Genomic DNA, 43,683 nt, shown 5'->3' with positions numbered 1-43,683 from the left:
GCGGCCCGCCGGGTGGGCCACGGCACCATCCAGGAGGTCGTCCGCAAGACGCTCCTCACCTACTGGAACACCGTCGCCTTCCAGGCCCTGTACGCCCGTACCACCGGCTGGGCCCCGAGCCCGGCCGACCCGGCCCCGGCCGAGCGCCCGCTCCTGGACCGCTGGCTGCTGTCCGAACTGCACGCGCTCACCGACCAGGTGACGCAGGCTCTGGAGGCCTACGACACCCAGCGCGCCGGCAAGCTCCTGTCGGCGTTCGTCGACGACCTGTCCAACTGGTACGTCCGCCGCTCCCGGCGCCGCTTCTGGCAGGGCGACAAGGCCGCGCTGCGCACCCTCCACGAAGTGGTCGAAACGGTCACGAAGCTGATGGCCCCGCTGACGCCGTTCATCACCGAGCGGGTCTGGCAGGACCTGATCGTCCCGGTCACCCCGGGCGCCCCGGAGTCGGTCCACCTCTCCTCCTGGCCGGAGGCGGACCTGTCCGCGATCGACCCGGAACTGTCGAAGCAGATGGTGCTGGTACGCCGGCTGGTCGAGCTGGGCCGCGCCACCCGCGCGGAGTCCGGCGTCAAGACCCGCCAGCCGCTCTCCCGCGCGCTCATCGCCGCGACCGGCTTCGACGCCCTCCACCGCGAACTGCACACACAGATCACGGAGGAACTGAACGTCAGCTCCCTCGCCTCGCTCTCCGAAGTCGGCGGCTCCCTCGTCGACACGACCGCGAAGGCCAACTTCCGCGCCCTGGGCAAGCGGTTCGGCAAGCGCGTCCAGGACGTCGCCAAGGCCGTCGCCCACGCCGACGCGGCAGCCCTCTCGCTGGCCCTGCGCAACGGCACGGCGTCGGTCGAGGTCGACGGCGAGACGGTGACGCTGGCGCCGGACGAGGTCATCATCACGGAGACTCCCCGCGAGGGCTGGTCGGTGGCGTCCGACTCCGGTGCCACGGTCGCCCTCGACCTGGAGATCACCGAGGAACTGCGTCAGGCGGGCCTGGCCCGGGACGCGATCCGCCTGATCCAGGAGGCCCGCAAGAACAGCGGTCTCGACGTGGCCGACCGGATCGCCCTGCGCTGGACGTCCACCGACCCGGCGGTCATCGCCGCGCTCAGCGAACACGCGGGGCTGATCGCCGACGAGGTCCTCGCCACGGACTTCGCCCAGGGCGAGGCGGACGACAGCTACGGCGCCCCGTTCGAGGACGTGGGCCTGACCCTGACGTTCCGCCTCCGCAAGGCGTAGGCACACACGAGCCCGCAGGCTGCCGACCCGGTCGAGCCACACAGTCTGCGGGCAGTCGTGCCGCTGGGGCGGCACGGGACATAGGCAGCCCCCGCCAGCACCGTGCCGGAGGACACCGCGGTCTCACACGCGCTGGCTGGACCGCACGTCAGTCACCTGAGCTCCCTTGACCTGATTCGGGCCAGGATCGGCCATCGGCCGAGCAGTCAGCTTCGGAGGTCTTCGATCATGAGTGCGTACACCGGTGAGTCGGCGAAGGGCTGTTGCTCGCCGGCTTTGGCGTACCCCCACGACTGGTAGAGCTCCCGTACCTTGGGGTGCGTGACGTCGACGAGCAGCACGGCAAGGTCTTCCGTACGTTCCTTGAGTAGCGCCTCGTGCAGGCGGTCGGCGATTCCCTGCTTGCGCCAGCTTGGGCGCACCACTACCTCGGACACGGCGTAGGTGGAGGAGTAGCCGTTGGTCGGCTCGTACGGGGTGGACCGCTACCACTCCAGGCCGGGGGCGAGCGGGGCGCCGTAGGCGAAGCCGACCGGTTCCTCTTCGTCGTACGCCACCACGCAGGAGAAGCCGTCCATGCCGGTCCAGTGGTCGACGAACCAGGCGAAGCGCTGGTGGAAGGGGTCATCCATCTGGTCGGCGTAGGCGTCGATGTGTACGTCGATGAGCATCTGCCGGAAGACCTCGGGGAGGTTTGTTTCCGTGCTGGAAGTGACGCAGGTCGGTCACGCTCGCCTCCATTCGGTTCGCATGCGGTCTGCCCAGTCTCGTGCGTAGGAGGCGGAGGGAGCCATGACGAACAGGCCCCGGTGGAAGTCGCCCACGAGCGTGCGCATACGGCCGGGAAATGGGTCGCCATCCATGATGGTGAAGGCGTCGGTGGCTGAGGCCGTGGCCTGGTGGGCCTCTCCCTGGTGGAGCTGTGCGAGGGCGAGCTGAGCGGTCGCGAGGGCCCTGTTGCGTGGTCCGTGTGGTGATTCGGACCGGCGTTGCCGACAAGTTCGGACCGGCGTTGCCGACAAGTGCCGAGACACACCGGAACTGGGCTGTTCTGAAGGTGACTCCGAGGCGGCCCTGGTCTGCTCCTGGTCGAGTCGCCGAGCTGGCGGTGGGGCTACGACCCGCATCGTCGGGCAAGCTCGTCCCCTGACCCTCACCACCGGCGCTACACCGTTACCAGAGGGGCGTCTTTCCTCCACTTCAGCATCTTGTCGAAGCTCACCACGGTGCCTCTGCGGCCCGGTTTGTCACCGACGTGGACGTGATCGGCCAGCTCGCGGATGAGCCACAGACCCCGGCCGTGCTCGGCGTCGGGGCGGGCCTGGCGGGGCGGGGGCCCGTTCTCGAAGCCGGGGCCGGAGTCGGCGACCTCGATACGACACCGCTCGCCGTCGAGGTAGGCGGTGACCCGGTACGCCTCCGACGAGGTACCGAACCCGGTGTCGCCGCCGTGCTCGACGGCGTTCGCACAGGCCTCGCTGAGGGCGACGGAGAGGTCGTAGGAGACGTCCGGGTCGACGCCCGCGGTCTCCATGGTGCCGAGCAGCAGCCGACGGGCCAACGGGACGCTCGCGGCCTCGCGTCGGAGATGGAGGGACCACCAGATGCTCATGTTCCACCCTCCCGTGCCGCGGCTCGACATACCGTTACCTATTGCCGCGAGCGGCCCCGGATAAGCGCGCGGGCGACGTGATGCCGCCCATACAGCCGAAGCGGGCCCGAAAGAATCGGTTCATCCACGGGCGGCCCACCCCAGAACGTGATCTTCCGTGACGGGGCCGACCTTGCGGACCTGCCGTACGGCGGCCGTCGGCCCAGTGCGATGATGACCCCGCCATGACTGTCCCCCGTACGGCGCGCCCCGGGAGAGACCTCCGGATGCTGAGGGCCGCGGTGTTCGCCGCGGTCTGCGTCGTGCTGGCCGCGGCCGGTCACACCCTCGCCTCCTGCGCCACCGTCCCCGCGTGGACGCTCGCCGCCGGGTTCCTGGGCGTCTTCCTGGTCGCCGCGCCGCTCGCCGGACGCGCGCGTACCCTGCCCGCCATCGCCGCTCTCCTGGCGGCCGGACAGACCTCCCTGCACACGCTGTTCGGGCTGGGACAGCACACGTCCGCGTCGGGCGCCATGACCGGGATGCCGGGCATGCACGGCACCACGACGGCAGCAACGACAGCGACGGCGTCCGACAGTTCGCTGGTCGCCGAGGCCGCCCGGCTGGTGTGCGGGAGCGCCGCCGCCGCGATCAGTCCCGCGCAGGCCCGCCGCATCCTCATCGACGCCCGGCTCCACCCGGACACGGTCGGCGCCGGGCACCACGCGACGGACGCCGTGTCCGCCACGGGCGCGGCCTCGACGTCGCTGCTGCCGTCCCTGCCGATGCTGCTCGGCCACGTCCTCGCGGCCATCGCCGCCGGCTGGCTGCTGCGCCGCGGGGATCTGGCGCTGCTGCGGATCGTCGCCCTGTCGACGGGGTTCGCCGAAGTCGGCCTGGTCCGCTTCCTGCGCGGCGCGCTCGCCCTGGTGCGCGCCCTGTGCGCCGGGCTCCCGGCCCTGCCCGAGGCGGGCCCGCGCCCGCCGCGCGCCGACGCCGACCCCCCGCACGCCTTCTCCCGAACGGCACTCCAGCACACGGTGATCCGACGCGGGCCGCCCGCCGTCGCCGTGTTCCGCCTCGCCGCCTGAGCGACGCGACCTCCACCGCCGAGCAACCTCGGAGCAGGGGCCGCCGTCGTGCGGCACACACGCGTGCCCGCGTTTTCGCGCCCTCGCACGCGTATCCCTCCTCAGCAGGACTCACGCGCAGAACTCACTCGAAGTGGAGTGCATCCGTCCATGAAGGTTTCTCGTCGTCTGGCCGCCGCCGGCGCCCTCGCCGGCACCGCCGTACTCGCCCTGTCCGCCCCCGCGTCCGCCCACGTCAGCGTCGCGGCCGAGGGCACGGCCGCCAAGGGCGGCTACGCGGTCGTCGACTTCAAGGTCCCCAACGAGCGTGACGACGCCTCGACCACCAAGCTCGAAGTCACCTTCCCGACCGACCATCCGCTGGCCTCCGTCATGCCGGAACGCATCGACGGCTGGACCGCGAAGGTCACCAAGTCCAAGCTGGCCAAGCCCCTTGAGGTGCACGGCCAGAAGATCAGCGAGGCCGTCTCCAAGGTCACCTGGACCGCCGACGCCAAGAACGGCGTCCAGCCCGGCTTCTTTCAGAAGTTCCCCGTCTCCCTCGGCGCCCTGCCCGAGGACACCGACCAACTGGTCTTCAAGGCCGTCCAGACGTACTCCGACAACGACGTCGTGCGCTGGATCGAGGTCCAGGAGGACGGCCAGGAGGAGCCGGAGAACCCCGCCCCGACCCTCGCCCTGACCGCCGCCACCGGGGACGGCCACGGCACGACCACCGCCTCGGACGCCTCCGACACCGCCAAGGACGCCGAGGCCACCGCCGCCGACACCACCGCCTCGGCCGCCGGCAGCGACACCACCGCGCGCGTCCTGGGCGTCGTCGGCATCGTCGTGGGCGCCCTGGGCGTGGCCTACGGCGTGCTGGCAGGACGTCGGCGCGACACCGGCGGCACCGGCAGCGCCGCCTGAGAACCACCCACAGCCGTTCCGCACCGGGGCTCACCGAGCCCCGGTGCGGGCCGGAGCACTCACATCTGGGACATTTTTCTATGCGCAAGAAGACGTTCGCCGCGGCCGTGCTGCTCACCGCCGCCACCCTGACCCTCTCCGCCTGCGGCAGCGGCGGCGACAGCGGCTCGCCCGTCTCCGTGGTCTCCGAGGACACCACGCAGCAGGCCGCGACCGTGCTGGACAACCCGTTCGACAAGCCGGACCTCGTCCTCACCGACACCCACGGCGAGAAGTACGACCTCCGCAAGGAGACCGAGGGCCGCCCCACCCTCATCTACTTCGGCTACACCCACTGCCCCGACATCTGCCCGCTGACGATGAACAACCTCGCCGTCGCCAAGAAGCAGCTGTCCAAGGCCGAGCAGGACAAGCTGCGGATCGTGTTCGTCACCACCGACCCGGCCCGTGACACCCCGGCCGAACTCGGCAAGTGGCTCAAGGGCATCGACCCCCAGATCATCGGCCTGACCGGCGAATTCGCCACCATCCAGGCCGGCGCCCGCAGCCTCGGCATCTCCATCGAGCCGACCCACAAGGACAAGAAGACCGGCAAGACCGTCTCCGTCCACGGCACCCAGGTCATCGCCTTCTCCCCCAAGACCAACGGCGGCTACCTCCTGTACGGCGAGGACGCCACCGTCGAGGACTACACCAAGGACCTCCCCAAGATCGTCAAGGGGCAGAACCCGTGAGGCGCCCCCTCGCGGCCGCCGCCGTGCTGGCCGGGGCGCTCGCCCTGACCGCCTGCGGCGGCTCCGGTGACGACGCCGCCGACCTCTCCGTCAGCTCCGCCTACATGCCCCAGCCGGTCTCCGACATGGCCGCGGGCTTCCTCACCGTCGCCAACAAGGGCGCCGCCGCCGACAAGCTGACGTCCGTCACCAGTGACGCGGGACCCGTCACCGTCCACGAGACCGTCGGCCAGTCCATGCGGGAGGTCACCTCCCTGGACGTGCCCGCGCACGGACAGCTCGTCTTCGCAAGCGGCGGCAACCACCTGATGTTCGACAAGCTGCCGCGGAAGGTGAAAGAGGGCGACACCGTCGACGTCGAACTGCACTTCGCCACATCCGACCCCGTGAAGGTCGAGATGCCGGTCAAGTCCGCCACGTACCAACCGGCGACCGGCCACTGAGGGAAGGACCACCTTGACGCAGACCATCACCCCCCGCGCGCGGCATCTGATCCTGCTGCTCCTGGCCGTCACCGGCCTGCTCCTCGCCGGTGCCGGACCCGCCTCCGCGCACGCCGCGCTGACCGGCAGCGACCCCGCCCAGGGGGTGGTGGTCGACAAGGCACCGACCCAGGTCTCGCTCACCTTCTCCGAACAGGTCGCCCTCTCCGACGGCTCGCTGCGCGTCCTCGACCCCAAGGGCGCCCGCGTCGACACCGGAAAGCCCGCCAACACCAGCGGCACGACCTACGCCGTCCAGTTGCACAGCGGCCTCGCCGACGGCACCTACACCGTCACCTACCAGGTCGTGTCGGCCGACAGCCACCCCGTCTCCGGCGCCTACACCTTCTCCGTCGGCGCCCCCTCCCAGACCTCCGTCGCGGATGTCGGCCAGGAGGTCGGCGGCGGCTTCGTCGGCTGGCTGTACGGCCTCGGGCGCTATCTGTCCTACGCCGGTTTCATCGTCCTGGTCGGCGGCGCCGCCTTCGTGCTCGCCTGCTGGCAGCGCGGCTCCGGGGTCCGTCCGCTGCAACGGCTGGTCGTCTCCGGCTGGCTCACCCTCACCGTCGCCACCCTCCTGCTGCTGCTCCTGCGCGGCTCCTACACCAGCTCGGGCAAGGCCGCCGACATCTTCGACCTGAGCCTTCTCGGCCAGGTCCTCCAGACCAAGACCGGCGCCGCCCTCGTCTCCCGGCTCCTGCTGCTCGCCGCCGCCGCGCTGTTCATCGCCGTGCTCTTCGGGGCGTACGACAAGCGTGAGGGCGACGAGAAACGGGACCTGGCCTTCGGGCTCGCCATCGGCGGGACCGTCATCTCCGCCGGGCTCGCGGCGAGCTGGGCGATGGCCGAACACGCCTCGACCGGGCTCCAGCCGGGCATCGCCATGCCGGTCGACGTGATCCATCTGCTGGCCGTCGCCGGGTGGCTGGGCGGGCTGGCCGCGCTCCTCGTCGCCCTGTACCGCGCGGACACCCCCATCGAGGCGACCGCCGTCCACCGCTTCTCCCGGGTCGCCTTCGGCAGCGTCGTCGCCCTCGTCGCGACCGGCGTCTACCAGTCCTGGCGCCAGCTCGGCTCCTGGTCGGCCTTCACCGACACGACCTACGGCCAACTCCTGCTCGCCAAACTCGCCCTGGTCGTCGCCCTCGTCGCCCTCGCGTACTTCTCCCGCCGCTGGACGACGCGCCTGACGGCAACGCCGACTCCGCTGGAGGACACCTCGGCGGAGGAGGAGAAGGAGGAGGTGTCGGCCGGGGCACGCGTAACGGGCGCCGGGACGTCGGGCACGGCCGGTGCGGCGAGTGCTGCCGCCGAGGTGGCCGACGGGTCCTCCGGGGCCAGGGCTGCCGACAGCGGCTCCGCAACGGCCGAGAGCGCCTCGTTGGCTTCAGAGGTCACGGGAGCCGCTGGGGGCGTGGGCGGCGCCGAAGCGGGCGGAGCGGCTGAGGTCACCGAGGTCGCCGACGCCCAGCGGGTCACTCAACTCGCCCGGCAGCAGGCCGCCGTGGACTCCACGCGGCAGAAACGGCGCCGGGACGCCGACCCCATCCGGTCCGGGCTGCGCCGCTCCGTGCTGGCCGAGGCCGGCATCGCCGTGGTGCTGCTCGCCGTCACCACCGTCCTGACCCAGACCGAGCCGGGGCGCACCGAGGAGGACGCCAAGGCGGCCAAGGCCGGGGCGTCGTCCTCCTCGGCGTCGGACCCGTCGTCCGGGGCGCTGACCCTGACCATGCCGTTCGACACCGGTGGCCAGGACGGCAAGGGCGTCGTCTCGGTCGACCTCGACCCGGCCCGGGTGGGCGGCAACGAGATGCACGTCTACGTCCAACGGCCCAACGGCCGCGCCTTCGACATCCCCGAGGTGAAGCTCGCCTTCACCCTCACCGCCAAGAAGATCGGTCCGCTGCCCGTGGTACCGGACCACATCACCACCGGCCACTGGTCGGCGAACGGGGTACAGATCCCCATGGCCGGCGACTGGAAGGTCGCCGTGACCGTGCGGACCTCGGACATCGACCAGGTGACCGTCTCCAAGAACGCGCAGATCGGCTGACACGCACCATGCCCGACCAGTCCCTCCCCGAGACCCGTACCCCCGCCCCGGAAACGGCTCCCGCCCCCGCCGCCTCCGACGGGGGTCTCTCCCGGCGCTCCCTGCTCTCCACCGCCGGTGCCACCGGGCTCGTGCTCGGCGCGGCGGGCGGGGCCGTCGGGTATACAGCACGCCCCGCCGAGGCCACCCCCCTGACCTCGCTGGGTTCCGCCCGGGCGTTGTTTCACGTGAAACACCAGCCCGGCATCACCCAGGGCCTCCAGGCCCGCGGCCATCTCATCGCCTTCGACCTCGCGGCCGGAGCGGGCCGCAAGGAGGCCGCCGCGCTGCTCCGCCGCTGGTCGACGACGGCCGCGCGGCTGATGGCGGGCGAGGCCGCGGCGCACGACGACACCGATGTCGCCCGGGACGCGGGGCCGTCCTCGCTGACGGTCACGTTCGGCTTCGGGCACAGCTTCTTCGCCCGCACCGGTCTGCACAAACAGCGCCCGGTCGCGCTCGACCCGCTGCCCGACTTCTCCTCCGACCAGCTCGACAAGAAGCGTAGCGACGGCGATCTGTGGGTGCAGATCGGCGCGGACGACGCGCTGGTCGCCTTCCACGCCCTGCGCGCGCTCCAGAAGGACGCGGGTGCGGCGGCCCGGGTCCGCTGGCAGATGAACGGCTTCAACCGTTCGCCGGGTGCCACCGCCCACCCCATGACGGCTCGCAATCTGATGGGCCAGCTCGACGGCACGCGTAATCCCAAGCCGACCGAGTCCGACTTCGACCAACGGATCTTCGTCCCGTCGTCCGGACAGCCGTCCTGGATGGCGAACGGCTCCTATGCCGTCGTCCGCCGGATCAGGATGCTCCTGGACGACTGGGAGAAGCTCTCCCTCGCCGCCCAGGAGAACGTCATCGGGCGCCGGAAGGCGAACGGGGCCGCGCTGTCGGGCGGTACCGAGACGACCGCGATGGACCTGGAGAAGACGGACGCCCAGGGTGATCTGGCCGTCCCGATCAACGCCCACGCGCGGATCACCCGGCCCGACCAGAACGGCGGGGCGGCGATGCTGCGGCGGCCGTTCTCCTTCCACGACGGCATCGACCAGGACGGCGTCCCGGACGCGGGCCTCCTCTTCGTCTGCTGGCAGGCCGACCCGCTGCGCGCCTTCGTCCCCGTCCAGCGCAAGCTCGACCGCGGCGACGCCCTCTCGAAGTACATCCGCCACGAGAGCAGCGGCCTGTTCGCGGTACCGGGCGGGGCGGGCGAGGGGGAGTACGTGGGGCAACGGTTGCTGGAGGGGTGATCCGGGGGGGGCTGAGCCGGTTACGCAGGTTCACTCGCGCGTGCGGCTGTGGTGAGACGGGTGAGCCGTGAGGGCGTGCGGCCATTAGGGTGAGGCCATGCCAGCGAGCTACGCGTATCTCGGCCCCGAGGGCACCTTCACCGAAGTCGCTCTGCGGACGCTTCCCGAGGCGGCCACCCGGGAGCTGATCCCGTACGTGTCCGTGCAGTCCGCCCTGGACGCCGTCCGCGTCGGCGACGCCGAGGCCGCCTTCGTGCCGATCGAGAACTCCGTCGAGGGCGGCATCACCACCACCCTCGACGAACTGGTCGCGGGCACCCCGCTGATGATCTACCGCGAGGTGCTGCTGTCGATCACCTTCGCGCTGCTGGTGCGGCCCGGCACCCAGCTGTCCGACATCAAGACGGTCACCGCCCATCCGGCCGCCCAGCCGCAGGTCCGCAACTGGATCAAGGCCCACCTCCCCGACACCCGCTGGGAGTCCGCCGCCTCCAACGCGGACGGCGCCCGCCTCGTCCAGGAGGGCCACTTCGACGCCGCCTTCGCGGGCGAGTTCGCCGCCGCCCGGTACGGCCTGGAGGCCCTGGAGACCGGCATCCACGACGCGGAGAACGCGCAGACCCGCTTCGTGCTGGTCGGCCGTCCGGCCCGGCCCGCCGCGCCGACCGGTGCCGACAAGACGTCCGTCGTGCTGTGGCAGCGCGACGACCACCCCGGTGCCCTGCGCGACCTGCTGGGCGAGTTCGCCACCCGGGGCGTCAACCTCATGCTGCTCCAGTCCCGGCCGACCGGCGCCGGCATCGGCAACTACTGCTTCTGCGCCGACGCCGAGGGGCACATCTCCGACCGCCGGGTCGCCGAGACCCTCATGGGGCTGAAGCGGATCTGCCTGGAGGTGCGGTATCTCGGTTCGTACCCGCGCGCGGAGGTCGACGTGAACGACGTCCCGGCGCCCCGCCCGGGCACGTCGGACATCGAGTTCATGGCGGCGTCGGACTGGGTGGCCCGCTGCCAGGACGGCCGGTTCTAGGCCCCGTCGGGACGGCGGCGGCTCCAGGGCGCGTCAGGACGACCGGTTCCGGGCCGCACCGGACGGCTGCCTTCAGGCCAGGCGGGACAACGGGTTCCAGGCCTCGCGGAACAAACGTTTCTGGCGCGTTTCCGACCGATCACACCTGTCCTACCAGCGGATTTTCAGCCACCGCCGTAAGTTATCCACAGGCAGGGGCCGCAACCTGGGGACAAGTCGATAGGGGAGGGTCACCCAGTCGACAAATCGGCTCCCGGCGCCCATCCACGCCCCTCCCCGCGTCACTCACCCTTCGTCCACCTGTTTCCCTGCCGCCATCCCCTGGGGCGACCCTTTTCCACCCGAAAGTGGGTGTGAATCCGGTTTGGGAGGGGAATTCCACGGGTCCCGGCCTCGAATCGGAATGATCAATTCGAGTGTCCACAGATTTCCCACACAGCCTGTGGATAACTATTCGGGGTGTGGGGAGAGCTGTGGACAACGAATCTCCAGGAGCCCCCAAGTCCCCTCCCCCGCAAGGGATTCGAGTCAACCGGTCGATCATCCCGCTACCCGTCCAGGGAATGAGACGACTTCACTTGACGCGTTGCGCAATTCACCCATAACGGCACGTAAGCCTCAGTTCAAAATGTCTGTCGTGCTGTGTCAGTGCGCACCGGTAGCCTTGACCGCGTGATTGACCTTCGCCTGCTCCGTGAGGACCCCGACCGTGTGCGCGCCTCCCAGCGCGCCCGTGGAGAGGACGTCGCGCTCGTCGACGCCCTCCTCTCCGCCGACGAACGGCGCAGGTCGTCCGGCGTCCGCTTCGACGAGCTGCGTGCCGAGCAGAAGGCACTCGGCAAGCTCGTCCCCAAGGCCGCCCCGGACGAGAAGACCGAGCTGCTGAAGCGCGCGAGCCAGCTCGCCGCCGACGTCAAGGCCGCCGACGCCGAGCGCGACGCGGCCGACACCGAGACGCAGGAGCTGCTGCTCAGGCTGGGCAACCTCGTCCACCCCGACGTCCCCGTGGGCGGCGAGGAGGACTTCGTCACCCTCCAGACGCACGGCACGATCCGCGACTTCGACGCCGAGGGCTTCGCGCCCAAGGACCACCTGGAGCTGGGCCAGCTCCTCGGCGCGATCGACGTCGAGCGCGGCGCCAAGGTCTCCGGCTCCCGTTTCTACTTCCTCACCGGCATCGGCGCCCTGCTCGAACTGGCGCTGGTGAACGCGGCGATCGCGCAGGCCACGGCCGCCGGTTTCACGCCGATGCTGACCCCGGCGCTGGTCCGGCCGCAGTCGATGGCGGGCACCGGCTTCCTCGGCCAGGCCGCGCAGGACGTCTACCACCTCGACAAGGACGACCTCTACCTGGTCGGTACCTCCGAGGTGGCGCTCGCCGCGTACCACATGGACGAGATCATCGAGGCGGACCGCCTGCCGCTGCGCTACGCGGGCTTCTCCCCGTGCTTCCGCCGCGAGGCCGGCTCGCACGGCAAGGACACCAAGGGCATCTTCCGCGTCCATCAGTTCGACAAGGTCGAGATGTTCTCCTACGTCTCCCCCGACGACTCCGAGGCGGAGCACCAACGCCTGCTGGAGTGGGAGAAGCAGTGGCTGACCTCGCTGGAGCTGCCGTTCCGCGTGATCGACGTCGCCACCGGTGACCTCGGCTCCTCGGCGGCCCGCAAGTTCGACTGCGAGGCGTGGATTCCGACGCAGGGCAAGTACCGCGAGCTGACGTCGACGTCGGACTGCACCGAGTACCAGTCCCGCCGACTGTCGATCCGGGTCCGCGACGGCAAGCAGGTCAAGCCGCTCGCCACGCTGAACGGCACGCTGTGCGCCGTTCCGCGCACGATCGTCGCCCTCCTGGAGAACCACCAGCAGCCCGACGGCTCGGTGCGCGTGCCCGAGGTGCTGCGCCCGTACCTCGGCGGCCGGGAAGTCCTGGAGCCGGTGGCCAAGTGAGCGCCGCCGCCTTCCCCTACCGGCTGATCGCGACCGACCTCGACGGCACGCTGCTGCGTTCCGACGACACGGTGTCCGACCGCACCCGTGACGCGCTCGCGGCGGCAGTCGGCGCCGGGGCCGCGCACATCGTCGTCACCGGCCGCGCGGTGCCGTGGACCCGGCATGTCCTCGACGACCTCGGCTACCAGGGTCTTGCCGTCTGCGGTCAGGGCGCGCAGGTGTACGACGCCGGCGCGCACCGGCTGCTGACGTCGGTGACCCTGGACCGGCAGCTGGCGGGAGTCGCGCTGGCGAAGATCGAGGCCGAGGTCGGTCCGCTGCATCTGGCGGCGAGCCGGGACGGGCTGGACGGCGAGGTGCTGGTCGGCCCGGGGTACGCGCTGGTGGGCAACCTGCCGACGGTGCCGCTCGCGGAGGCGGGCGACCTCTGGTCGGCGCCGTTGAACAAGATCTACATACAGCATCCGACGCTGTCCGACGACGAGTTGGCCGAGGTCTCCCGCCAGGCCGCGGGCGGTTTCGTGAACGTCGCGATGGCCGGCGCGGGCATCGTGGAACTGCTGCCGCTGGGCCTGTCCAAGGCCACCGGGCTGTCGCTGGCGGCCCGCCGCCTTGGGCTGAAGGCCGCGGACACGATCGCGTTCGGCGACATGCCCAACGACATCCCGATGTTCGCCTGGGCGACCCGGGGCGTGGCCATGGCCAACGCCCACCCGGAACTCCGCGCCGTCGCCGACGAGGTCACGGCCTCGAACGACGAGGACGGCATCGCGGTGGTGCTGGAAGGGCTGCTGGGGCGGTAACGGCCGCTGCGGCCACCGGGCTTGCTGAGGCCGTAGGGGTTGGGGCGCCAGGCCTACCGGCGTCCGGCCCCCCGCGTGCCGGGTCTTACCGGCGGCGCCACTTACGGCGGCGGGCCTTGCTGAAGAACCAGCCCGCGGGAGGCTCGTCGGAGCGCCACGGCTGGGGCTCGGGTTCCTCGGCGCGCCAGCGGGCCGCGAGCATGCGGGCCCGCGCGGAGGGCTCGGTCGTCTCGGCGGAGCGTATGAAGTTCTCGTCCAGCACGGGGTCCTCCCAGGCGTCGTCGCCGGGGCCCTCGGGGTCCCGGGCGCCGTCGTCGGGGTTGTGACCGCCGTGCTGTGCCGCCTCGTCTGCCATCCCCGTCCTCCCAGCCCTTTTTACGCCGCGTGCGCGCCTGATACCCCCTCTGTTCAGTGTGCCTCTACAGGCGTGAAGGTCCCGTCAAGACGGGGGCCAGCGCGAACAGGGTCCCGTCAAGACGCAGCACACCCAAGGCAGAGGTCCCCCGAAACCCGGTCCCACCCCCACCTCACCAGGGCAGATGTCCGCCACGACCAGAGCCCACCGGGGCAGAGTCCGTCGAGCCGGAAGCCTCTCAGGGCAGACAGCCGTCGAGACCTGGCCCCGCCAGGACGCGGTCCGCCAGGACGCGGTCCGCCAGGACGCGGTCCGTCAGGACGCGGTCCGTCAGGACGCGGTCCGTCAGGACGCGGTCCGTCAGGACGCGGTCCTGTGACGGCAGGCGCCGTTGAGGTGAGGGGCTCTTACTCCTCGCCTGCCAAGGTCAGCGAGCGTAGTTTGTGGCCGGCGAACCAGGTGGCCAGGACGGTGACCGCGACCAGCAGGACCGTTGCCGTGGTGAGTCCGACGTCCGAGGTCACCAACTCGCCGCCGGCCACCTGGTGGGCGACGGCCAGCGACCACTGCTGGACGCTGAGCGTGCGGGCGCCGGGGACCAGGGAGCCGAACAGGGCCTCCCAGACCAGCGCGTAGACGAGGCCGAAGACGACCGCGTGCCGCGAGACCGTGCCGAGCAGCAGGAACAGGGCCGCGTAGGCGATCGAGGCGACCAGCGCGGCCACCGTGTAGGCGACGGCGATCTGACGGCCGTTGCCGTTGAGGATGAACCCGGCGATCAGGGTCGGCAGGGCGGAGAACACCATCGTCACGCCGATCGCCACGATCAGCTTGGTGAAGATGATCGTGGGCCGCTTCAGCGGCTTGGACAGCAGGTAGACCACCGAGCCGTCGTCGATCTCCGGGCCGATCGCGCCGGTGCCCGCGATGACGCCGATGATCGGGACCATCGTGGCGAGCGCGATCCCGCCGAGCAGGTCGGCCGCGGTCTGGTCGTCGGCTCCGGCGAGGTAGCGCACGACGACGGAGATCGCGATGAGCAGCAGGGGCAGGGCGCCCAGGATGAGGGCCCGGCGTCGGCCGAGCAGGGCCCGGTAGGTGAGCCGGGCGACTGTGGGGTCGTACATCTTGGGCCTCCTACGCCGCGACCAGGTACGAGAACACGGATTCGAGGGACTCGTCGGACGGCGAGACGGTGAGCAGCCGGATGCCGTGGTCCCTGGCCACCCGCGGCAGCAGGGCGGTGAACCGGCCGAAGTCGACGGCCTCGACGCGCAACGCGCCCTCCGCCAGGTCGACTTCGATGCCGGACGTCGACGGGTCCGCGATCAGCGCGGCGGCCAGGGCCCGGTCGTCGCTGGAGCGGACCAGGTAGCGGTGCGGGCGGTCGGTCATCAGGCGGCGGATCTTGCGGAAGTCGCCGCTCGCCGCGTGCCGTCCGGCGACCATGACCTCGATGTGCCAGGCCAGTTGCTCGACCTCTTCGAGGATGTGGGACGAGAACAGCACCGTGCGGCCCTCATCGCCCATGCGCCGCAGCAACTCCATGAGCTGCATGCGCTGGCGCGGGTCCATGCCGTTGAAGGGCTCGTCGAGCAGGAGCAGCGACGGTTCGTGGACGAGGGCGCTGGCCATCTTCACGCGCTGGCGCATGCCCTTGGAGTACGTGGCGATCTTGCGGTCCTGGGCGGATTCCATCTCGACGGTGGCCAGGGCGCGCTGGGCGGCCTTGTCACCGAGGCCGTGCAACTCGGCGTTGGCGACGACGAATTCGCGGCCGGTGAGGAAGTCGTACATCGCCTCGCGCTCGGGGACGATGCCGATGTGCCGGTAGATCTGTTCGTTGCGCCAGACCGGTCGGCCGTCGAGGGTGACGGTGCCGGTGGAGGGGGCGAGGAAGCCGCCCATCATGTTGATGAGGGTGGACTTCCCGGCGCCGTTGGGGCCGAGGAGGCCGGTGACTCCGGGGCCGATGGTCATGGTGACGTCGTTGACGGCGACCACGTTGCCGAACCAGCGGGAGACGTGGTCGATGGTGAGAGTGCTCATGGGCGCGGCCCATTCCTTGGAAGGGTGGTGGCGGGCGACGGGGCGGGCTCGGTCACAGGCCCACCTTCCGGTAGCGGCGCAGCAGGAGGCCGTAGCAGGCGGCGATGAGGCCCAGGACGGCCAGGACGTAGACCACGCCCTCGCCCTGGCCGGGGCCGATCCCGCCGGGGAACGCCGACTCCGCGCCCAGGAACGCCGACTGGAGGCCGTCGATGAGGGTGACCGGCGAGAAGAGGCCGATCCAGGGCACGGCGCCCGAACTGTTCTGCGCGTCGGCGATGGCCTGGAGGGTGGAGACGGCGCCGTAGAGGATCGTCATGACGGCGATGACGGCGGCGATGCCGAAGCCGCGGCGCGGCGTCACCGAGGCGATGACCAGGCCGATGCCGGCGAAGAGCAGTGACAGCAGCGCCACGGACACCAGCCCCTGTGCGAATCCCTTGGTCTGATCGGCGAAGTCGAGTTTGGCGAGGAGGGCGCCCACGTAGAGGACGAGCAGCGGTACCGCGGTCAGGGCGAACAGCGCGGAGGCGAGTGCCGCGTACTTCGCGCGGACGTAGTCGGCGGTCTCGATCGGCCGGGAGAAGTAGAGCGGAACGGTCTTGAAGCGCAGGTCGCGCGAGACGGACTGGGGTGCCTGGGAGGCGACGTACAGGCTGATGACGGCCTGCATGAGGATCGCGTAGCGGGTGTAGTCGACCGGCAGGTCCTTGGCCTTCGTGAAGACGGCGACGGCGACCATGATGGCCGCGGGCACGCACATCACCACGAACAGCAGCATCGGCAGCACCTTGGACTTGGCCGAGCGGCCGAGGCCGTAGGCGCCGCGCAGGGACTGCGAGTACAGCGAGCGGACGGCGTAGGAGCGGCCGAGGCGGGGGCCGTCGTAGGCGCGGTAGCCGATGTTGTGGATGCGGCTCTGGTCACCGGGCGGCGCTGACGCCGGTGTCGGTGCTGACGCCGGTGCTGATGCCGGTGCTGATGCCTGCGTGGGCTGCTCAACCGCCATGGCCGACCGCCTCCTTGCGCTGTTCGTCGGTCTCGCGCTGTGCGTCGCTGTCCCGGAAGACCTCCGCGATGCGGTGCCTGCGCTGCTCCATGCGCACCAGGCCGAGCCCGAGGTCGGCGACGACGTCCCGGACCAGGTCGTAGGTCTCCTCGCCGGTCGCGGTGAGGAGCAGGATGTGTCCGGCGCCGGGCAGCCCGCTGTTGTCGTGGGTGTCGACCCCGCGCGCGTGGAGGGCGTCGCGTACCGCGCGGGTGCCGTCCGGGTGGGCGTCGGTGTCGGTGACCTCGATGGCGAGGGTGGTGGTGATCTGGGTGAAGTCGGTGGTGGAGCTGGAGCGCAGCAGCTTGCCGCCGTCGATGACGATGACGTGGTCGCAGGTGCGTTCCAGCTCGCCCAGCAGGTGCGAGGTGACCAGGACGGAGATGCCGAAGTCGGTGTGGATGCGGCGGATGAGGCCGAGCATCTCGTCGCGGCCGACCGGGTCGAGGCCGTTGGTCGGCTCGTCCAGGAAGACCAGCTGGGGGTCGTGGACCAGGGCCTGCGCCAGCTTCACGCGCTGCTTCATGCCGGTCGAGTAGCCGCCGATGGGCCGGTAGCGCTCCTCGTAGAGGCCGACGTGGCGCAGGGTGTCCGCGGTGCGCTCGCGGGCGGCGGTCGGGGGCAGTCCCGACATGCGGGCCATGTGCACGACGAACTCGGTGGCGGAGACGTCGGGCGGCAGGCAGTCGTGCTCCGGCATGTAGCCGACGCGCTCGCGGATGGCGGCGCCCGACGCGGGGACGGCGACATCGAGGCCGAGCACCTCGGCGCGGCCCTCGGTGGCGGGGGACAGACCCAGCAGGATCTTGATCAACGTGGACTTGCCGGCTCCGTTGGCTCCGACGAGTCCGGTCACACCGGGTCCGACGTCCACGGAGAGCCGGTCGAGCGCGGTCACCCGGGGGAACCGCTTGCTCAGGCTTTCGGTCGCGATCACAGTCACGTCCTCGACGATAGTGACGCGGGCCACGTGAGTCGTCAGACCGGAGAGCCGTCTTGGCGTCACACCTGAGAACTAGGGGTCCCTAGGGGAACCCCCACCCTGAGAGCTATCCGCGGCCCCGGACCCGCCCATTGACGGCTCCTCTCCCGCCTGCCACATTCACCGGTGTCACGTTACGGACACGTACCGCGACCGGTGAGACGGGGACGGTCGGGGGGAAGCGGGGGGCAAGTGGCGTTGCTGGAGGGGGCGCGCGAGCGCCGGGTGCGGACCGGCGGGGTCGAGCTGTGCGTGGCGGAGCTGGGGGACCCGGGGCGGCCGACGGTCGTCCTGGTGCACGGGTACCCGGACAGCAAGGAGGTCTGGTCGCGGGTGGCTGCCCGGCTCGCGGAACGGTTCCACGTGGTGCTGTACGACGTGCGGGGCCATGGCCGCTCGTCGGCGCCGACGCCGTTGCGCGGCGGGTTCACGCTGGAGAAGCTGACGGACGACTTCCTGGCGGTGATCGACGCGGTCAGTCCGGACGCGCCGGTGCATCTGGTGGGGCACGACTGGGGTTCGGTGCAGTCCTGGGAGTTCGTCACCGTGGCGCGCACCGAGGGCCGTGTCGCGTCGTTCACCTCGATGTCCGGGCCGTCCCTCGACCACTTCGGCCACTGGCTGAACCGCCGTCTGCGGCGGCCCACTCCGCGCCGCGTCGGTCAGCTCCTCGGCCAGGGCGCCCGGTCCTGGTACGTGTACCTGCTGCACACGCCCGCGCTCCCCGAACGGGCCTGGCGCGGTCCCCTCGGCGCCCGCTGGCCGCGCTTCCTGCAACGCGTCGAGAAGGTGCCCGGCGGCGCCTACCCGACCTCCTCGCTGCCCACCGACGCGGCGCACGGCACCTGGCTGTACCGGGACAACGTCCGCCCCCGGCTGCGCAGCCCCCGCCCCGACGCCCACGCGCACGTGCCCGTGCAGCTCATCACGCCCCAGGGCGACGCGTTCCTGTCCGAACGCCTCTACGACGACCTCGACGCGTGGGTGCCGCACCTGGTCCGCCGTACCGCCCCGGCCAGGCACTGGCTGCCGCTCACCCGGCCGGACCAGGTCGCCGCCTGGATCGACGCGTTCGTCACCTCGGTCGACGCCGGGCGCCCCGCGGCGCGGCCCAGCGGTGCGTACGGTGAGCGGTTCGGCGGGCAGTTGGTGCTGGTCACCGGTGCGGGCAGCGGCATCGGGCGGGCCACGGCGTTGGCGTTCGCGGAGGCGGGCGCGCGGGTGGTCGTCGTCGACCGGGACGCGGAGGCCGCCGCCCGCACCGCCGCCCTGGCCCGGCCGCTCGGCGCCCCCGAGGTCTGGGCGGAGACCGTCGACGTCTCCGACGAGCAGGCCATGGAGCGGCTCGCCGAGAAGGTCCGCACCGCGTACGGCGTGGTGGACGTCCTGGTGAACAACGCGGGGATCGGGCTGGCGGGTTCCTTCCTCGACACCACGGCGCGGGACTGGCGGCACGTCCTCGACGTCAATCTGTGGGGCGTCCTCCATGGGTGCCGTCTCTTCGGGCGGCAGATGGCCGCGCGCGGACAGGGCGGCCACATCGTCAACACCGCGTCGGCGGCGGCGTTCCAGCCCTCCCGGCTGCTGCCCGCGTACAGCACCTCCAAGGCGGCGGTGCTGATGCTGAGCGAGTGCCTGCGCGCGGAGCTGGCGGAACAGGGCATCGGCGTCAGCGCGATCTGCCCGGGCCTGGTCAACACGAACATCGCCTCGACCACGCGCTTCACGGGCGTGGACGCCGAGGAGGAGAAACGGCGCCGGAGACGTTCGGTGCGTCTGTACGAACTGCGCGCCTACCCACCGGAGAAGGTCGCCGACGCCATCCTCCGGGCGGTCGTCCGCAACGAGGCTGTCGTCCCGGTCACCCCGGAAGCCCACCTCTCCCGACTGCTGGCCCGCTTCACGCCGGGCGCCCTCCGAGCGATCGCCCGCCGCACGCCGCCACTGTGAAGGGGGCTGCGGGGGAGGGTGGTTGGGCGACTGAACGCCTCACATCAATCTGCGTCTCGGCCCGACGCACCCCAAGTCACGCCACATCAGCCGAAGTTGGCGAAACACCGTGAAACGAACGGCCAGTTATCCACAAAATCGCCAACTGGCCTGTGGATAAGCGGCATTGGCTGTGGACTAAACATCCCGTCCAGAACCTTTACCATGACACCGGTCTCTCTCGGCACTCACCTCGGGCGGCGGCCCCGACTGTCGCGACAGTGCCAGCGCCAGCGGTACCCCCAGACGCGCTGAACGCCCGGGTGCGGTGAATGTTTCACGTGAAACACGGCCGGGCGGGCTCGGCCCCGGTCTCTGTCCCTGCCCCTGCCCCTGCCCCTGCCCCACAGTCTCTGTTTCACGTGAAACACGGTCGAGCGGGCTCGGCCCGGGTCCCCTGCCCCCCGCGCCCTGCCCCCGGTCCCTGTTTCACGTGAAACAACGGGCGCCGCGCCCCCGCCCCGCCCGGCCCGGCCCATCGGCCCTGCCGGAGCGCCGCTCACCGCTGCCGGGAACGCCCCGGCGTCACGCCAGTTGCGTGAGGGCCTCCACGGCGATCCGCTCGAAAACCTTCTCGTCCGCTGCGAAATCGGAGTCCGGGATGGGCCAGTGGATGGCGATCTCGGTGAAGCCCAGTTCCTGGTGCCGGCCCGCGAAGTCCACGAAGGCGGACAGGGACTGGAGCGGCTGGGCGCGATCCGGGGTGAAGCCGGTGAGCAGGATCTTGTCGAGGCCGTTGACGTCCCGTGCCTGCTCGGCGCACGCGTCGGCGAGCCGCTCGGTCTGCCCGCGCAGGGCCTGGAGCGACTGCTCCGGCGTGCCGTTCTCGTACAGCTTGGGGTCGCCCGTGGTCACCCAGGCCTGCCCGTACCGCGCGGCCAGCCGCAGCCCTCGCGGACCGGTGGCCGCCACCGCGAAGGGCAGCCGGGGCCGCTGCACACAGCCCGGGATGTTGCGCGCCTCGTACGCCGAGTAGAAGTCGCCCTCGTACGACACCGAGTCCTCGCTGAGCAGCCGGTCGAGCAGCGGCACGAACTCCCCGAAGCGATCGGCGCGTTCGCGTGGCGTCCACGGTTCCTGGCCGAGCGCGGTGGCGTCGAAGCCGGTGCCGCCCGCGCCGATACCGAGGGTGACCCGGCCGCCGGAGATGTCGTCGAGGGAGATCAACTCCTTGGCGAGGGTCACCGGGTGGCGGAAATTGGGCGACGTGACGAGGGTGCCCAGCCGCATCCGCTCGGTGACAGCGGCGGCGGCGGTCAGCGTCGGTACCGCTCCGAACCACGGCCCGTCCCGGAAGCTGCGCCAGGACAGGTGGTCGTAGGTGTAGGCGGTGTGGAAGCCGAGGTCCTCCGCGCGCTGCCAGGCGGCACGGCCGCCCTCGTGCCAGCGGCGGTACGGGAGGATCACGGTGCTCAGACGCAGGCTCATGGCACCGAGCCTACGGCGACACGTGCGGCGGGGTTCAGGCGCCGAGCCGCAGTCCGCCGTCGACCGGGATCTCGGCTCCCGTGATGTAGCGGGAGCCGTCGGCCGCGAGCCAGAGCACGGTGGCGGCGATCTCGTCCGGTTCCGCCGCGCGCTTGAGGAACGTCCGGTCCACGAGGTGGCGGCGCATGCCCTCGGGCATCTCCTCGATCATGTCGGTGCGGACCAGGCCGGGTGCCACCAGGTTCGCCGTGATGCCGTAGCCGGCGTACTCCCGGGCGATGCTGCGGGCGAGCCCGACCAGGCCGGCCTTGGACGCCGCGTAGTTGCCCGCGCCCTGGAGGCCCGCCCCGCCCATGACGGAGGAGATGAAGATCATCCGGCCGCGCCGCAGCCTGAGCATCCCGCGCGTGGCCCGCCGGGCGACCCGGTAGGCCCCGGTGAGGTTGGTGTCCAGGACCTGGCTGAACTGGTCCTCGGTCATGGCGGCCAGCGGGGCGGAGCGGCTGATCCCGGCGTTCGAGACGAGCACCTCCACGGGGCCGTGGGCCGCCTCGGCGGCGGTGAAGGCGGCGTCGACCTGGGCGGTGTCGGTGACATCGCATCGCAGGTTGAGGGCGTCCGGCAGCTCGTCGTCGCTGCGATGGGCGACGGCGACCTGGTCGCCCGCCTTCAGGAAGGCCTCCGAGATGGCGCGGCCGATGCCGCGGTTGCCGCCGGTGATCAGGACAGAGCGGTTCATGAGATGCGCCTTTCGGGAGTCACCGGGTCACCAGTGGAAAACGATCTTGCCGACGACATCGCCGTCGAGGAGGCGGGCGAAGCCCTTGTGGGCGTCGGTGAAGGGCAGGTCGTCGGCGATGTCCGGGCGCAGGCCGTGCCGGGTCATGAGGGCCAGGAGCCTGCCGAGTTCGTCGAGGGTGCCGGAGGTGGAGCCGACGATCTTCAGCTCGTTCCAGAAGATCCGGTTCAGGTGGGCGATGGGGTCGGCGCCCGAGGTGGCGCCGGTGACGACGACGGTGCCGCCGGGGCGGACGGAGCGCAGGGTGTGGGACCAGGTGGCGCGCCCGACGCTCTCCATGACCGCGTCGACCGGTTCGGGCAGGGGTCGGCCGGTGGGGAAGGCGGCGTGGGCGCCGAGGCGTTCGGCCGCGGCGCGCTTCTCGGCGCTGCGGCTGGTGACCCACACCCGCAGCCCGGCCGCGCGGGCGAGCCGGGTCAGGGCGGTGGAGACGCCGCCGCCCGCGCCCTGGATCAGGACGGTGTCTCCCGGGGTGAGGCCCGACTTGGTGAACAGCATGCGGTAGGCGGTGAGCCAGGTGCCGGTGACGCAGGCGGCCTCGGCGTGGGTGAACTCGGCCGGTTTTGGAGCGAGGACGTGGCGGGGCACGGCGACGCGTTCGGCGAAGGTGCCGGGGGCTCCCTCGCTGAGGAGGGTGTGGGCGGGGTCGCGGACGGGTTCGTGGCTCCATCGGGGTGCGGCGATGACGGTGCCGACGATGACGTCGTTGCCGTCCTCGTCGGTGCCGCTGGCCTCGCCCCCGAGGATCATCGGGTAGCGGTCGGCGGGGAGTCCGGCGCCGCGCAGGGTCCACAGGTCGTGGTGGTTGAGGCCGGCGGCCTTGACGGTGACGACGGTCCAGGTGTCGTCGGGGGCGGTGGCGTCGGGGCGGTCCCCGAGACGCAGGGCGCCCAGTGGGTCGTCGGACGAGGGGTGGTGGGCGTAGACGGCGTGCATGGGTCTGCCTCCGGGGTGGGTCAGGGCCGGGCCGCGAGGCGTCGGCGGCGGATCTGCCGGACGAGGGGGAGCAGCGTGGTGGTGCCGCCGACCTCGGTGAACGTGGTGTCCGGGTCGGCGTCGAGGACGCGGTCGACGGACGAGGTCCACAGGACGGGGTGGTCGATCTGGCGGGTGAGGTCCGTGACGATGCGCGGGATCTCGTGCGGCCGGGCGGTGTGGTTGGCGATGACCGGCGCGGTGGGTTCGTGCCAGTGCGGTACGGCCATGAGGACGGTGGCGAACTCCTCGGCGGCCCGGCTCATCCACGGGGTGTGGAAGGGCCCGCTCACCTGGAGCGGCGTCACGGCACGCGCCCCGGCGTCGCGCAGGGTGGGGGTGGCCTGGCGGAGCACCTCTTCCGGTCCGGCGAGCACCACCTGGCGGGGCGTGTTGAGCACGGCGATGTGCAGACCGGGCGCCGCGAGCAGGCGCAGCGTCTCGGTCAGCCGGTCGGCGTCGAGCCCGCTGACGGCGATCATGCCGCCGACGGTGGTGTCCATGAGCCGGGCGCGTTCGGCGACCAGGCGCAGCCCGGTGGCGAAGTCGACGACCCCGGCGGCTTCGAGGGCGTTGTACTCGCCCAGGCTGTGGCCGAGCAGGACGTCGGCGGGGGCCGCGCCGTCGAGGAGGCGTCGGCGGTGGGCGAGGGCGCTGACGGTGTAGACGGCGGGCTGGGTGAACCGGGTGTGTCCCAGGACGCCGTCGGGATCGTCCAGGCAGAGGCGGCGCAGGGAGTGGCCGAGGATCTCTTCGGCCAGCTCGGTCAGGTCGGGGAAGGTCGGGAAGAGATCCTTGCCCATGCCGATGTGCTGGGTTCCTTGGCCGGGGAAGAGCAGAGCGAGGGTCATGGTGGGCCTCCTCCGTCGGGCTGCGGAGAGTGGACGGTGGGTGGGTGTCGGGCGGCGAAGAGCGGCCGGGGTGCGGACGGTGGGCTTCCCGCATCGGGCTCGGGGGACCGGGCGGGGTCAGGTGTCGGGGTAGAGGGAGCTGATCCGGCGGCGGGTCTCGGGTGCGTCCAGGGTGGCGGTGTGGTGGGCGAGTTCGCGTTCCAGGGCGGCCTGGGCCAGGTCCCGTGCCGGTCCGGCGAGTTCCTGCTTGAGCAGCTGGAGCGTGGTGCGGGGGGCCTGGGCGATGCGTCGGGCGAGGGAGTGGGCGCGGGCGAGGACCTGGTCGTGGGGGACGACGTTCACGGCGGCGCCACGGGCGGCGAGTTCACGGCCCCGGTAGGGGCGGCCGGTGTAGAGCATCTCGGTGCCCAGCACCTGTCCGAGGGTCGCGGGGAGCAGGTGGGTGGAGCCCAGGCAGGGGGTGAAGCCGTAGGTGACGAAGTTCGCGGCGTAGCTGGAGTGGTCGCTGAGGACCACCGCGTCCGCGTACAGCGCCAGGAGCAGCCCGCCGCCGATGGCGTGTCCCTGTACCGCGGCGACGACGGGCAGCGGGCACTCGGCGGCGGCCCGCACGAAGTCCCAGCCGGCCGGGGTCCGCGCCTCCCCCTCGGCGATCAGGTCCTCACGGGTGCCGCCGGAACAGAAGACGTCGGGCAGCCCGCCCAGCACGATCACGCGGACGTCGTCGTCCGCCGACGCCTCACGCAGCAGCGTCGGCAGAGCGGTGCGCGCGGCGGAGGTGATCCGGTTGCCGTGCGCGGGGTCGGTGAGGGTCACGTGGGCCAGGGGCGCTTCCCGCCGGACCGTCAGGGTGGACGTGGGGTGGGTGACGGTCATGGCAGCAGCCCCTGTCGGGCGAGGAGGGTCAGCCGGGCGCGGCTGTCGGGGTCGTCGAGGCGTTCGCGCAGGGCCGCCGTCGCCCGGTCCAGGCTGCCGTTCTCGGGTTGCAGGGCGGCGCGGTACCGCTTGAGGGCCGCGACGGTCGCCGGGGTGGTGCGTCCCAGCTCGCGCATGATCCGCGTCAGCTCGGCCTCCGGGTCCGGGGTCGCGCGGTCGGCGAGACCGGCGTCGACGGCGGCGGTGGCGTCCAGCTGATGCGCGGTCAGCGCCAGTGAGAAGGCGCGCTGGTGACCGGTGCGGCGGGCGACGACCGGCAGCAGGAGGGCGGGCAGGAGGCCCACCAGCGACTCGGTGATCCGGAACGTCGCCCCGGGCCCCGCGACGACCTGGTCGCACGCGGCGACGACGGCGATGCCACCGCCGGTGACCTGCCCGTCGACCAGGGCCACGGTGGCCAGCGGGCTGTGGGCCAGACCGGTCATGAGGTCGTGGGCCGCGCCGAGGCCGCCCAGGATGTCGCTCGTGGACCGGTCACCGGTCAGCGGCATCCCGGTGCAGAACGCCGGGCCGTCGGCGGCGATCACGAAGGCCCGCACCCGGGGTGTGTGTTCGGCCCGTTCCAGCGCGGAGGCCAGTGCCAGGACGACGTCCTCGCTCAGGACGGGACCGGTGAGCGTGGCCCGCAGCTGGCCCGGCCGGTGGGTCACGGCGACGGCGGTCACGGCTGCCCCCCGGCGAGCTGGACGTAGTGGCGTTCGTGGCCGTCGACGCGTTCGAGCATCGTCAGCGGGTGGCCGGGGCTCACGGTCGGCACCAGTTTCCGCGCGAGCGACAGGTCGCCCTCGTAGTCCGCCACGCCGGGACTCAACGCGTCGCACACGTCGGTGATCTCGTCGTAGGCGGCGACGTCCAGGCGGGTGCGGGCGGCGAGCGCGTCCGCGACGCCCGAGGCGCCGGTCCGGCCGGGGGAGGCGAGGAGATAGCTACAGAACTCCGAGGAGCACCCGGACCCGTAGGAGAAGATCCCGATCCGCCCGGTGCCCGCAGGGTCGGCCCGCACATGGTCGAAGAGGCTGAGCAGGGCGAGGAGGGTGGTCCCGGCGTAGATGTTGCCGACCTCGGCCGGATAGCGGACGGAGTCCTCGACGCGGCGGCCGAAGTCCTCGGTGACCCGCTGCGGAGGGACGCGCCCCAGGCTGCGCAGCAGGGACCGGTGGGCCCCGCGGACCGCCCCGGGGAAGGGGGTGTGGAAGACGAGGTGGTCGAAGGAGGAGAAGAAGTCGGTGTCCGGGCGGCGCCGCACATAGTCGCCGTAGGCGGTCCGGAGGCACTCCACGTACGACATGAGGGACAGGTCGGCGTCCCAGAGGTGGTCGGACGGAGTGGGGCGGCGGAAGTCGGTCACGTCGAAACTGCCGTATCCGGCGGCGCCCAGTTCGGCCGTCGCCAGGGTCGGTTCGGGGCCGACGAGGACGGCGACCGCGCCCGCTCCCTGGCTGGGTTCCGAGGTTTCGCCGCGCATCAGGCGTGGCACGTCGCAGCCGATCACCAGGGCGCGGGCGTCCTCGCGGGTGGCGGTCGCGATCTGGGCGGTGGCGAGCTGGAGCGCGGCCACCCCCGCGTAGCAGGCCTGTTTGACCTCGAAGAGGCGGCAGGTGCGGGGCAGTCCGAGCAGTTCGTGGAGCCAGGTCGCGGTCGCTTTGGACAGGTCGATCCCCGACTCGGTGCCCACCACCAGCAGTTCGATGCTCTCCCGTGCCCGCTCGTCGAGCCGGTCGAGGAGGGGGCGGGCGGCGTTGGCCGCGTAGCTGATGACGTCCTCGCAGGGCAGGGCGACCGTCTTGCGTCGCATCATCAGGTTCGCCATGCGGGACGTGTCCATGCCCCGGGCCCGGAAGAGGTCGTCGACCTCGACGCAGGCCAGGCCGAGATACGCCCCGATGTCCTCGATGCCGACCGGTTTGCTGCCGACCGGGTTCATGAGCTGTCCTCCTTGGCTGTCATGGGCTGTCCTCCTCCGCCGTTCGCCCCAGCGCGAGGGATGCGTTGATCCCGCTGAAGGCGAAGCTGTTGCTCAACGCGGCACGCAATGGCGCGCCCGTGACGGTGTCGGTGACGAACCGCAGGTCGGCCCGGACCGGTTTGGCCAGCCGGGGGTTGGCGTGGCAGTAGCCACCGGTCAGTTGCAGCAGGGTCGCGACGGTCTCCACGAGCCCGGCGGCTCCCAGCCCGTGGCCGATGAGGGCCTTGGTCGAGTTGATCCACGGCCCCGGAGCGGGCGTTGCGCCGGCGTCCTCGAAGACCGCGCTGAGGGCGGCGGCCTCGGTGTCGTCGCCGACGGCGGAGCCGGTGCCGTGGGCGTTGACGTAGTCGATGTCCGAGGGGGCCAGGCCGCCGTCGGAGAGCGCCGTGCGCATCGCCCGGATCTGGCCCGGGGCGTCGGGGCGGGTGCCGCGACGGCCGTCCGTGCCGGTGCCCGAGCCGAGAATCCGGCCCAACGGCCTGACGCCGCGCCGTCGCGCCCGGTGCTCGGGCTCGATGACGACGGCCGCCGCGATGTGGGCCGCCGCGAAGCCGCCGTGGCTCTCGTCGAAGGGGCGGCAGGCCCCGGTGGCGTCCTCGTCGGCGGTGATCCAGGCCATGGCTCCGGCCTTCACGAAGGCGTTGGTCTCCACCGGGGACAGGTCATTGACCGGGGCGACGACCAGGGCGCGGGGCACCTGTCCCGACGCCACCAGGCGGGCGGCGTGGATCAGGGCGAGCGCGCCGGCCGCCGACGAACCTCCGACCGGCCATCCCTCGCCGTGGCACCCCGTCACCTCTCCGACGGCGCCGAGCGCGTCGGTGTCGAAGCAGTCGAGCAGATGCCCGGCGCGGACCCCGGACGGATCGGCGACGTGGGCGGCCACGGTGCGGTACTGGTGGTTCAGGGCCAGGTTGTTGCCCGCGATCACCACGCTCGTGTCCCGGGCGTCGGCGTCGGTCAGCCGGGCGGCCGTGCAGGCGGCGAGCGCGACACAGCAGGCGGTGCGGACCGGGAGGGTGGCCCGGGAGGCGACCCGCCGTAATCGGCATCGGGCGAGCGGGTCCTCGCAGTGGTCCTGGGCCCAGGCCCGGAGGTCGAAGCCGTCCAGGTGGGCGGCGGGCACCAGGAGATCCCCGCCCGGGACGGGCGTGGCGCGCAGCACGGGTTCGCCGGCGCGGAGCACGTCGTCGAGTGCGGCGACGGTGGTGGCGGCCGGGTGCAGCACCCCGGCGGAGGTCACGGCGACGGTGCTCTCCCCTCGCCGGTGTGCCGTTCGGGTGGACGTCATGGGCGTTCACCGTGGGCGTGCAGCAGGTCGACGAGGCCGCCGAGGTCGGGGGTGGCGCCGAGCGCCTCGGCGGGGATCTTCAGGCGCAGTTCGTCCAGGGTGGCGTCCAGGATGTCCACGCGGTCCAGGGAGTTGGCGCCCAGCTCCCGCAGATTCCGGCCGGGCTGGACGTCGTTGTCCCGGAGGTCGGTCAGTACGTCCAGGACGTGCCGGCGCAGCACGTCCCAGATCTGGTCGTGTGTCATGGAACCCACCTTTCTGACGCCGGGGGCGGCCAGGTCAGCGCCCGTTCCGCGCCAGGTCGGCGTGTTGGGCCACGTAGGCGGCGAGCTGGGCCAGGGTCGGGTTCTGGTAGAGCGCCTCGACCTTCTCCTCAAGGCCGTAGCGGGAGTTGATCAACGCGGTGACCTCGGCGCCGAGCACGGAGTCGAGGCCCAGGTCCTGGAAGGCGGTGTCGTCGCCGACCTCCTCCGGCTCGCAGTACAGGACCTCCGCGAGATGCGTGCGCAGGACTTCGCGGACTTCGTCCGTGGTGACGAGCTGGGACATGGCAGTTCTCCTGTCGTGGTGATTGGTGAGGGGGTGGAAGCGCGCGGGACGCCGGTCGGGGTAGGGGATGCGGGGCCGTCGGCGTCGCGGGGTCAGTGGATGGCGTCGGGCGAGGTGCGGGGTTCCGGGCCGTTGGCGTCGAACCAGTGGGAGCGGCGCTGGAAGGGGTAGCCGGGCAGGTCGGGGCAGCGTGGCTGGGGGGCGGGCCAGTGCTTGGCCCAGTCGGCGGAGAGTCCGTCGAGCCAGTCGCCCGCGGTGTGGGCCAGGGGGGTGGGCAGGTGGCCGAGCGCGCCGTCGCCGCCCGCCTCCGCCACGTGGGCGTGCGCCCGCTCCGCCGCCACCGCCGCGAGGGCGTCGGCCAGTTCGGTCAGGTCGGCGGCGACCAGGACCCGTCGTTCCCGCAGCGACGCCCGGCCGGTCTGGGCCGTCCACGCGAGGGAGTTGAGGGCGGGCGGCTGCGGGCGGCGCAGGGTCCGCAGCAGGGACGTGGCCAGGGCGGCCAGCCCCGCGCGGTTCATGGCGGACAGCGGAACGGCGGTCGGGACGGGCCCCGTTCCCGTCGGCGCGGGGGGTGGGGGCTCGGGGGCCTCCTCGATGACGGCGTGCGCCAACGCGCCGCCCACCCCGAAGGAGTTCACCCCGATCCGGCGGACCTCCGCGCCGCGCGGCCAGGCGACCGGGCGGTCGGCGAGCGCGACCGGCAGATCGTCGAACAACAGGTCGGGGTCGGGCCGGGTCAGACCCGCGATCGGCGGGATGAGCCCGTGCCGCAGGATGAGCACCGCCTTGACGACGCCGAGCAGCCCGGCGGCGGCCTCCAGGTGCCCGATGTTCGACTTGACCGAGCCGATCCACTTCTTCCCCTCGGGCCCGGCGACCCGCGCGGGGGAGGTCCCCAGTTCCGTGCGGAGCGCGTCGGCCACCGCCGTCACCTCGGCGAGGTCGCCCCCGGTGCCGGTGCCGTGGGCCTCCAGGTAGCCGACGGAGGAGAGCGGGACCCCGGTCGCGCGGGCCGTCCGCAGGAACAGCCGGGTCTGTGCCGACGCGTCGCTTCCGGTCAGGCCGCCGGCCCTGCCGTTGTGGGCGACGCCGACCCCGCGGATCACCGCGTGCACCGGGTCGCCGTCCCGTTCCGCGTCGGCCAGCCGCTTGAGCAGCAGGCAGGCGCCGCCCTCGCCCCGGTTGTATCCGTCGCGCCGGGTGCTGAAGGGGACGGATTCGCCGGTGGGGGAGAGCGCGCCCGCCTGATAGGCGCTGTTGGTGTAGAAGCCGTTGCAGGTGATGTTGGCGGCCATCACGGCGGCCAGCGGGAACTCCCCGGTGCGCAGCCCGTGCACGGCCGGGGCCAGTGCGGAGAGGCCGGAGGAGCAGGCGGAGTCGATGGCGTAGCTCGGGCCTGTCCAGTCGAACTGGTAGGAGATCCGGTTGGCCGCGAACGTGTTCAACGTGCCCGGGAAGGCGGCGCTGTCCACGACGTCCGCCTGGATCATGCGCTCGCGGTAGTCGGCCATGGGGGCCGCCGCGAACACGGCCACCGGTGAGCCCCGCAGCCGTTCCGGTGCGATGGCCGCGTTCTCCAGGGCGTGCCAGGTCAGCTCCAGGAGGATGCGCTGATGCGGGTCCATCCAGGACGCCATGCGCCGGGAGATGCCGAAGAAGGCCGCGTCAAAACCGGCGACGTCGTCCAGGAGCGCCGCCTGCAACGGGCCCGCGTCGGCGGACGGCACCCGCTCTTCGGGCACCGGGCCGATGAGGCGCCGTCCGCCGCGCAGCACCTGCCACAGGGCCTCGGCGTCGTCGGCGCCGGCCGTGCGGCAGGACAGTCCGATGACGGCGATGGGTTCGGGGGCTTGCGTCTCGGCATCCACAACGGTCCTCCTCGTGACGCTCGGGCTTCGCCACGCTAGGGACGCGCTGTGACAGGCCGGTGACAGCGTTGTCCGTCCCCGGAGGAGTGAACGGACGCCGGAGGAGTCATATGCGGGCTGTCACCGATCCGTCACCACAACAGAACAAGCTGGCCGCCGACGGCCGGAGCGGAACCCGGTTCCCGTCGACCGGGGGCGGACCCCTCGATACCCGTCCGGCCGGGGCGCATCCCCGGTAACCGTCAGCCGAGGGCGCGCCCCCGGCACACGTCGACCGGGGGCGGACCCCTCGATACCCGTCCGGCCGGGGCGCACCCCCGGACCCCGTCCCGCACGCTGGAGGAGAGATGCCCGACAAACCGCCCAACCCGACAAAGCCGTCTACCTCGTCCAACCCGTCCACTCCGTCCGACCCGTCCACTCCGTCCGACCCGTCCACTCCGTCCAAGCCGTCGAGGGCCAAGACCCTGAACCAGCACCTCGACCCGTACCCGCATTTCGGACGGCTGCGGGAGGCCGGACGCGTGGTCCGGATTCGGACGGCGTTCGCGGGCGAGGGCTGGCTCGTCACACGCCACGAGGATGCCCAGCGCCTGGCCAAAGACCCCCGGCTGAGCGTGGACGACCGTCACGCGGGGCCCGAACTGCGGTGCCGGCTGGCCCAGTTCAAGTTCCGGTTCGTCGACTTCGTGCCCGGGACCATGCTCAACACGGACCCGCCGGAGCACACCCGGCTGCGGCGGCTGGTGGCCAGGGAGTTCACCCCGCGCCGGGTGGCCGCCCTCGCCCCCTACGTCGAGCGGACGGTCCGCGAGCTGCTGGCCCCGCTCCCGTCGGACAGGACGACCGACCTGATGCCCGTTCTGGCGGAACCGCTGCCGACCCTGGTGATCTGCCGACTCCTGGGACTGAGCGAACGGGACGCCGCCCATCTGCGCCCCTACGTCTCCTCGCTGACCGAACTGCCGGTCGACCCGGAGGTGGCGGCCCGGGTGGAGAAGACGCGCGACGCGATGTGGGCGTACCTCTCCGACATGATCGAGGAGAAACGGCGCCGGCCCGACGAGGGGCTGCTCAGCGCCCTGATCTCCGCCCACGACGACGAGGGCCGGCTCACTGACACCGAACTGACCTCGATGGCCGGGGTGTTGTTCGCCGGGGGCGCCGAGACCACCACGCAGATGATCGGCTCCGGGCTGCTGCTGCTCCTGCGCCACCCCGAGCAACTGGCCCGGCTCGTCGACTCGCCCGAGCTGGTCCCGTCGGCGGTCGACGAACTGCTCAGGTTCGAGAGCCCCGTGACGCTCGGGCTCATCCGCTACGCCGCCGAGGACATTCCCGTCGGCGACGTGACCATTCCCCGGGGCGACCTCGTCTTCGTCGGCGTCGCCACCGCCAACCACGACCCCCGCCGCTTCCCCGAGCCCGAACACCTGGACGTGACCCGCGCGGACAACCCTCATCTGGCCTTCGGGCAGGGCGCCCACTACTGCCTCGGCGCGCCCCTGGCCCGACTCGAACTACAGGTGGTCCTCACCACGCTCCTCCGCCACTTCCCCCACCTGGAGCTGGCCTGCCGCCCCGACGACATCCCCTGGCAACCCTCGGCCCTACGCGGCCCGGCATCCCTCCCCGTACGCCTCGGCCCCCAGTCAACTCCGTCCCACTGAAACGCGGGTACCCGCACAAGGGGTTCGGCCCGCTGAAACGCAGGGACGTGCACGGGAGTTCGGCCCAATATGAACCTCAAGGGCCCGCATAGGAGGCGTAGGAGTTCGCCCCAATGAACCTCAAGGGCCCCAGGCCCGCCCCACCCCGAGTCCCACCCGGAACTGGCATGCCACCCGATGCCGCCCCAACGCCGCCCCGTGACAACCCCCGACCCAACGATGCTCAGGCCCCCAGCCCGAGCCCCGCGCCGAGGAGTGTGCTGACCACCGCCCGGGTGTCCTGCGGGGCGATGACACCGTCCAACGGCCCCTCCGCGAGGTCGATGTGCCGGGGAGCGGCGACGCCGTTCAGCGCCCCGTCCGTGAGGTCGGTGCGTGCCCTCGGCCACGCGTAGACGGCGTCCGCTCCGGACTCCCGCGCCCCCATGACCAGCCGGGACCAGCCCTTCGCCCGGCCTGTGATCACGGTGACCAACGGCACCTCGGCGCCGAGGAAGGCACGCAGCAACTCCGAGCCCGCCGCCTGCAACAAGGGCCCGGTGCCGGGCAGTTGCGGGGTGTCGACCAGCACCAGCAACGGGATCTTCCACAGCGCGCAGAGGTCGACCATCCGCGTCCCCTTGGCCACCGCCTGCGCGGTGAGCGCGCCGTCGCCCACCACCGGGTTGTTCGCGATGACGCCGACCCGCTTGCCTTCTATCCGGGCCAGCCCCGTGAGGAGGCTCGGCCCGATCTCACCCATGAGTTCGAGCCAGGTTCCCGAGTCGGCGATCCCGGTGACGACCCGCGGCATGTCGAGGGGCGTCCCGTCGGCCGCGAGATGTTCGATCGCGGCACGCGGTGGAACGGCGGGAGCCCAGTGCTGGGTCAGGTAGTCGAGCAGGTCACGCGCGCTCGCGGCCGCCTCGGCCAGACTCCCCGCCTTGATCTCGGCGGTCGGCTGCTCGCCGGTCCCGGCCGCTGGGTCCGGCCGTACGAGAACGCACGCGTCCCCCAGCGCCGCGGTGCCGGGGGCCCGCACGGCCGCGTCGTCGAAGGAGACCAGCACCCGGGGAACGGCGCCGCGCAGCCGCACGAGGGACCGCAGCAGCGCCACTTGGTGTGCGGACGCCTCGGAACCGGCGGCGGGGCTGCGGCCGGGTTCGCCGATGAGCAACGCCACCGGCAGACAGGCGCGGCGTGCGTACTCCAACGTCCGCAGGGCGCGGCGCACCTCCGCCGGACGCCGGACGTCGGCGTCGCGCACCACGGCGACCGGGGAGCCGCCGACCTGGTAGATACCGGCCACCGAAGCGCCCGGAACGGAAGGTGACGTTCCGGGAACGCGCGGCACCGGGGGCCCACCCAGCCACGCGGGCGAGGCACGGTCGACCAACAACTCCAGCAGCCGGGTTGCGGGCTGATCAGGCTGATCGCGGTGGGCGGGGCGGAGGGGGCGCGCGGGCGGGGGCGTCCGATCGCCAGGACGCGTGGGGCGTGCGGGCGGGGGCACCTGGTCGCCGGGGCGGGCTGATTGCGCGGACGGGGGTACCTCGTCGCCGGGTTGCGCGGGTTGCGCGGGTTGCGCGGGTTGCGCGGGTTGCGCGGGTTGCGCGGGTTGCGCCGAGGGCGATATCTGGTCGCCGGGGTGGGCGGATTGCGCCGACGAGGCCCCCCGGCCGCCGGGACGCGCAGGTCGCGCAGGCGGAGGCACCCGGTCGCCGGGGCGTGCGGGTTGCCCGGACGGGGGCAGCCGGTCACCGGCACGCACGGGTCGTACGGACGGTGAGCCCCGGTCGCCGGGGCGCACGGGTTGCGCAGACGGGGACACCGAGCCGCCGGGGCGCGCGGATTGCGCCGACGGGTATGCCCGGTCACCGGCGCGCGCGGATTGCGCTGACGGCGACACCCCGTCGCCGGGACGAGCAGGTTGCGCCGATGACGCCCCCCGGCCGCCGGGACGCGCAGGCGGGGGCACCTGGTCACCGGAGCGGACGGGCTGCGCAGACGGGTAGGCCCGGTCACCGGGACGCGCTGATTGCGCCGGTCCCGCTGTCGAGGACACCCCGTCACCGGCACGCGCCGGTCGCACCGCCCTCGCCGCCCAGCCGCCGGGACGAGCAGGCCGAGCAGACGGCACCCCCCGATCACCGGCACCGGCACCCCCACCAACACCCGCACCCGCACCCGCACCCGCGGACTGCGTCGACGTCAACCCCCCGTCACCAGGCCATCCCGCCGCCTGTTCGGGAACGTACGGCGCGCGTTGCCCCGGCACCGCAAAAGAACCGTCGCCGAAGTCGTCGTTCAACGCCCGGTGGATGCGCTCCTCCAGCCGCTGGGCTTCGAGTTGGCGGCCGGATCGGGACAGTGCCGTGCTGAGGAGGCGGGCGAGGGACTCGTCGTAGGGGTTCTCCTGGAGTACGTCCTCCAGTTCGGTGGCCGCCTGCGCGCACTGACCGAGGGCGATCCGGGCCGAGGCCAGCCGCTCGACCGCCTCACGCCGGGCCGCGTCGAGCCGGGTGGCCAGCCGGTCGGCCCCCGGCCCGGTCGCCGTGCCCTCCAGCACCGGGCCCCGCCACAGGCGCAGCGCGGGTTCGAGGATCTCGACGACGGCGCCGGCGTCCGTGCCGGTCAGGGTCCGCGCCCGGGTCAGCTCGGCCAGGAACTGCCCGGCGTCCGACTCCAGGGACGAGACCTTGAGGGCGTACCCCGCGGCCCTGGTCAACAGGCGTTCCACGCCCGGCCCTTCGGGTTCCCACTGGCGCAACGCCCGGCGCAGGCGCGACACATGGGCGTGCACGGCGCGCAACGGCTGGCGCGGGGTGTCCTCGCCGTACAGGGCGTCGGCGAGGCGGTCCGTGGAGACGACCATGGAGTCAGCGGCGAGCAGTTCGGTGACGAGCGTGGCCTGAAAGCCACGGAGGTAGGCGACTGTCGTGTCCGACCGTTCGACCCCGAGCGGGCCCAGCACCAGGACCTTCACGACGCCCCCGCCCGATGCTGCCGGGGCAGATCGGCCCCGGGCTCCGGATCGGCCGCCGCCGTCACGCCGTCGCACCAGACCTTCAGGGCCAGCATCAGAGGGGTGGCCGCCGTCTCTTCCCGGGCGCCGGGCACGTCGTTGACCGGGCGCCCCGAACAGGCGGCCGATTCCGGCGAGGCCGATCGGAGTGGGCCCGCTGCGGGTGGGCCCGATGTGGGTGGGCCCGATGTGGGTGGGCCCGATGTGGGTGGGCCCGATGTGGGTGGGCCCGATGTGGGTGGGCCCGATTCCGACGAGGGCGATTGCGGCGGGGGCGGCTCGAACACGCCCTCCCCGTCGGCCACTCCGCCCGGCAGGGGCACGGCCGGAGGCGTCGTTCCGGAGTGGGGTACGGGTCGGGGCGTCGGGGCGGCGCCGGAGTCGTCGCGCCGCTGAGGAAGTTTCTTCACCGGTGATCCCTCCGCATGGAGACGGTGGACAGGAGCGCCGGAGTCGGGAGACGCGCCGGCCCTGTCGAACAGGCTCGGACCGGCATCTCCCAGTGCTGGTTCCAGACACCAGGACAGCACCGTGGAGGCGGTGCCGTACAGGGGACGAGGCGGTGAGAACGGCTCACTGCGCGCCACTTCGTGAACAAGTGAACGCCAGCGGCGACCGGCCGGGGTGGCCCACGGCCGTCAACGGCCCGACGCCCACGCCCGGTTCCGGGACCGGCTCCGGGTCGACTCAGGGTCAGCTCCGGGACCGTTCCGGGTTCGACTCAGGGTCAGCTCCACGACCGGCTCGGGGATCGGCTTCGCGACCCGTTCCGGAATCGGCTCCGACGACACCGGCAAGCAGATGGTGGAGGCTCCTCCCCGGCCGTGGCAACCCCGCGCCCGTGGCTGGAATTGTCCTCCCCGCCGGACACTGTCCGCCCATGCGGCGTCTGGATGGGTATGCACCGTGCGGCACCGCTATGGCCGGAGCCGTTCACAGGCCCCTGCGGTGCATACGGGACACAACGGATGCTCGGGTGCCCGCCCGCACCACGGTGCCCCGTGGCAGGAGGATCGGATGTCCCGCATACCCAACGGGCGGTTGGCGCTGCTTCTGGAGGCGGCCGGCTGGGGCCCCAGCCAATGCGCGCGGACGGTGCGCAGGCGGGCGGCCGAGCGCGGGCTGCCGTTGACGTGTCACCCCACCACGGTGCGCCGTTGGCTGGAAGGCACCCAGCCCCGGCCCGCCGTCGCCGCGCTGCTGCTGGAGTGCCTCTCCGATCAGCTCGGCCGACCCGTCACCGCGCAGGAGGCCGGGCTCACCCGGGCGCCCGCCACGGTGGTTGACCCCTCCTGGGAAGCCGACCCGGTGCACAAACTCAGCCAACTCACCCGGATCGAGATCGACCCGGACTGGCGCATCCTGCGCGGAGTCGGCGCCATCAACCTCGCCCCCCTCATGCTCCCCCACACGCCCCCTGCGCCCCCTCCCACGCCCCCGGCCGTCCCGTCCCCCCACCGGCGGCCGGGCCCGGCGGACGCCGACGAGATGCGCGCCATGGCCGCGATCTTCGCCGCGACGGCGGACCAGTACGGCGGCCAACGAGTGCGCGCGGCGCTGGCCGCCTACCTCGCGCACGGCGTGCTCCCGCTGCTGCGGGCGGGCGGCTCCGACCGCGTCCGGCGCGACCTCCTGTCGGCGACGGCACAGTTGAGCCTGCTGCTCGGCAACACGTGTGCCGACAGCGACCATCAGGCGGCCGCCCAGCACTACCACCAGATCGCCGTCCGTCTCGCCGCCGAGGCCGACGACCACGGCACCCTCGCCATCGCGCTGCGCACCATGTCCACCCACGCCCACGATCTGGGCAACCACTCACCGGCCGTACTCAACCTCGCGGAGCAGGCCGTTCTCCACGCCCGCAGCGCCGGACCGGTCACCCACGCCTACGCCAAGGCCCAACTGGCGGTGCTGCAAGCCCATCACGACCGGCGCGCCGCCCTGCGCACCTACGCGCTGGCCGAACGTCTCCACCACCGCGCCGACGCCGCCCCGGGCCCCTTCACCGCGTATCCGCCCGGCGCCCTCGTGTACCAGCATGCGCACATGCTGGCCACGCTCGGCGACCGCAACGGCGCCCTCACCGCCCTGACCACCTCACTGCGGCTGCGCACCCCGCCGGAGCGACGCGCCGCCACGCTCAGCCGCGCCCGCCTCGCAGAAACGCTCCTTCGACTCGGCCACCTCGATCAGGCCCTCGCCCAGTGGCAGGGCTTCCTGGCCGCCTACCCCACCCTCCACTCCGCGTACGCCACCCAACGCCTGGAGGCCATGCGCCAACTCCTCCGCCCTCACCTGCGCCACCGCCCGGCCGCCGACCTCCTCGCCCGGGTCGCCGACCTCACCTGAGCCGTCGGGCCGAGCGGCTCCGGCGTCGCAGGACGCGTGCGGGGGGTCCGGCAGCGGGCGCCATGCCGGAAGGCTCATGACGAGCGCCGCGTCAAAGGGATCTTGCATAGGGGGAATGGTGCGGCCCGGGCCCGGCCGTCCCCGCCGCCCGCGCAACAGGCGCAAGGACATTCACGCCTCCGGCCCTGCGAGCGCCCCGAATCAGCGCGGCCACCCGGCCGGGACGCCCCGCGCGACGCCGGATGCCCACGCGACGGGCCCACCCCTTCGCCGCCGCATGCCCGCACAGCCGGACCACCCAGCCCGACACCGCGTTCCCGCACGACACCCCGCCCGACGCCGCGTGCCCGTACGGCCCGACCACCCAGCCCGACACCGCGTTCCCGTACGACACCCCGTCCGATACCGGGTGCCCGTACGGCCGGACCACCCCGCCCGACGCCAGGCATCCGCACCGCCCGACCGCCCCCTTCCGTGCCCTCGGACGACCGGCCCGACCACCCCCGCCCGACTCCGAGTTGCCCGCCCAGCCGAACTGCCCCCCCTTCCGTGCCGTCGGACGATCGGCGGGCCCGGACACCTCGATGCGCGGAGTTGGCAGGCGCGGGTGTCCGCCGGGTCCCCGAGCTGTACGAGGACGGCACTTCCGAACACTCATTTCCGGCCATTCACGGACAGGCCGAGAACCTCGCCGACGCGCGCGCCGGGATGGGCAGGAGGTGCCAGAGGTGCACGGTACAAGGGGCTGGAGGTCGGCGAGGTCCAGTGCACCGGGTCGCCCCGGACCGCTCCCGCCCGCCGGATTCGGTCACCGCGTTCGCGGCCCGCGCGGGGCGCCACCGTGCGATGAGGACGAGGGGCCCGCCGACGGGGCGACAGCGAGGCGGAGTGGCCTCCAGCCCCGGCGGACTCGGCCCCGGGGTCGGTAATCACTCACCTGTGCGTACTCCCGCACAACCGTGCGGGCATATGCGGGAGAATGACCGGGTGACCTCAGCGACTCGACAGCCCGAGAGCCCCGCCGCCGCCCTGCCGCCGCGGCTGATCGCCACCGATCTGGACGGCACCCTGCTGCGGGACGACAAGTCGGTCTCCCCGCGCACGATCGCCGCCCTCGCCGCCGCCGAGAAGGCGGGCATCGAGGTCTTCTTCGTCACCGGCCGCCCGGCCCGCTGGATGGACGTCGTCAGTGAGCACGTCCACGGCCACGGCCTGGCGATCTGCGGCAACGGCGCCGCGGTCGTCGATCTGCACGGCGGCCCCGGCGCCCACCGCTTCGTGAAGGTGCGCGAGCTGGCCCGGGACAACGCGGTGGACGCCGTCGGACGGCTGCGGGACGCGGCGCCCGGCACGGTGTACGCGGTGGAGCAGACGTACGGCTTCTACCAGGAGCCCGCGTATCCCAAGATGCACCTGGAGACCCCGGACTCCCTCGCGTCGGCCGAGGAACTGCTCGGCCCGGACGCGCCGGGGGCGGATGAGCCGGTGCTGAAGATCCTCGCCTTCCACCCGACGCTCGACCCGGACGCGTTCCTGGCCCTGGCCCGCCTCGCCGTCGGGGACCGTGCCAACGTCACCCGCTCCAGCCCGAGCGCCCTGCTGGAGCTGAGCGGCCCGGGTGTCTCCAAGGCCAGCACGCTCGCCCTGTCCTGTGCCGAACGCGGCATCGCGCCCACCGAGGTCGTCGCCTTCGGGGACATGCCGAACGACGTCGAGATGCTCACCTGGGCGGGCCGCTCGTACGCGATGGGCAACGCCCACCCCGACGTGATCGCCGCCGCCTCCGGACGGACCGTCGCCAACAACGACGACGGCGTGGCCGTGGTCATCGAACGCATCCTGGCCGAACGGGGCTGACGCGCCGTCACTCCAACGGCACGCCCCGCGCCCCGAGCCACGGCACCGGGTCCACGCCCGAGCCCAGGTCAGGGGTGGCCCGTACCTCGAAGTGCAGGTGCGGGCCGGTGGAGTTGCCGGTGGTGCCCGACTGGCCGACCCACTGCCCGGCGGCCACCCGCTGACCCTGGTCCACGGTGACGGCGGCGAGGTGCGCGTACTGCGTGCAGAAGCCGCCGTCGTGCCGGACGACGACCTCGATGCCGAAGGCGCCCCCGCAGGACACCCGCACCACCCGGCCCGCGCCCACCGCCCGCACCGGCGTCCCGATCGGCACCGCGAAGTCCTGTCCGGTGTGCCCGTGCGCCCACCGGGAACCGCCGCTGCCGAAGCCCGCGGACAGCTCGTACGTCTCCACCGGCGTCACCCACGCGCGCGTGGACCGCGCCGTCGGCTGGTCGAGGCGGACCGCGCCCCGGCAGGCGCCCGCCGCCACCGACGCGTCCACCTGCCCCTGCAACCGTCCGCGCGCCTCGTCGAGCCTGCGCTCGACGGCGTTCTTGGCCGCCGCCAGTTCGGCGGTCCGCTGCTCCACCGCCCGCCGGGCCGCTGTGGCCCGCGCCTCGTCCGCCGCGAGCCGGGACTCGGCCCGCCGGCTCCGGCCGACCGCGCTGCCGACGGCCAGGTTCGCCCGGGTGAACACCTGCTGACCTCGCATCAGCTCCTGCGGGCTCTCCGCCAGCACCAGCCGCACGGCCGCCGGGAGCCCGCCCCCGTCGCGGTACTGGGCCCGCGCGAGCCGCCCCAGGTCCTGGTGGAGCACGGCGACCTCACGCCGTTGCCGGTCCAGTTGTTCCTCGGCCAGGCGCGCCCGGGCCCGCTCTGCCTCGGCCTCCTGGCGGCCCTCGGCGTAGCGGCGGGCGGCGAGGGCCGCGTCCGCGTGGAGCCGGGCCACCTCCGCGCTGACGCCCGGGGCGCCGCCCGCGCCGCCGTCGCCCTCGGCGTCGGAGGGGCGGACCGCGAGCACGGCGAGGGCGCACACCAGAGCCGGAACGAGCAGCGGGTGACGGCGGGCTGAGCGCATGTCAGCGATCCTGGCCCGCCCGTCGGCGCCGGTCCTGTTCAAGGGGTGCGCCCGGGGGACGCGTTGCTGCGGACGGGGCATGCGCGGCCCGTCCGGTCAGTGCGGCGCCTGCCACAGCACCGTGGTGCCGCCGCCGTCCGCGCCGGGTCCGTACCGGCTCTCGCCGCCGAGGGACTCGGCGCGCCGCCGCAGATTCGTCAGACCGCTGCGCCGCCCGCCCGCCGGGATGCCGACGCCGTCGTCCGCGACGGTCAGCCGCACCCCGGGCCGCCCGTCGGGCAGCGTCACGGTCGCGTCGACGACGACCTCGGCGCGGGAGGCCCGGGCGTGCCGGAAGACGTTGGAGAGGGCCTCGCGCAGGGCGGCGACGAGGTTCTTGCCGGTGAGTTCGCCGACGACGGTGTCGAGCGGCCCGACCAGCCGGTGGCCCGGCGTGAAGCCGAGCGGTACGGCGGCCGTGGTGATCTCCCGCAGCACCCGGCCGCGCAGCCCCGACGGCGCCTCGTCGGGCCCCTCGCGGAGCGCGAAGATCGCGGTGCGGATCTCCTGGATGGTGATGTCGAGTTCGTCGACGGCCCGGCCGACGCCGTCGCGCACCTCGGGCACCGCCGATCCGCGCTGGGCGCTCTCCAGCATCAGGCCGGTCGCGAACAGCCGTTGGATGACCAGGTCGTGCAGGTCACGGGCGATCCGGTCGCGGTCCTCGAACACCGCGAGCCGTTCCCGGTCCCGGTGTGCCTCGGCCAGCATCAGCGCGAGCGCGGCCTGCGAGGCGAACTGGACGCCGAGCGTGCGCTCCGCCGCGCTGAACGGCCGCTGCCCGATCGCCCGCGGCGTGGCGAGGCCACCGAGAACCCGGCCGCCGCTCTGCAACGGCAGCAGCATGATCGGCCCGTAGCCGCGGGCGAACCCGTTCCCGGCCCGCGGTTCGCTCGACGCGTCGTCCACGAACACGGCCTGCCCGGCGAGGAGTTCACCGACGACGCCGATCTCCGGCGGCACCACGGTCCCCAGCATGCCGGCCGGTCGCTCCCCGGCCACGGCGACGATCTCCAGGCCGCCCTCGGCGGTGGGCAGCAGCACGATCCCGGCCGTGGCCCCGGACAGCAGCCGGGCCTGTTCGGCGACGACCTGGAGCGCGTCGTCGGCGCCGCCCGAGAGCAGCGCCGTGGTGACGGCGACGGACCCGTCGATCCACCGCTCCCGCTGCCGGGCGGCCCGGTGCAGCCGCGCGTTGCCGACGGCGATACCGGCCTCGACGGCCAGGACGCGGACCAGGTCGAGGTCGTCGTCGTCGAAGGGCGCGCCGCCGTGCTTGTCCGCGAGGTAGAGGGTGCCGAGGGTCTCGCCGTGGAGGCGGACGGGCAGGCCGAGGAACGTGCGCATCGGCGGGTGGTGGGCCGGGAAACCGCAGGAGCGCGGGTCGGTCGTCAGATCGGTGAGCCGGACCGGTTCAGGAGTGTTCAGGAGGGCGCCGGGCAGGCCGCGCCGGCCGTCGGGGAGGCGTCCGATCCGGTGGGCGGTCGCCGCGTCGACGCCGTGGTGGACGAAGTCGGCGAGTGTGTCGCCGTCCTCGTCCAGGACGGCGAGGGCCGCGTAGCGGGCGCCGGTCAGCCGGGCGGCGGTCGCACAGACGCGCTCCAGCGCGGTGCGCGGATCAAGATCATCGCCGACCGACCGCATCGCGTCCAGCAACTGCGGCAGCCGCGCGGCCGGTTCGCCACCGGCTCCGGCGGCCGGGCCTGGCGGGGGCGGGCGCAGGGACATGAACCGAGCGTAATAACTCCCCTTTGCCCCGGAAAGTCGAGCGTCGTGCCGGGTGCGGCGGCCGGCTACCCGGCCGCCACCAGCAGATCGGCCGCCGCCTCCCGCTCCGCCATCCCCCGCAACGGCCCGTCGACGGCGGTCAGCTCCCGGTAGGTCCCGCGCTGCACGACCCGTCCCGCGTCCAGGACGACGACCTCGTCCACCGCGTCGAGTCCGGCCAGCCGGTGGGTGATGAGCAGGGTCGTGCGGCCCTCGGTCGCGGCCAGCAGGTCGGCGGTGAGGGCGTCGGCGGTCGGCAGGTCGAGGTGTTCGGCGGGCTCGTCGAGGACCAGCACGGGGAAGTCGGCGAGCAGCGCGCGGGCCAGCGCCAGCCGCTGCCGCTGGCCGCCCGACAGCCGTGCGCCGTGCTCGCCCACCAGGGTGTCGAGCCCGTCGGGCAGCCCGTCGGCCCAGTCGAGCAGCCGCGCCCGGCCGAGCGCGGAGCGCAGCTCCTCCTCAGTGGCGTCCTTCCTGGCGAGCAGCAGGTTCTCCCGCACCGAACTGTCGAAGAGGTGCGCGTCCTGCGCGCACAGCCCCACCAGCCGCCGCACGTCGTCCCCGTCGAGCCCGTACGCGTCCACCCCGGCCAGCGTGTAGGCGCCGCCGTCCGCGTCCAGGAACCGCAGCAGCGTCTGCGCCAGCGTCGTCTTGCCCGACCCGGACGCCCCGACGACGGCGACCCTGCGGCCCCGCACGAGGGTGAGGTCGACGCCCGCGAGCGCGTCCCGGTCCTGTCCCGCGTGCCGGGCAGTGAGCCCCTTGAGGACCACCGGGAACGGCGTGGCCGGTGCCTGCCGGGGCCGCTCGGGCTCCCGCACCGGCTCCGGCGCGTCCAGCACCTCGTGGACCCGCTCGGCGCTCCTGCGCACCCGCTGCCGGTACTGCACGGCGAGCGGCAACCCGAGCACGGCCTCGAAGGCGGCCAGCGGGGTGAGGACGACGACAGCCATGGCCACGCCGCCGAGCCGCCCGGCGCCGACCCCCTGGGCACCGGCGAGCGCGGTCCCGGCGACCGTCAGACCGCAGATCAGCGCGGTGAGTCCGTCCCCGAGCGCGGTGGCGGTGGCGGTGCGCGAGGCGATCCGGGTGAGCGTCCCGTCGGCCCGCCTGGCCTCGGCGTCACGGGCGGACAGGGCGCCGGCGACGGTGAGTTCGGCGGTGCCGGTGAGCAGATCGGTCACCCGGGTCGCAAGGAGACCCCGGGCGGGGGCCAGGCGCCGTTCGGCTCGGCGGGAGACGGTGGCGGTGAGCAGCGGGACGCCGACCCCGGCCGCCAGCAGGCCGACGGCGAGCACGGCACCGGCCTCGGGCAGCAGCCAGGCCGTGAAGCCGACGGAGGCGAGGGAGACGGCCAGTGCGGCGCCGGTCGGCAGCAGCCAGCGCAGCCAGTAGTCCTGGAGGGCGTCCACGTCGGCGACGAGCCGGGACAGCAGGTCGCCCCGGCGGGTGCGGCGCAGTCCGGCGGGCGCCAGCCGTTCCAGGCGCCGGTAGACGGCGACGCGGGTGTCGGCCAGCATCCGCAGCACAGCGTCGTGCGACACGACGCGCTCCGCGTACCGGAAGACGGCCCGCCCGATCCCGAAGGCCCGGGTCGCCGTCACGGCCACCATCAGATAGAGCACGGGCGGCTGCTGCGAGGCCCGCGAGATGAGCCACCCGGAGGTCGCC

Annotated in this window: 39 protein-coding genes (1 of these 39 running past the window's edge); 15 read left to right on the top strand and 24 right to left on the bottom strand. The window is 72.9% G+C overall.

The window, feature by feature from the left end:
• A partial coding sequence (locus tag ACIQOU_RS10435) for a DUF5915 domain-containing protein (RefSeq protein WP_401535781.1) occupies nt 1-1,242 on the top strand: 1,242 nt, incomplete at its 5' end.
• A gap of 206 nt (nt 1,243-1,448) precedes the next feature.
• Here ACIQOU_RS10435 and ACIQOU_RS10430 read toward each other — a convergent pair.
• From ACIQOU_RS10430 to ACIQOU_RS10420, 3 genes are all read right to left on the bottom strand, one after another.
• Complete coding sequence (locus tag ACIQOU_RS10430; protein ID WP_401535780.1) at nt 1,449-1,679, bottom strand: GNAT family N-acetyltransferase; 231 nt, start codon at nt 1,677-1,679, stop codon at nt 1,449-1,451.
• A 48-nt stretch (nt 1,680-1,727) separates the two neighbouring features.
• Nucleotides 1,728-1,913: a hypothetical protein gene (locus tag ACIQOU_RS10425; RefSeq protein ID WP_401535778.1), complete on the bottom strand. Its 186-nt coding sequence runs from the start codon at nt 1,911-1,913 to the stop codon at nt 1,728-1,730.
• 494 nt (nt 1,914-2,407) lie between these two features.
• Nucleotides 2,408-2,854 (bottom strand): ATP-binding protein, encoded by a 447-nt coding sequence (locus ACIQOU_RS10420; RefSeq protein ID WP_401535776.1) that lies wholly within the window; start codon nt 2,852-2,854, stop codon nt 2,408-2,410.
• Nucleotides 2,855-3,078: 224 nt separating this feature from the next.
• On the opposite strand from ACIQOU_RS10420, the gene ACIQOU_RS10415 reads away from it, so the two are divergent.
• From ACIQOU_RS10415 to ACIQOU_RS10375, 9 genes are all read left to right on the top strand, one after another.
• Nucleotides 3,079-3,924, top strand: coding sequence for a hypothetical protein (locus ACIQOU_RS10415; protein ID WP_401535775.1), 846 nt, complete (start codon nt 3,079-3,081; stop codon nt 3,922-3,924).
• 150 nt (nt 3,925-4,074) lie between these two features.
• Nucleotides 4,075-4,833, top strand: a complete 759-nt coding sequence (locus ACIQOU_RS10410; protein WP_401535774.1) for a YcnI family protein — start codon at nt 4,075-4,077, stop codon at nt 4,831-4,833.
• 80 nt (nt 4,834-4,913) lie between these two features.
• On the top strand, nt 4,914-5,567 hold the full coding sequence (locus tag ACIQOU_RS10405) for an SCO family protein (protein ID WP_401535773.1): 654 nt from the start codon (nt 4,914-4,916) through the stop codon (nt 5,565-5,567).
• The gene (locus tag ACIQOU_RS10400) at nt 5,564-6,010 is read left to right on the top strand and encodes a copper chaperone PCu(A)C (RefSeq protein ID WP_401535772.1); all 447 of its coding nucleotides are present in this window, start codon (nt 5,564-5,566) and stop codon (nt 6,008-6,010) included. The genes ACIQOU_RS10405 and ACIQOU_RS10400 overlap by 4 nt, the downstream gene beginning before the upstream one ends.
• A 13-nt stretch (nt 6,011-6,023) precedes the next feature.
• A complete protein-coding gene (locus ACIQOU_RS10395) occupies nt 6,024-8,102 on the top strand; it encodes a copper resistance CopC/CopD family protein (RefSeq protein WP_401535771.1) in 2,079 nt (692 codons plus the stop codon).
• An 8-nt stretch (nt 8,103-8,110) separates the two neighbouring features.
• Complete coding sequence (gene efeB / locus ACIQOU_RS10390) at nt 8,111-9,394, top strand: iron uptake transporter deferrochelatase/peroxidase subunit (RefSeq protein ID WP_401535769.1); 1,284 nt, start codon at nt 8,111-8,113, stop codon at nt 9,392-9,394.
• A gap of 97 nt (nt 9,395-9,491) precedes the next feature.
• Entirely contained in the window at nt 9,492-10,424 is a 933-nt protein-coding gene (gene pheA / locus ACIQOU_RS10385) for a prephenate dehydratase (RefSeq protein ID WP_401535768.1), read from the top strand.
• Between the two features lie 672 nt (nt 10,425-11,096).
• Nucleotides 11,097-12,374 carry a serine--tRNA ligase gene (gene serS / locus ACIQOU_RS10380; protein WP_401535766.1) on the top strand — a complete coding sequence of 426 codons (1,278 nt, stop codon included), beginning with the start codon at nt 11,097-11,099 and terminating at the stop codon, nt 12,372-12,374.
• On the top strand, nt 12,371-13,180 hold the full coding sequence (locus tag ACIQOU_RS10375; protein WP_401535764.1) for an HAD family hydrolase: 810 nt from the start codon (nt 12,371-12,373) through the stop codon (nt 13,178-13,180). The genes serS and ACIQOU_RS10375 overlap by 4 nt, the downstream gene beginning before the upstream one ends.
• An 85-nt stretch (nt 13,181-13,265) precedes the next feature.
• Here the strand turns inward: ACIQOU_RS10375 and ACIQOU_RS10370 are convergent, their stop codons facing one another.
• Complete coding sequence (locus ACIQOU_RS10370; protein ID WP_401535762.1) at nt 13,266-13,535, bottom strand: hypothetical protein; 270 nt, start codon at nt 13,533-13,535, stop codon at nt 13,266-13,268.
• 184 nt (nt 13,536-13,719) lie between these two features.
• On the opposite strand from ACIQOU_RS10370, the gene ACIQOU_RS10365 reads away from it, so the two are divergent.
• On the top strand, nt 13,720-13,914 hold the full coding sequence (locus ACIQOU_RS10365; protein WP_401535760.1) for a hypothetical protein: 195 nt from the start codon (nt 13,720-13,722) through the stop codon (nt 13,912-13,914).
• 28 nt (nt 13,915-13,942) lie between these two features.
• Here ACIQOU_RS10365 and ACIQOU_RS10360 read toward each other — a convergent pair whose 3' ends face one another.
• The 4 genes from ACIQOU_RS10360 to ACIQOU_RS10345 are packed head-to-tail and all read right to left on the bottom strand — an operon-like array spanning nt 13,943 to nt 17,569.
• Nucleotides 13,943-14,662 carry an ABC transporter permease subunit gene (locus ACIQOU_RS10360; protein WP_401535758.1) on the bottom strand — a complete coding sequence of 240 codons (720 nt, stop codon included), beginning with the start codon at nt 14,660-14,662 and terminating at the stop codon, nt 13,943-13,945.
• A 10-nt stretch (nt 14,663-14,672) separates the two neighbouring features.
• Nucleotides 14,673-15,584 (bottom strand): ABC transporter ATP-binding protein, encoded by a 912-nt coding sequence (locus tag ACIQOU_RS10355; protein WP_401535756.1) that lies wholly within the window; start codon nt 15,582-15,584, stop codon nt 14,673-14,675.
• A gap of 52 nt (nt 15,585-15,636) precedes the next feature.
• Nucleotides 15,637-16,593, bottom strand: a complete 957-nt coding sequence (locus ACIQOU_RS10350) for an ABC transporter permease subunit (protein WP_401535755.1) — start codon at nt 16,591-16,593, stop codon at nt 15,637-15,639.
• Nucleotides 16,583-17,569, bottom strand: a complete 987-nt coding sequence (locus ACIQOU_RS10345) for an ABC transporter ATP-binding protein (RefSeq protein ID WP_401535825.1) — start codon at nt 17,567-17,569, stop codon at nt 16,583-16,585. Before ACIQOU_RS10345 ends, ACIQOU_RS10350 begins: the two co-directional genes overlap by 11 nt.
• Nucleotides 17,570-17,806: 237 nt before the next feature.
• Between ACIQOU_RS10345 and ACIQOU_RS10340 the strand changes: the two genes are divergently transcribed.
• Nucleotides 17,807-19,564, top strand: coding sequence for an SDR family oxidoreductase (locus tag ACIQOU_RS10340; RefSeq protein WP_401535753.1), 1,758 nt, complete (start codon nt 17,807-17,809; stop codon nt 19,562-19,564).
• A 564-nt stretch (nt 19,565-20,128) separates the two neighbouring features.
• Here the strand turns inward: ACIQOU_RS10340 and ACIQOU_RS10335 are convergent.
• The 11 genes from ACIQOU_RS10335 to ACIQOU_RS10285 form a co-directional block, all read right to left on the bottom strand.
• Nucleotides 20,129-21,031 carry an LLM class flavin-dependent oxidoreductase gene (locus ACIQOU_RS10335; protein ID WP_401535752.1) on the bottom strand — a complete coding sequence of 301 codons (903 nt, stop codon included), beginning with the start codon at nt 21,029-21,031 and terminating at the stop codon, nt 20,129-20,131.
• Nucleotides 21,032-21,065: 34 nt separating this feature from the next.
• Nucleotides 21,066-21,770 (bottom strand): 3-oxoacyl-ACP reductase FabG, encoded by a 705-nt coding sequence (gene fabG / locus ACIQOU_RS10330; RefSeq protein WP_401535751.1) that lies wholly within the window; start codon nt 21,768-21,770, stop codon nt 21,066-21,068.
• 27 nt (nt 21,771-21,797) lie between these two features.
• Nucleotides 21,798-22,766 (bottom strand): zinc-binding dehydrogenase, encoded by a 969-nt coding sequence (locus tag ACIQOU_RS10325; RefSeq protein WP_401535749.1) that lies wholly within the window; start codon nt 22,764-22,766, stop codon nt 21,798-21,800.
• Nucleotides 22,767-22,786: 20 nt separating this feature from the next.
• The gene (locus ACIQOU_RS10320) at nt 22,787-23,656 is read right to left on the bottom strand and encodes an ACP S-malonyltransferase (protein ID WP_401535747.1); all 870 of its coding nucleotides are present in this window, start codon (nt 23,654-23,656) and stop codon (nt 22,787-22,789) included.
• A 117-nt stretch (nt 23,657-23,773) separates the two neighbouring features.
• The gene (locus ACIQOU_RS10315; protein ID WP_401535745.1) at nt 23,774-24,532 is read right to left on the bottom strand and encodes a polyketide synthase; all 759 of its coding nucleotides are present in this window, start codon (nt 24,530-24,532) and stop codon (nt 23,774-23,776) included.
• Nucleotides 24,529-25,257: an enoyl-CoA hydratase/isomerase family protein gene (locus tag ACIQOU_RS10310; RefSeq protein ID WP_401535744.1), complete on the bottom strand. Its 729-nt coding sequence runs from the start codon at nt 25,255-25,257 to the stop codon at nt 24,529-24,531. The genes ACIQOU_RS10315 and ACIQOU_RS10310 overlap by 4 nt, the downstream gene beginning before the upstream one ends.
• Nucleotides 25,254-26,516, bottom strand: coding sequence for a hydroxymethylglutaryl-CoA synthase family protein (locus tag ACIQOU_RS10305; protein WP_401535742.1), 1,263 nt, complete (start codon nt 26,514-26,516; stop codon nt 25,254-25,256). Before ACIQOU_RS10305 ends, ACIQOU_RS10310 begins: the two co-directional genes overlap by 4 nt.
• A gap of 19 nt (nt 26,517-26,535) precedes the next feature.
• Nucleotides 26,536-27,849 (bottom strand): beta-ketoacyl synthase N-terminal-like domain-containing protein, encoded by a 1,314-nt coding sequence (locus ACIQOU_RS10300; protein WP_401535740.1) that lies wholly within the window; start codon nt 27,847-27,849, stop codon nt 26,536-26,538.
• Complete coding sequence (locus tag ACIQOU_RS10295) at nt 27,846-28,094, bottom strand: phosphopantetheine-binding protein (RefSeq protein ID WP_401535739.1); 249 nt, start codon at nt 28,092-28,094, stop codon at nt 27,846-27,848. The genes ACIQOU_RS10300 and ACIQOU_RS10295 overlap by 4 nt, the downstream gene beginning before the upstream one ends.
• A gap of 34 nt (nt 28,095-28,128) precedes the next feature.
• The gene (locus ACIQOU_RS10290; protein ID WP_401535738.1) at nt 28,129-28,398 is read right to left on the bottom strand and encodes an acyl carrier protein; all 270 of its coding nucleotides are present in this window, start codon (nt 28,396-28,398) and stop codon (nt 28,129-28,131) included.
• A gap of 92 nt (nt 28,399-28,490) precedes the next feature.
• Complete coding sequence (locus ACIQOU_RS10285; protein WP_401535736.1) at nt 28,491-30,266, bottom strand: beta-ketoacyl synthase N-terminal-like domain-containing protein; 1,776 nt, start codon at nt 30,264-30,266, stop codon at nt 28,491-28,493.
• A gap of 347 nt (nt 30,267-30,613) precedes the next feature.
• Here ACIQOU_RS10285 and ACIQOU_RS10280 point away from each other — a divergent pair, with 347 nt between their 5' ends.
• Nucleotides 30,614-31,936 carry a cytochrome P450 gene (locus ACIQOU_RS10280; protein ID WP_401535734.1) on the top strand — a complete coding sequence of 441 codons (1,323 nt, stop codon included), beginning with the start codon at nt 30,614-30,616 and terminating at the stop codon, nt 31,934-31,936.
• A gap of 223 nt (nt 31,937-32,159) precedes the next feature.
• Here ACIQOU_RS10280 and ACIQOU_RS10275 read toward each other — a convergent pair whose 3' ends face one another.
• Both ACIQOU_RS10275 and ACIQOU_RS10270 read right to left on the bottom strand, forming a co-directional pair.
• Nucleotides 32,160-34,901: a carboxyl transferase domain-containing protein gene (locus ACIQOU_RS10275; RefSeq protein ID WP_401535733.1), complete on the bottom strand. Its 2,742-nt coding sequence runs from the start codon at nt 34,899-34,901 to the stop codon at nt 32,160-32,162.
• A complete protein-coding gene (locus tag ACIQOU_RS10270; RefSeq protein ID WP_401535732.1) occupies nt 34,898-35,035 on the bottom strand; it encodes a hypothetical protein in 138 nt (45 codons plus the stop codon). Before ACIQOU_RS10270 ends, ACIQOU_RS10275 begins: the two co-directional genes overlap by 4 nt.
• A gap of 922 nt (nt 35,036-35,957) precedes the next feature.
• Between ACIQOU_RS10270 and ACIQOU_RS10265 the strand changes: the two genes are divergently transcribed.
• Nucleotides 35,958-37,289 (top strand): hypothetical protein, encoded by a 1,332-nt coding sequence (locus tag ACIQOU_RS10265; protein ID WP_401535730.1) that lies wholly within the window; start codon nt 35,958-35,960, stop codon nt 37,287-37,289.
• Nucleotides 37,290-38,258: 969 nt separating this feature from the next.
• Nucleotides 38,259-39,146 (top strand): HAD-IIB family hydrolase, encoded by an 888-nt coding sequence (locus ACIQOU_RS10260; RefSeq protein WP_401535728.1) that lies wholly within the window; start codon nt 38,259-38,261, stop codon nt 39,144-39,146.
• Nucleotides 39,147-39,153: 7 nt separating this feature from the next.
• On the opposite strand, the gene ACIQOU_RS10255 is transcribed toward ACIQOU_RS10260, so the two are convergent.
• From ACIQOU_RS10255 to cydD, 3 genes are all read right to left on the bottom strand, one after another.
• Nucleotides 39,154-40,209 (bottom strand): M23 family metallopeptidase, encoded by a 1,056-nt coding sequence (locus ACIQOU_RS10255; RefSeq protein WP_401535727.1) that lies wholly within the window; start codon nt 40,207-40,209, stop codon nt 39,154-39,156.
• Between the two features lie 96 nt (nt 40,210-40,305).
• The gene (locus tag ACIQOU_RS10250; protein ID WP_401535725.1) at nt 40,306-41,976 is read right to left on the bottom strand and encodes a GAF domain-containing protein; all 1,671 of its coding nucleotides are present in this window, start codon (nt 41,974-41,976) and stop codon (nt 40,306-40,308) included.
• Between the two features lie 65 nt (nt 41,977-42,041).
• Nucleotides 42,042-43,683 carry the end of a thiol reductant ABC exporter subunit CydD gene (gene cydD, locus ACIQOU_RS10245; RefSeq protein WP_401535723.1) on the bottom strand. It continues 1,874 nt past the right edge of the window, so the window shows 1,642 of its 3,516 coding nt (coding positions 1,875-3,516); the start codon falls outside the window, past its right edge; its stop codon occupies nt 42,042-42,044.

Source organism: Streptomyces sp. NPDC091279, from assembly GCF_044757465.1.
Lineage (GTDB): Bacteria > Actinomycetota > Actinomycetes > Streptomycetales > Streptomycetaceae > Streptomyces.
This window is presented reverse-complemented; position numbering and strand designations above follow the sequence as displayed.

Excerpts from the sequence above, each read along its gene's own strand:
- ACIQOU_RS10425 (WP_401535778.1), bottom strand. The coding sequence starts at position 1,913 with ATGCTCATCGACGTACACATCGACGCCTACGCCGACCAGATGGATGAC.
- ACIQOU_RS10420 (WP_401535776.1), bottom strand. The coding sequence starts at position 2,854 with ATGAGCATCTGGTGGTCCCTCCATCTCCGACGCGAGGCCGCGAGCGTC.
- ACIQOU_RS10415 (WP_401535775.1), top strand. The coding sequence starts at position 3,079 with ATGACTGTCCCCCGTACGGCGCGCCCCGGGAGAGACCTCCGGATGCTG.
- ACIQOU_RS10410 (WP_401535774.1), top strand. The coding sequence starts at position 4,075 with ATGAAGGTTTCTCGTCGTCTGGCCGCCGCCGGCGCCCTCGCCGGCACC.
- ACIQOU_RS10405 (WP_401535773.1), top strand. The coding sequence starts at position 4,914 with ATGCGCAAGAAGACGTTCGCCGCGGCCGTGCTGCTCACCGCCGCCACC.
- efeB (WP_401535769.1), top strand. The coding sequence starts at position 8,111 with ATGCCCGACCAGTCCCTCCCCGAGACCCGTACCCCCGCCCCGGAAACG.
- pheA (WP_401535768.1), top strand. The coding sequence starts at position 9,492 with ATGCCAGCGAGCTACGCGTATCTCGGCCCCGAGGGCACCTTCACCGAA.
- ACIQOU_RS10370 (WP_401535762.1), bottom strand. The coding sequence starts at position 13,535 with ATGGCAGACGAGGCGGCACAGCACGGCGGTCACAACCCCGACGACGGC.
- ACIQOU_RS10365 (WP_401535760.1), top strand. The coding sequence starts at position 13,720 with ATGTCCGCCACGACCAGAGCCCACCGGGGCAGAGTCCGTCGAGCCGGA.
- ACIQOU_RS10360 (WP_401535758.1), bottom strand. The coding sequence starts at position 14,662 with ATGTACGACCCCACAGTCGCCCGGCTCACCTACCGGGCCCTGCTCGGC.
- ACIQOU_RS10355 (WP_401535756.1), bottom strand. The coding sequence starts at position 15,584 with ATGAGCACTCTCACCATCGACCACGTCTCCCGCTGGTTCGGCAACGTG.
- ACIQOU_RS10350 (WP_401535755.1), bottom strand. The coding sequence starts at position 16,593 with ATGGCGGTTGAGCAGCCCACGCAGGCATCAGCACCGGCATCAGCACCG.
- ACIQOU_RS10335 (WP_401535752.1), bottom strand. The coding sequence starts at position 21,031 with ATGAGCCTGCGTCTGAGCACCGTGATCCTCCCGTACCGCCGCTGGCAC.
- fabG (WP_401535751.1), bottom strand. The coding sequence starts at position 21,770 with ATGAACCGCTCTGTCCTGATCACCGGCGGCAACCGCGGCATCGGCCGC.
- ACIQOU_RS10325 (WP_401535749.1), bottom strand. The coding sequence starts at position 22,766 with ATGCACGCCGTCTACGCCCACCACCCCTCGTCCGACGACCCACTGGGC.
- ACIQOU_RS10320 (WP_401535747.1), bottom strand. The coding sequence starts at position 23,656 with ATGACCCTCGCTCTGCTCTTCCCCGGCCAAGGAACCCAGCACATCGGC.
- ACIQOU_RS10315 (WP_401535745.1), bottom strand. The coding sequence starts at position 24,532 with ATGACCGTCACCCACCCCACGTCCACCCTGACGGTCCGGCGGGAAGCG.
- ACIQOU_RS10305 (WP_401535742.1), bottom strand. The coding sequence starts at position 26,516 with ATGAACCCGGTCGGCAGCAAACCGGTCGGCATCGAGGACATCGGGGCG.
- ACIQOU_RS10300 (WP_401535740.1), bottom strand. The coding sequence starts at position 27,849 with ATGACGTCCACCCGAACGGCACACCGGCGAGGGGAGAGCACCGTCGCC.
- ACIQOU_RS10295 (WP_401535739.1), bottom strand. The coding sequence starts at position 28,094 with ATGACACACGACCAGATCTGGGACGTGCTGCGCCGGCACGTCCTGGAC.
- ACIQOU_RS10290 (WP_401535738.1), bottom strand. The coding sequence starts at position 28,398 with ATGTCCCAGCTCGTCACCACGGACGAAGTCCGCGAAGTCCTGCGCACG.
- ACIQOU_RS10280 (WP_401535734.1), top strand. The coding sequence starts at position 30,614 with ATGCCCGACAAACCGCCCAACCCGACAAAGCCGTCTACCTCGTCCAAC.
- ACIQOU_RS10265 (WP_401535730.1), top strand. The coding sequence starts at position 35,958 with ATGTCCCGCATACCCAACGGGCGGTTGGCGCTGCTTCTGGAGGCGGCC.
- ACIQOU_RS10260 (WP_401535728.1), top strand. The coding sequence starts at position 38,259 with ATGCGGGAGAATGACCGGGTGACCTCAGCGACTCGACAGCCCGAGAGC.
- ACIQOU_RS10255 (WP_401535727.1), bottom strand. The coding sequence starts at position 40,209 with ATGCGCTCAGCCCGCCGTCACCCGCTGCTCGTTCCGGCTCTGGTGTGC.
- ACIQOU_RS10250 (WP_401535725.1), bottom strand. The coding sequence starts at position 41,976 with ATGTCCCTGCGCCCGCCCCCGCCAGGCCCGGCCGCCGGAGCCGGTGGC.